This is a genomic window from Candidatus Didemnitutus sp. (genome assembly GCA_019634575.1).
In the GTDB taxonomy this organism is placed as follows: domain Bacteria; phylum Verrucomicrobiota; class Verrucomicrobiia; order Opitutales; family Opitutaceae; genus Didemnitutus.
In genome coordinates this window covers 1,431,280-1,488,950 of the sequence record JAHCAY010000001.1, presented here as the reverse complement: position 1 = coordinate 1,488,950, position 57,671 = coordinate 1,431,280, and the positions used below count along the sequence as shown (strand labels likewise).

The window sequence follows — 57,671 nt, the reverse complement described above, 5'->3', positions numbered from 1 at the left end:
GCCCGAAAGCCAAGAAGGCCGGCCTCAAGGTCGACACCGTCGAAGCCGTCGCGAAATGGGCCGACGTGATCATGATGCTCGTGCCCGACCACGTCGCCGCGCGCGTCTACCGCGAGTCGGTCGCCCCGAGCCTCACCAAGGGCAAGGCGCTGTTCTTCGCCCACGGCTTCAACATCCGCTTCGGCGGCATCAAGCCGCCGGCCGATGTCGACGTGTGCATGGTCGCTCCGAAGAGCCCCGGCCACCGCGTGCGTGAAGTGTTCCAGGAGGGCGGCGGCGTCCCCGGACTCTACGCGGTTCATCAAGACGCTTCCGGCAAGGCCAAGGCGCTCGCGCTGTCCTACGCGCGCGGCATCGGCTGCACCCGCGCCGGCGTGCTCGAGACGACGTTCACCGAGGAGACCGAGACCGACTTGTTCGGTGAACAGGCCGTGCTCTGCGGCGGTTGCTCCGAACTGGTGAAGGCTGGCTTCAAGACGCTCGTCGACGCCGGCTACCAGCCGGAGATCGCCTACTTCGAGTGCCTCCACGAGCTGAAGCTCATCGTCGACCTCATGTATCGCGGCGGCTTGAACTACATGCGCTACTCCGTCTCCGACACGGCGGAGTGGGGCGATTACCAGAGCGGCCCGCGCGTCGTCACGAAGGAGACGCAGAAGGAAATGAAGCGCATCCTCGCCGACATCCAGAGCGGCAAGTTCGCCAAACGCTTCATGGCCGAAAACGAAAAACACGGCCGCAAGACGATGAACGCATTCCGCAAGAAGGAGCGCAGCCAGCCGATCGAGAAGGTCGGCGTGCAGCTCCGCGCGATGATGCCGTTCCTCAACCCCGTCGTGATCTCGAAATAACCGATTTGGTGTTGTGTTACCCCTGGCGGGCGGTCGCTCGCGGCCGCCCGCCACTTTCCTCTCACCCGAATAATCATGAACAACGCCTCCTCCTCCTCGCGTCGTGAAGACGCTTTCCGTGTGACGGATCTGTTCTCGCCGAACGACGCCCACGCCGATTCGCGCGCCCAGCGCCCCGCCGCCGAACCCGCAACGCGTCCATCCGCGGCCGGCGTTCCCGACTCGTTCGTCTTCGTCAATCCGCTCTTCTCCACTCCGCGCGATCCGCGCCCCCATACGCAGCGATAACCGCTGCGTTTTTCGTTTCTCCCAACCCGATCCCACCATGTCCTCGAATTACGTCCGCATTTTCGACACCAGCCTGCGCGACGGTGAGCAAGCTCCCGGCGCCTCCATGACTTCGAGCGAGAAGCTTGAAGTTGCCCGCACGCTGGCGCGACTTGGTGTGGACGTGATTGAGGCCGGTTTCCCCGCGGCGTCGCCCGACGATCTCGCGGCCGTGCAGGCCATCGCCGCCGAAGTCGGCCAGACGCCCGTTGAAGGCCGCCCGCAAGCCGAGCCGCCGATCATCTGCGGTCTCGCGCGCTGCACGCGCAACGACATCGCCACCGCCTGGGAAGGCGTCAAAGGCGCCAAGCGCCCGCGCATCCACACGTTTCTCGCGACGAGTGACATTCACCTGCAGCACAAGCTCCGCATGACGCGCCCCGAAGTCGTGGCGCGCGCGGTCGAGATGGTGACGTTCGCGCGCTCGCTCTGCCCGGACGTCGAGTTCTCGCCCGAGGACGCCGGCCGCAGCGATCCGAAATTTCTCTACGAGGTGCTCGAAGCCGTCATCAAGGCCGGCGCGACCACGCTCAACATCCCCGACACGGTCGGCTACACCATGCCCGACGAATACGGCGCGATGATCGCCGGCGTCATCGCCAACACGCCGGGCGCGACGGACGTGATCATTTCCACGCATTGCCACGACGACCTCGGCCTCGCCGTCGCCAACACGCTCGCGGGTCTCCGCGCCGGCGCGCGCCAGGCGGAAGTCACGCTCAACGGCATCGGCGAGCGCGCGGGCAACGCCTCGCTCGAGGAACTCGTCATGGCGATCAAGACGCGCGGCGAAAAAGTCGGCCTCGAGACCGGCATCGATTCGAAGCAGCTCTGCCGCGCCTCGAAGCTCATCTCGCGCGTCACGAGCTATCCGGTTCCGCCGAACAAGGCCATCGTCGGCGCCAACGCTTTCGCGCACGAGTCCGGCATCCACCAAGACGGCATGATCAAGAACGCGCAGACCTACGAGATCATGCGCCCCGAGGACGTCGGCGCGACGCAGACGACGCTCGTGCTCGGCAAACACTCCGGCCGCAACGCCGTCTCGAAGCGCCTCGCCGAACTCGGTTATCCGCTCGAAGGCGAAGCGCTCGCGCGTGCGTTCGCCGAGTTCAAGAAACTCGCGGACCGCAAGAAATCGGTGCACGACGCCGACCTCATCGCGCTCGCCAGCGACGAGCGCACGCAAGCGCCCGAACTCTGGACTCTCGAGGATCTCCAAGTCGCTTGCGGCACCACGGGTCTCCCGACCGCGACCGTCCGCCTCAAAGGCCCCGACGGCAAACTGCACGTGCATGCCGCCGTCGGCACCGGCCCGGTCGACGCATCCTACAAGGCGATCGCCACGATCGTCGGCACGCCGGTCGAGTTGGTCGAGTTCGTCGTCAACGCCGTCACCGAGGGCATCGACGCGCTCGGCGAGGTCTCCGTCCGCGTGAAGCACGACGACCAGCGTTCCGCGCACGGCCACGGTGCGGACACCGACATCATCGTCGCGAGCGCGAAAGCGTATCTCGCCGCCGTCAATCTCGTGCTCTCGCGCCAGAACGCCGCCCCGGTGCACGCGCAAAAATCCAGCGTCCCGGCCGAAGCCGCGCATTGATGCCCATGTGCGCCGTCGCGGAAGTTTGGAAAGAAAATCAGGTTGTCGCCGACTATCTATCGCGGCGACAAGCGATACCATTCGGCGAGGCGCAGATCGGTGTCATGCTCGACGTGCTCGCCGCGGGTTGCGAGCGCGTGGGAACTTTTCTCGATCTCGGATGCGGCGATGGTGTGCTTGGCGCAGCCATGCGGGCGCGTTTCCCGGCGAGCCGTGGCGTGTTGGTGGATTTTTCGGAGCCCATGCTCCGACGTGCGCGCGAAATGCTCGCGTCGCAGAAGGATGGCCTGGAGTTTGCGCTCGCCGACTACGCCACATCCGCGTGGCGGGCTGAGGTGGAGATGTTTGCGCCGTTCGATGCCGTGGTTTCGGGCTATTCCATCCACCATCAACCGGACTCTCGCAAACGCAGCCTCTACGCGGAGCTATTCGCGCTGTTGCGCCCGGGTGGGTGGTTCGTGAATGTCGAGCACGTGGCGCCGACGGCGTCGGTGACGACGGCGATCTTCGAGGCGCATTTCATCGATCATGCTTTTGCCGCCGAATCCGTGCGCGGCACCGGTCGCTCTCGTGCGCAAATCGCGGATGAATTCCACCGCCGACCCGACAAGGCGGCCAATATCCTCGCGCCGGTCGAGGCGCAGTGTTCGTGGCTGCGTGCCGCGGGCTTCGAAGAGGTCGATTGCTTCTTCAAAATTCATGAACTCGCCGTCTTCGGCGGTCGACGCCCGTCCTGTCTCTAACTTTTCCATCATGTCCACCTCCGTCCTCCCCGCTTCTGTCGAAGTTTTCGACACCACGCTGCGCGACGGTGCCCAGACCGAGGGCATCTCGTATTCGCTCGAGGACAAGATTCGCATTGCCGAGAAGCTCGACGACCTCGGCGTCACCTTCATCGAGGGCGGCTGGCCCGGCTCGAACCCGAAGGACGCCGCGTTCTTCGACGCCGCGCGCACGCGCACATGGAAAACCGCGAAGATCGTCGCGTTCGGCGCCACGCGTCGCGCGAATATTGCGCCCGCTGAGGATCCGAGCGTCCAGGCGCTCGTCGCGGCGGGCACGGAGGTTTGCTGCATCTTCGGCAAGTCGTCCGTCATGCAGGTCGAGGAAGTGCTGCGCACGACACTCGATGAAAACCTGCGCATGATCGAGGACACCGTCGCTTACCTGCGTGGACAGGGGAAGCGCGTGATCTACGACGCCGAGCACTTCTTCGACGCGTTCGACGCGAATCCCGACTACGCGCTCCAGACCCTCGCTGCCGCGCAGAAGGGCGGGGCGGAGACGCTGACGCTGTGCGACACAAACGGCGGCCATCTCCCGTGGCAGGTCGAGGACACAGTTCGCGCCGTCCGCGCGCGCTTCGGTCCGGCGCAACGCATCGGCATGCACACGCACGACGACACCGGTTGCGCCGTGGCCAACACCGTCGCGGGCGTCCGCGCGGGCGCCGCGCACGTGCAAGGCACGATCAACGGTTTCGGCGAACGCTGCGGCAACGCGAACCTCTGCATCGTGGTGCCGAATCTCGAATTGAAACTCGGCGTGCGCGCGCTGCCCGCTGGTGCCTTGGCGCGCCTCTACGACGTCGCGCACTTCGTCGCCGAGGTCGCGAACCTCTCGCTCAACGAGCACATGGCCTACGTCGGGCACAGCGCGTTCGCCCACAAGGCCGGCGTGCACGTCTCGGCGATGCTCCGTCACCCGGACGCGTATCAGCACATCGACCCGGCGAAAGTCGGCAACGAGATGCGTGTCGTCGTCAGCGAACTCTCCGGTCGCGCCAATCTCGTGTCGAAGGCCGAGCACTTCGGCGTTTCCGGCCTCGACCCGCAGACCGGCGCGAAGGTCGTCGAAGACATCAAGGCGCTCGAGAACGAGGGTTTCTCGTTCGAGGCCGCCGAGGCGAGCGTCGCGCTGTTGGTGCGTCGCCGCGCGCCGGACTACGCCGCGCCGTTCAAGCTCGTCGATTACCGCGTGATGGTCACGCGGCACGACGAGAAGCGTTTCGCCGACGCGACGATCAAGCTGCAGGTCGAAGCCGACGAGGTGCACACCGCCGCCAGCGGCGACGGCCCGGTGCACGCCTTCGACCGCGCACTCCGCAAGGCGCTCGAGCCGCATTTTCCGGTCGTGAAGGGCATCCACCTCGCGGACTACAAGGTCCGCATCCTGAACACCGGTTCCGGCACCGCGGCCATCACGCGCGTGTTGATCGACTGGCACAACGGCGACGCCCGTTGGAGCACAGTCGGCGCGGGCCCGAACATCCTCGAAGCCACATGGCTCGCGCTGGCCGATGGTTACGAGTTCGGACTCTCTCCTGTTTCCACCCAAACGCCGGCCGCCGTGTAAAAAACGGTTGGTCAGCAAATCCCAATCCACGCGGCGCGCGGCCGTTATTTCCCGTGCAAAATACTCAGCATCAATGAAGGCATCCATCGCACTCACCCCCGGGGACGGTATCGGTCCCGAAGTCGTCCACGAGGCACGGCTTCTGCTTTCCGATGTGGCGAGTCACTATGGTCACCAATTCGAATTCACCGAGCACCTTCTGGGCGGCTGCGCGATCGATCGCCACGGCACTGCACTTCCGGACGAAACGCTTCAGGGCTGTCGTCGCGCGGATGCTGTTCTGCTCGGCGCCGTTGGTGGACCTAAATGGGACGACCCACAGGCCAAAGTCCGCCCCGAACAGGGCCTCCTCGCGATCCGCAAGGCGCTCGGACTTTACGCCAATCTCCGGCCCATCAGCCCGCATCCCGCGCTCGCCAAACTTTCCCCGCTCAAGCCCGAGCGCGTGGCCGGAGTCGACTTCATCGTCGTTCGCGAACTCACCGGTGGACTCTATTTCGGAACTCCTAAGGGACGCGAGCAGACGCCCGACGGCGAGCGCGCCGTGGACACGCTCGTCTACACCGAAGCCGAGATTCGACGCATCGTGAAACTCGCCTTCCAACTCGCGCAGCAGCGCCGCAAGCTCGTCACCTCGGTCGACAAGGCCAACGTGCTCGAGTCCTCCCGGCTCTGGCGCAAGGTGGCGATCGAGGTCGCGAAAGAGTTCCCCGATGTGAAGCTGGAGCACCAGCTCGTCGACTCCTGCGCCATGCGCCTGATCACGCACGCTCCGTCGTTCGACGTGATCGTCACCGAAAACATGTTCGGCGACATCCTCACCGACGAGGCCGCCGTGCTCGCCGGCTCGCTCGGCATGTGCCCCAGCGCCTCGCTCGGCGAAGGCCGCATCGGCCTCTACGAGCCGATCCACGGCTCCGCGCCCGACATCGCCGGCAAAGGCATCGCCAATCCCACCGGCACGATCCTTTCCGCCGCGATGCTGCTCCGCCACTCGCTCGGCCTCGAAGCCGAGGCCAAGGCCGTCGAGGCCGCCGTCTCCGCGACGATCAGCGCCGGCCAGCTCACCGGTGACCTCGGCGCGACCCAGCCGCTCACGACCGCGCAAATGGGCGCGGCCATCCGTGCGCGCCTCGCCGCCGCGCGGAACTGATTCCCTTCCTGTTTCCCATGATCGCTACAACCAACCGCTACAGCTCCGAGGTCGGTGCCGCTCCCAACGGCACGATGGAAGCCCCGCGCGACGCCATTCGTCGCTCGGTCGCCGCCGTCGATCCCTCGCTCGCGTTCCCTCGCACCTCGGTGCGCGTCCGCGAGTCGAACCCGAACCACCACCTCTGGAACAACAACGGAACGTGGTATGTGCACTACACCGTGCACCCGACGCCGCTCACCAAGTCGCGCGTTCGGATGTCGCTCGAGACGAAAGACCTCGAGATCGCCCGCCAGCGCCGCGACGAGATTCTTGCCCGCGCCGGCGCCTGCCTGTAACCCGCGCTCCCGTTAAAACTCGGCGCACCGCAAGCGGTGCGCCGCCGCCAGAGAAATTTCGCACCCACTCAGTCACCGCAACCGGGCGGAGGGCCCGGTTTTTTTGTGTCTGAAAGAGGCGGCCCGGACGGAAAAGCGGGAAGTTCGCCTCGCGCGCGACCCGGAACAAAAACGTGCTTGCCAGTGGCGGCGCCGCTCCGCGAAATCGGCCTCTCGTTCTTTCGCCAACATAGCTCAGTTGGTAGAGCAGCGCTTTCGTAAAGCGCGGGTCGCTGGTTCAAGTCCAGTTGTTGGCTCCACTTTCAGACGCCCGGTTTCCCCTCGGGAGACCGGGCGCTTTTGTTTGCCTCCGAGGCGGTTTTGGGTGCGGCGCTTTTTGCGTGATCCGAATGAGGTGCCGCAGCGTGCGCCATTCGTTGCAGGGTTGATGCCGTTATCAGCGGCTTTGGGTCGGCTCTCGGTAGCGTCGAAGTAGGTTGCACGCCGCAGCAAGCGCAGGATCGCGATACCTGTCTTCTGTGTGTTGTATTTCGACGTCCTTTGCGGCCAGCGCATCTGCAGCCCACTGCTTTCTTTCTTCACCCACGGGCAGGTGGTCAGTTTCTGAGTCAATACAGGTAAAGGTGCGCCAGTCGTCGTCGAACTCATTGCCGGCCAACGCACGTCGCAACGAGCTCAGTTTTCGAGCGGCGAGAATCGTGTCGGTCTTCCCCTCGATAAGCGCGACCAAGACCGCCATCGCATTTACGCGCGCTTCTTCGTATCTCTCCATGTGCGGCGACATATTTTTCGCGAATTGGCCGACAAACGTTAGGTTTTCGCCGGCTCGCCGGTGATCGCGCGGTGCATCGTGCGGGCGAGCTCGTCGTTCGTGAAGGGTTTCGAGAGCAGCGCGACGTGGCCGATCTGGGCGAGCTTCTCGGGCGAGATGCGCGAGAAGTAGCCGGACATGATGACGACGGGCAGTTGCGGCGCGAAGGTGCGGATTTCGGCGGCGAGCTCGATGCCTTTCATCACCGGCATCGTCTGGTCGGTGAGCAACACGGAGTAGTCGTTGGCGTTGCGCCGGACGACTTCCAGGCATTGCGCCGGCGAGTCGAAGGACGCGACGCGGTAGCCGTTTTTCTCCAGCGCCATTTGGGCGAAGCTGCGGACGATGTCTTCGTCGTCGACGACGGCGATGAGTTCGCCGTTGCCGCGCGGCACGAGGTCCATCGGCGCACTGGATTCGACGGTGGGTTGTTGCGCGATAGGCAGGAAGAGCGAGAAGGTCGCGCCTTTGCCGGGCGCGCTCTCGACCGTGATGGCGCCGCGGTGCGCCTGGATGATGCCGTGCACGACGGAGAGGCCGAGGCCGGTGCCTTGGCCGACTTCCTTGGTGGTGAAGAACGGGTCGAAGATGCGCTTGCGGGTCTCTTCGTCCATGCCGTGGCCGGTATCGGCGAAGTCGATGCGGGCGTAGGGGCCGGGCGGCAGGTTGTTGAGAGCGCCGGCAGTCTCGGAGTCGAGATCCTCCTGCCGCAGAGCCAAGCGCATCGTGCCGCCGGCGGCGCGCATCGCATGAGCGGAGTTCGAGCCGAGGTTGAGCAGGACTTGGTGGATCTGCGTCGCGTCGGCGAGCACGCGGCCGCAGGGCGCGGCGGTGTCGACTTCGATGCGGATCGTTGCCGGCACGGTGGCGCGGAGGAAGCGGCGGGCGTCCTCGACCACTTGCACGAGATTGACAGGGACCTTCTCGCTGTCGGCCTGACGGCTGAAGGTGAGGATCTGGTCGATGAGCTCGCGGGCGCGCAACGAGGCGTCGCGGGCGGCGCCGAGGTAGTTGCGGGCGGGATCGTTCTCGGGCAGTGTGTCGAGGGCGAGATCCTGGTAACCGAGGATGCCGGTGAGGAGGTTGTTGAAGTCGTGGGCGATGCCGCCGGCGAGGGTGCCGAGTGTTTCCATCTTCTGGGCCTGGAACAGCTGGCCTTCGAGCTGGCGGCGCATTTCCTCGGCGTCGCGGCGGCCGGTGATGTCCTGGAAGGCGCCGTAGAGGCGCGTGGCGCGTCCGTCCTTGAGTTGTGCGCGGCCGAGCACGCGGACCCAGAGCTTGTGGCCGCGGGCGTTGACGAAAGGCAGCTCGAGGTCGAAGCCGCTGCCGGCGCGGACGGCGTTCTCCATCGCCTCGGTGAGCGTGTGGCGGGCCTCGGGCGGGTAGAACGAGAGAGTCTTCTCCAGCGTGGGCTCGTAGCCGAGCTCGACTTCGTGAATGCGGAACATCTCGGGCGACCAAGTGAGGCGCGCGGTGTTGAGGTCCCACTCCCACGCGCCGATGTGCGCGAGTCGCGAGAGTTGCAGGGACATTTCCTCGCCGTGGCGCAGGCGTTCCTCGAGCTCCTTGCGCTGCGTGATGTCGGTGTGCGTGCCGACGACGCGGGTGGGGGCACCGTTGGCGTCGCGCGCGACGACTTTGCCGCGGCCGAGAATCCACACCCAGTGGCCGTCCTTGTGGCGGATGCGATACTCGGCCTGATAGATCGGCGTGCGACCGGCGAGGTGGTCGGCCATGGCTTGCTCGGCGTGCGCGACGTCGTCGGCGTGGCCGATCTCGACCCAGACGTGGCGCGCGGGCAGTTCGTCGGTGCGGTAGCCGATCATGCCGGCGAAACGTGCGTCGCGATAGATCAGACCGCTCGCGAGGTCCCAGTCCCACACGCCGTCATTCGTGCCGGTGAGGGCGAGTTGCCAGCGTTCCTGGGAAATGCGGAGTTCCTCGCGCAGCTCCTTGGCTTCGGTGATGTCGCGGTCGAGGCCGACGAGGCGCAGCGGCGCGCCGTCGCGGCCGCGTTGGATGATGCCGAGCGCTTCGATGTGGCGCAGCGACCCGTCGGGGCGGCGGAGGCGAAATTGATTCTGATAGATCGGGGTCTTGCCGGCGATGGCGTCGGCGATCGCGTGGTCGTCCTGGTCGGCGTCCTCGGGGAGCACCCGATCATGCCATTCCTGCACGGCACCGCTGAACGCGCTGCGCTCGATGCCGTAAATCTCGAGCATGCGGTCGTCCCAAATCATCCGGCGCGTCGCGAGGTCCATCTCCCACACGCCGTAGCCGGTCGCCTTGATCGCGAGGCTGAGCCGGTCGTTGAGCGAGGCGAGTTCGCGGGCGCGGGCGTGTTCCTCGGTCACGTCGCGGTCGATGCCGACGACGCGGGTCACGCGGCCGCTGCTGTCGCGGCGCAGCACGCCGAGCGTCTGGATGTGGCGCTCGCCGCCGTCGGGCAGCACGATGCGGAATTGATTCTCGAAGCCTTCGTCCGCGGCGAGAGCGCGGCCGATTTCCTCCTGCACCTGCTCGCGGTCCTCGGAGTGGATGCGGGCCAGCCACGCGCCGCTGGTGCCGTCGAACTGCGCCGGCGTGTAGCCGTAGAGCGCGCACTGATGGTGGTCCCAGTAAACGCGTTTGTTGACGAGATCCCAGTCCCACACGCCGAAGCTGCCGGCGCGCAGCGCGAGATCGAGGCGTTCCGTGGTTTTCTGGAGCTCCTGCGTGCGCTCGCCGACGAGGACCTCGAGGTTGGCGGCCTGCTGTTGCAGGCGGGCGGTGAGCAAGTCGCGCGATGTCTCGGCATCGAGGCGGCGCTGATCGATCGTGTCCATCCGGCGGAGCGTGAAAGTCAGCACGCCGAAGATGACCACGCTGTAGCCCACGTTCAGCAGCAGGCCGGTGTCCCGCGCCTCCGAGCCGAGCGGCGCAAGCCACCACGAGCCCAGAATGAACATGAACAGCGGCACCACGAGGCCGATGCACAGCAGCACGAGCGAGAAATACCCCAGCGGATTGCCCCGCGAAAACACCGGGATGACTTCGCCGGTGAGCCGCGCGCAGACGATGGCGACACCGAGCAGGAGCAGGCCCAGCGAGCTGGCCACCGCGATCGGTCCCTCGAACGGGCCGGCGATCTCACCGCCGAGCGACAGGATGGCGAAGCTGGAGACCGCGAGGCCCAGCCAGTTCGAGATGCCGAACCAGTGCCGGCGCTCGTGGGCCAGAGCGAGCAAGCCGAGGCCGGCGAGGAAGAGCGGGAGAGCCGTGTTGACGACGAGGCGGCTGCTTGGGGACGCCGCGAACACGGCGTCGAACGGTGCGCCGAACTCGCGGAAGTCGATCCCGAGGGTCGAGGCCAGCGTCGCTCCGCCGGCCACCACGACGAGGACCGCCGCGAGCGCTTGCCCGGCGAGGCGGCGCAGCGTGCCCTTGTCGTGCTGTTGCAACAGCAGCAGGGCGGCACCGCCGACGATCAGGCTGACGGCGGTATTCAGGCTCATCGGGCGACCCTGCGGCCAGAGGCGCCGCAGGAGTTCGATATGCACCACGCCGCCGATGAGCCCCAGCGCACCCAGCGCGCAGGCGGACCAAGCGGCGTTGCGGGCGATGCGGCTGAGCTTCAAGTCGCGGACAGGCACAGGTCTGCACCGTTGGGCTTCGGCCGGAAACGGGCAACATTTATGCGCGCGTTTTGCGCCGGCCGGCTGCCTAAGCCGGACGCATGGTCGCCATTAGCCGAGTTTTTCCGCCCGAGTGCGCAAATCACGATTAAGGTTTTCCGCCTCCGTCCGATTTAGCCCGATGCAGTCATGAAAGCCAAATCCCTGTTTCTTTTGTCGGCCGCCCTCGTGTTCGGCTCCTTGCCGGTGATGGCGGATGAAGGCCTCGAAGCCCCCGTGCCTGTGCGCATGGTTCCCCCCAAGTTCCCGCCCGAGATGCGCCGTGAAGGCACCGGTGGCGTCGTCACCATCAAATGCACGATCGACGAAAAGGGCAACGTCACCGAGCCGCAGGTCGAGAAGGCGTCGAACGACGCGTTCGTTCAGCCGGCGCTCGACGCCCTGCGCAAATGGAAGTTCAAGCCCGCCAAAAAGGCCGGCGCGCCCATCGCGCTCAAGGTCAGCATCCCGATCCAATTCAGCATCAGCGACGACTGAGCGACTGTCCGTCTGCCGTCGTCCCGACCGTCCCCGAAAAAAACTACCTGTTCCTGTCATGTCGTCCTCCCGCACTCTCACCATCGGGCGTCGCATCGCGCTCGGTTTCACCCTCGTCTTCGTGCTCCTGGGCGCGATCGCCGTCGTAGCGTGGATCGCCCTTGGTGCCTCGGGCCGCAAGCTCACCGAATACGCCGGCAGCGCCCGCGAGACCAACACCGCCGCCGGCCTCGCCGCCGCGATGATCGAGGTCAAGCTGCAGGTCAACGAATACCTCGCCATCTCCGACGCCGCGCACGCCCAGACCTACAAGACGGCCAAACAGAAGCTCGATCAGGAGATGGCCGCGGCGGCCAAGATCATCAACGATCCGGCTCGCTCCGCCCAGCTCGCCGAGGCTTCCGGCCTGCTCGTGAAATACGACGACGCCTTCCAGAAGATCGTCGCCACCACCGGCAAGCTCGACACCGTCGTCGCGGAGCAGTTCACCCCGCGCGGCGAGGAGATCGCCGCCGGCCTCCAGAAGGTCCTCGGCGACGCCAAGAACAACGGCGACATGAACGGCGCCTTCAAGGTCTCCAACGCCCTCAAGGCCTACTTCGAGAGCTCCAGCCTCGCCAATTCCTTCATGCTCACCTCGCGCCTCGACTACGCGCAGGCCGCCAAGAAGAGCATCGCCTCCGTCGCCGACTCCATCGTGAAGATGCAGCACGACCAGGAAGAACTCGTTAAACTCGACGCCTCCCTGAAGGACGAGACCAAGGACGCGCTCCTCAAATCCCTCGCCATCGCCGCCGGCGCCTATTCCGCCGCCCTCGACGAGATCATCGCCGACAAGCAGGACCGCAACAAGCTGATCACCGAGCAGCTCAACAAGATCGCCCCGCAGTTCACCGCGGCCCTCGTCCGCGTGAAGGACTCCGTCGCCGAATTCCAGGCCTCGCTCGAGGATCGCATGCGCACCGAACAGCGACGCAACGAAATCCAGGTCCTCACCTTCACCGCGGCGGGCTGCATCGGCGGCATCCTCGCCGCGTGGTTTGTCATCCGCAGCATCACCCGCCCGATTTCCATCATCGCCGACCAGCTCGCCGCCGAGTCCGCGCAGACCCACACTGCCGCGCTCAAAGTCGCCGAGGTCTCCACGCAGATGTCCGACGGCGCCAGCCGCCAGGCCGCCTCGCTCGAGGAAAGCAGCGCCTCGTTGCACGAGATGGCGAGCATGACCCAGCGCAACTCCGAGGGCGCGCAATCCGCCAAAGGCCTCGCCGCCGAGGCGCGTGCCACCGCCGACGCTGGCACCCGTGACATGGCCGCCATGCGCTCCGCCATGGGTGCCATCCAGTCGTCGTCCTCCGAAATTTCCAAGATCATCAAGACGATCGACGAGATCGCCTTCCAGACGAACATCCTCGCGCTCAACGCCGCGGTCGAAGCCGCCCGCGCCGGCGAGGCCGGCGCCGGATTCGCCGTCGTTGCCGAGGAAGTCCGCAACCTCGCCCAGCGTTCCGCGCAAGCCGCCAAGGAGACCGCCGCCAAGATCGCGGACGCCTCCTCCAAGAGCGAGCAAGGCGCGCAGATCAGCAGCCAGGTCGCCGCCAGCCTCGACTCCATCGTCCAGAAGATCCGTCAGCTCGACGAGATGGTCGGCTCCATCGCCCAAGCTTCGCACGAGCAGAGCGAGGGCATCGGCCAGCTCAACCAAGCCGTCGCCGGCATGGACCAGATCACGCAGGCCAACGCCGCACTCGCGCAGCAATCCGCCAGCTCCGCCGAGGAACTCCAGGGCCAGTCCGCGCAAGTCCGCGCGGCCGTCGAGGAGCTCATGCACATGGTGCACGGCGAAGCGCAGCGCCAGATCCTGGCCGCCTCCAGCGCGAAAGCGAAGGCCAAGCCCGCCGCCAAGGCCGCCGCGCCCGCGCCGACCGAAACGGCCGCGATCGTCAGCCCGCGCCTGCACAGCGCCGCGCCGGCCGCGAAGGCCCCGGTTTCGGAGTCGCACTTCATCGACTGATCTTTCCCATTTTGACTGCCTCGAGCGGAGACGCCTGCGTCTCCGCTTTTTTGTTTTCGGCGGGTCAATCGCGCCGGCTTGGCGAAATGATCTTGGTCGTCGTCGGCGGTCCCAAAGGCCCTGTCACAACCTCTCGCGGTGCGCCTGCGTTGTCTGCGGGCCGCGAAATCGTTCCGACCACAGACGCAAAAAAACCAGCGGACGAATGCCGCTGGCGCAGGGCGAGAATCGCTTGGGCGCGGGTCAGGTCCGGGTGCGTTTGAGCGCGGCGGTCGGCGGTTGCGCGCGGAACGGCTGCGGATCGAAGATCGCGTTCGGATTCACCAGCTCAGGCGGTGAAAACAGGAACTTCCCCCAGCGCACGTCACGTCGCGGACCGACCACGCCCAGCGCGCTGGCATATTGGGCATGGCGGAGGTTGGGGTAAGGCGAGGCCATGCCCTCTCATCGGCACGGCGCGCGGCGACTGAAACCGAAATCCGTCGCGGGCGCCGCGCGCTTCGTGAAGGGTTGGAGCGCGCGCCGGTGTTATGGCAGGTGAACGCTTTTCCCCATGAAAACCTCCCCGCTTTTCCTCGCCACCTTCCTCGCGCTGCTCACGCCCGCCTTCGCCGAGGTGCGGGGCTTGCGCATCAAGGAGCGCATCGATCCGGTGTTCCCCACCGAGGTGACGCTCGAAGGTCTCACGCGCGGCACGGTGCATTGCCTCATCGACATCGACGCGACCGGCAAGGTCGAGGACGTGCTCATCACCGCCTACACGCACCGCTCGTTCGGCCGCGTGGTGCGCGAAGCCGTGCGCCAATGGCGCTTCGAGCCCGCGTTGCTCGACGGCAAGCCCGTCGCCGCGCAGACGGCGCTCGAGTTCACCATCGAAGGCGTCGGCTGCGTCGTAACTCTCGATAACAACACCTATCTCAGCCAGCGCTTCGAAGCGCTGCTCGGTCCGACCTACGCGTTCCACCCCTACACGCTGCGCGATCTCGATGCGATCCCGGTGCCGCAAAAGACGGTGATGCCGTTCTATCCGACGGAGCTCGCGGCGCGGTTGCGCGGCCAGGTGCGCGTCGACTTCTTCATCGACGAAACCGGACGCGTGCGCGTGCCGCTCGCGCAGCCGGATGCGCCGGCCGAGCTCGCCGCTGCCGCCATGGAGGCCGTCCGCCAGTGGCAATTCGCCCCACCGCTCCGTCACGGCGATCCGGTCCTCGTCCGCGCCAGCCAGGAATTCCACTTCACTCCCTGAGCGCGCCGCAGCGCGACGAAACGAGCCGGCCCACGCGGGTCGGCTCTTCTTTTTGCGGGGAAAATCCCGAGCGCTCAGCGCGCGGAGGCGAACGGCTCGCCGGCGCGCAGCGCCGCTCGCAGGGCCTGGCGCGCACGGTAGAGGCGGGTTTCGACTCCGCGTTCGCTGCAACCGACGATGCCGGCGATCTCGCGATACGAAAGCCGCTCGAAATGGTGCAGCAGCAGCGTCGTGCGCAGATCGTGCGGCAAACCGGCGATGGCGGCATCGAGCGCGGCGAGCGCCTCGCTTTGCTCGAGGTTCGCGTCGGGCGCCGGCGCTGCGTCGGCAAACGGGATCAGCTCTCCGCCCGCGCTCGCGTCGAGACTGGTGGACGGATGACGACGCCACCAGCGATGGCGGTTGTGGCAGAGATTCGTGAGCGTGGTGAAGAGCCACGCGCTCAGATTCGTGTCCGGGCGCAGCGTCGCGCGTTTCTCGTGCAGGCGGACGAAGGTCTCGAGCGCCAGCTCGCGCGCGTCGGTCGCGTTGCGCAGGTAGCGCCAGGCGAAGGCGGTCAACGGCTGCTCCCAGCGTGCGACGAGGCGTTCGAGCGCGGCGGTGTCGCCTTGTTGCAGGGCGAGGAGATCGGCGCGATCGGCGGCGGAGTCGGCGGGCACGCGGGCGTGCGCTAGTTGACGGTGCGCACCGGATCCGGGGTCAGGCGCGTGAGGTAGCGCGCGCGTTGCTCGGGCGTGAGTTCGCCCGCGGTGGAATCGACCAGCTGGCGGGTCGCAGCCGACCAGTCGCGGTCGATGTGCCGCCAGATTTCGAGGCAGCGGGCGAAGGCGATGAAATCGACCCGGCCTTCCGTGCGGCGCACGCGCTCGAAGGTCTCGAACTCCGCGCGCATCTGCGCCGCCTGGGCGGCGAGTTCGCGCAACTGCGGCCCGGAGCGATCATGCAGCGCCCGGATGCGGGCGAATTGTTCGTCGGTGAGCTGGAGGTCGGTTTTCATCCACGCGACGACGTCGTTGGCGCGTGTCTCCGACGCGTTCCGCCACGTGAACCAGCCGACGTGGGCGGCGATCCCGGCCAGCAAACCGAGCAGAAGGATGAAGGCGGATTTCACGTCCGGTCTCCTCTCGCTGGCGCCGGTGCCGCGGTCACGAGCGGATCGATGAGGCGGCGATAGCTTTCCAACAGCTGGGCGTCGCGATCGTGCCGCGCGCGCGACACGCGGACCTCCGCGAGGAACAGTCCGAGCAGCACGCAGGCGGCGACGAACATCGCGGCGAAGGCCGGACGCGCGAAGAGGTTTTCCGGCTCGGCCGCGCGACCGTGGAGACGTTGGCGCAAGGCCGGAAGGAGCGGTGCAAAGCGTGGGGGACGGCCCCAGCGCTCCAGCAGGGGATCGAGAGGATCTGGGGGGGAATCGGGCATGGCGACGGGCGCAAACCGCGCTCCCCAGCCATAACACCGCCCTGAGCCGAAGTCCTTCAAAATTTCCCGTGCGCCGCCGGCCGACGACGCGCGCGGGCGGCTTGTGCCCCGGAGGCATCCCCCCGCCGGCATGGCGGCCCGGATCGATGGCAAAGGGTGAGGGACGAAGACGAAAGGTGGCCGGCGGCGCGGTGAAACCATGCAACCGTCCCGCGCCGGTGGTGTCTCTGCGCTCGACGCCGGGCGGGCATCCGTGCAACGTCCGGCCTTTTCCATGAAGAAATTCGCTGTGCTCGTTTCTGCCACCGCGCTCGTCGCGGGTTCGGTTTTCGCCCAGAATAACGCCGCGCCGGCTCCGGCCGCCGCGCCCGCCGCCGCTCCCGCGCCGGTCATCGCGCCCGATGCGGTCGTGATTTCCGCCGCCGGCATCAGCGTGAAGCGCGCCGAGTTCGAGGAGGCGGTCAAGGGCCTGCCGCAGCAATACCAGGAATACGCGCTCGGGCCGGGCAAGAAGCAGTTCGCGGAGGATTTCCTGCGCATGAAGCTGCTCTCCGCCGCCGGTCTCCAGGCTGGTCTCGACAAGGATCCGGAAGTCGTCGCGCAGTTGAACAGCCTCCGCGACCAGATCGTGGCTTCCGCGCAGCTGAAGAAGATGCAGGAAGCCGTGCAGGTTTCCGACGAGGAGCTGAAGAAGACCTACGAGGCGCGCAAGGGCGAGTTCGAGAAGGCGAAGGCGCGCCACGTGTTGATCGCGTTCAAGGGCAGCCCCGCCGCGCAGCCGGGCAAGCCGGAGCTCACCGAGGAGCAGGCGAAGGCCAAGGCCGAGGAACTCCGCGCCAAGATCGAAAAGGGCGAGGCGAAGTTCGAGGACGTCGCGAAGGCCGACTCCGACGACGTCGGCTCCGGCGCGACCGGCGGTCTCCTCGGCGAATTCGGCCGCGGCCAGATGGTGCCGGAGTTCGAGCAGGCGGCGTTTACGACCGAGGTCGGCAAGCTCAGCCCGGTCATCCGCACGCAATACGGCTATCATTTCCTCAAGGTCGACGAGCGCGGCGTCACGCCGTTCGAGGAGGCGAAGGTCACGCTCGAGCGTGCCGAGCGCACCGCGAAGCTGCAGGCCGAGAGCAAGAAGCTGGTCGAGGACGCGAAGCCGACGTTCGACGAGGCCTATTTTGGCAAGTAAGCCGGCGTTTGCTTGGCAGGATTTCGAAGCGCGTCCGCGAGGGCGCGCTTTTGTTTTGGGCCGGGTGGCGGGCGCATGACGCGTCGCGGGCAAAGTGGAGTGTTGACAACGCTAAAGCCGGGGCCCTTTTTGGCCGTTCCTTCGCAAGAAGGAGCCACGTTGCCCGGTAGCTCAGTGGCAGAGCAGGTGACTGTTAATCACTTGGTCGCTGGTTCGATCCCAGCCCGGGCAGCCACTTTCCCCCAGTAGCTTGCAGAAGTTGCTGGGGGTTTTGCTTTTCTGGGCCAGCCCACTTCCGGGCCATTCCTCAATCTCCGAGGCCCCTTCCGTCGCGTCGAGCCGCGCGCTGGTGCGACCCGGGGGCATCACGACCTCATTGTGAATGAGATATTCGCTGCCCTCGTGGTTCGCGACTTCGCGTGTGCCGTGTCGGCAAAAGGTCGCGGATGTTTGGAGGAGGTTCTCATGGGCTGGTTCCGGCTCTCCCGGCACACTGGCGGGCTCGATGAGGCGCCCCGGACCGGTCCGCGGCTGCTCGTCGGTTCATCCTTTTCCTCCGTATGCTTTACACCCTTTCAAGTTGTCGTTCGGCCACGGACGGGCGGCTGCGTTTCGGTCGTTTGTGGATGATCGGCGCGCGTCGCCGTCGGGCGATTTTGCGGCAGTGCCGCGGACAAACGTCCGACCTGCGGGGCGTAGGCGAAAGCGTTTCCGATTGCGCAAGGCCGGCGGCCGCGGTGAAGGATTAGCCGATGCCAACGCCGAGCCGCCTGACCGCGTCGCCTGCCCAGCGCCCGTTCCACCTGCTGGCGAAGCCGGGCGGCGCGCTTTGCAACCTCGGTTGCGAATACTGCTTCTATCTGGAGAAGACGCATCTCTACCCGGCGGCGAAAAATTTCCGCATGTCGCCCGCGGTGCTTGAGGCCTACATCCGCGACTACATCGCAGCGCAGCCGGTGCCGGTCGTGAACTTCGCCTGGCAGGGCGGCGAGCCCACGTTGCTCGGCGTGGATTTCTTCCGCGAGGTCGTCGCGTTGCAGCGCCGCTACGCTGACGGACGGAAAATCGAAAACGCGCTGCAGACCAACGGCACGCTGCTCGATGACGTCTGGGGCGAGTTCCTCGCCGAGAACCAGTTTTTGGTCGGCATCAGCATCGACGGGCCGCGCGAACTGCACGACGCTTACCGCGTCGACAAGGGTCAGCGACCGACCTTCGACGCGGTGATGGCAGGTCTGGGCGTGCTCAAGAAACACGGCGTTGAGTTCAACACGCTGACCACGGTGCACCGGCGGAACTCGCCGTTTCCGGTGCTCGTCTATCGCTTCCTCCGCGAAATCGGCTCGGGCTACATCCAGTTCATCCCGATCGTCGAACGGACGGCGCCGAAGGCCGGTGCCCCGGAAGGACTCTGGCTCGCGCCGCCGCCGGATCACCCCGGGATGGAGAACTACGACGAGCACGTCATGCCCTGGAGCGTGCGGCCGGGCGACTACGGGGACTTTCTCTGCCGGATCTTCGACGAATGGATCCAACGCGACGTGGGTCGGGTGTTCGTGCAGCAATTCGACGCGGCGCTGGCGAACTGGGCGGGCGAGCCGGCCGGCGTCTGCGTCTACTCGGAGAAATGCGGCGGCGCGCTCGCGATCGAGCACAACGGCGACATCTACAGCTGCGATCACTACGTCTACCCGCGCTACCGTCTCGGCAACCTGCTCAACGAGTCGCTCGCGTCCATGGTTGACTCGCCGGCGCAGCGCGCCTTCGGCGAGGCGAAGTCGGCCACGTTGCCGAAATACTGCCGCGATTGCACGGTGCGGTTCGCCTGTCACGGCGAGTGCCCGAAACACCGTTTCCTCCAGACGCCGGAGGGTGAGCCGGGGCTGAACTACCTTTGCGCCGGCTATCGGAAATTCTACCGACACATCGATCCCGCGATGAGCACGATGCTGGAGCTGCTGCGCGCCCGGCGCGCGCCGGCGGAGATCATGCACCTGCCCCGCGCGCGCTGGTCGAGCGCCCGGCGGGCGAAAAGCGGCGGCACGGCGCACTGAGGCCGCACGGCTTCGAGGGCGATTTCAGGCGCGGACCGCCGCCAAGCGCGCCTCGCGGCTGGACGCGGGTTCGCTCGCGATCGGCTGGCTCGCCGCGACGCCGCTCAAGGACGGCGCGCCGGCGCGGGGATGTTTTTGCAGTTCGACGAGGGCGAGCAACAGGTCGCTCTTCGCCAGGCTGCCGACCAGGCGGCCGTCGCCCGCCAGCACCGGCAGACGTTCCGCCCGCACGCCGAGGAAGCGACTCAGCGCCTGCCCGAGCGATTCATCGATGCGCACGCGGGGAAAATCGTCGTGCAGGATGTCGCTCGCGATGACGACGTGCGCCATCGCCGGTTCGCTGAGGAAGGGCTTGATGTCGTGCAGCGCGACGACGCCGAGAAATTTCCGCTCCGCCGTGACGACGTAGAGATAGTTGACCCGCTCGGAGAGAAAAAGCCGCGCGATGTCCGAGAACGGTGCGTCGTGGCGGATGCTCGGCGGATCGGTCCGCATGAAAGTCTCCACGGCGTGTCCGTCCAAGGTGTCCGCCGCCGGTTGCTCGGCCGCTTTGCGCTGGAGCGATTCGCTGTAGAGCGAGTGATTCCAGAGGCCTTTCGCGGTGTAGTAGGCGATCACGGTGCAAAGCATCAGCGGCAGCACGATGTCGTAGGTCAGCGTCATCTCGAAGAGCATGATGATCGCCATCAGGGGCGCGTGGCAGACGGCACCAAGGAAGGCTCCCATGCCGACCAGCGCGAACGCACGTGGATCGACGGCGGCGGCCGGCCAGAGCGCGTGCACCGCCGTGCCGAAGAGAAAGCCGCCGCTCGCGCCCATGAAGAGCGACGGCGTGAAGACGCCGCCCGGCGCGCCCGACCCGAACGAGGCCGCGGTGGCGAGCCACTTGCAGGCCAGCACGAGGATGAGCAGCGCCCAACCGATCTCGCCGTTCAGGATGTCGACGACGACGGTGTAGCCGTTGCCGCACACTTCCGGAATCCGCATGGCGACGAGTCCCACCAGCAATCCACCCAGCCCCAGACGCAGAACCAACGGCAGCCGCAAGCCGACGAAGAACGATTCCGCTTTCCGCAGTGAACGAAGAAACAGCGGCGCGAGCGATCCCGTCAGCAACCCGAGCAGCACGTAGGGTCCGATTTCCCAGAGCGAGCCGAGGTGAAACGCGGGCACGGCGTAGAGTTGCGCGGCATTCGTCAGCGTCCGCAACGTCAGCGCGGCGGCGACGGCGGACACGACGAGCGGCCCGAGGTTTTCCATCGCGATGGTCCCGAGGATGATTTCGGCGATGAAGAACGAGCCGCCGATGGGCGCGTTGTAGGCGGAGGCAATGCCGGCCGCGCCGCCGCAGGCGATCAGCAGCCGGGCGCGCGGCGGCGGAAGGCGGCGCCAGCGGCCGATCAGCGAGGCGAGCAGCGCGGCGAGTTGCACGAGCGGGCCTTCGCGGCCGATGGAGGCACCGGACCCGATGGCGAAGAGCGCGGCGCCGATCTTCGTCAGGCTCGCGCGCACGGGCAGGCGACCCGAGCCGAGCGAGATTGCTTCCATGTAATCGGTCGAGCTCTGTCCCGGCAGCAATTTCTGTCCGACGCGGAGGATCGCCCCGGTGATCAGGCCGCCGAGCACGGGCACGCCGAGCGCGGCCCACCACGGCAGCAGGCGCATCGACTCGACGATGCCCGCGCGCGAGCCGGTGAGCAGGCGGTGCGTCCCCTCGGTCAGGCTCGTGAATGCGAGGGCGGAGAGCGCGCCAAGCACGCCCGCGGCGGCCGCCCAGAGCAGGGTCACCTGCCACTCGGTGGGCTGCAGTTTTTCCTGCAACCACACGCGCCAGCGCAGCAGCTTGAGCAGGTGCTGCAGACTGGCGTCGTAGAGTCGGTCGAGGGGCATTGGGGAGGACAAGCTCGCGCGTCGTCGGTGGCGCCGGCAGGCGGCGCGCGACGGTGGCACGAGAGAGAGAGGCGTCAGGCGGCGGGGCTCATGCGTTCGCCGCGGCTTGGCGGCGGCGCAGGAGTTCGGCGCGCACTTCGAGCATTTTTTCCGTGGTGAGAGGGAAGCGGGCGACCGTGATCAGCGACACGATGACGGTGAGCGCCGGCAGCCAGGCGAAGCAGACGCGCATCCAGAACAGCGTCGTGGCGCTTTGTTGCGCGCCGAGCTTCGCGTCGAAACCGAGCCCGACCAGCAGGAGGCCTGAGAGGAACAGGCTGAGGGCGAGGCCGCATTTTCCGACCCACGCGGAGATCGCGTAATACAGCGCGTCGGAGCGCGTCCCGTTTTGTAGCTCCTCATGGTCGACGATGTCCATGGTCATCGAGGGCACGAGCATCCAGAGGCCGGAGAGGCCCGGACCGAGCAGCACGCCGATGACGAGCTGCCAGTGCGGGTGCGCGGGCGTGAAGAGGAACCATTTCAGGGTCGAGCCCGTGAGCACGCAGGCGAGGCAGACGAGCAGGGCGCGGCGCTTGCCGATGCGGCCGGAGAGCGCGGCGATGACGGGTGTGAGCGCGATGGTCGAGAGCAGATAGACCGTGCCCCACCAGCCGCTGACGATCGAGGCGGCCTTCGCGTCGCCGCCGTGGACGTAGTAGACGTTCACGTAGATGCCGAGCGCGTTGACGGTGTTCAGGCCGAGGTGGGTGAGCACGATCACGAGCAACAGCAACCGGAATGGCCGGCTGCGGAGCGCGGTGGGCAGACTGGTGCGGAGCGGCACGACGGCCTGCTTGGTCGCTTGGCGAAAGAGCCGCTCCTTCAGCGTCACGAGCGGCACCACGCCGATCAGCAGGTAAAGCACGCCGAGGCCGAGGCCGACGATCCGCACGCTCTGCACCGGGTCGCCGAGCCAGCCGTTCTGCGTGAGCGGGAAAATCCATTGGATGCCGACGCCCGAGATCGCGGCCACGATGGTTTTCACCGCCTGCACGCGCGTGCGCTCGTGCGTGTCCGACGTCATCTCGAACGCGAGGGCGTTGAACGGAATCACGAACACGGCGTAGGCCGCATAGAACAGCAGGCCGGTAGTCATCAACCAGGCGAAGCGCGACGCCTCGCTGCCGCCGGCGGGGCAGAACATCATCAACGGCAGCGCGACGGCGCAGCCGACGATGCCGGCGGCGACGAAGGGCTTGCGGCGGCCCCAGCGCGTGCGGGCGTTGTCGGAGGCGCTGCCGACGAGCGGATCGATGAACGCATCCCAGACGCGCGAGATCGAGATCATCAGCCCGACCAGCGCGGGGCTGACGCCGAGCACGATGTTGAAGATCGGATTCGCGACGTTCTTGAGGCCGGCGTTGCCGAAATTGTCGAGGATGCCGCCGATGCCGAACGCGAGCTTCTCGCGCCACGGCACGCGCTCCTCCGGCAGCGTGACGGGGCGAGGTGCGGGGCTGACGGAGGCGGGCGGCGTGCTCATGAGCCGCCGATGGGCGTGAAGCGGAGTTCGGTCAGCGCCGGGAGTTTCACGGCGCTGGCGCCGGCGACTTCGAGATACAGTAGCAGCGGCTGCGCGGGCGAAGCCTCGGGCAAGGCGAGCGGCGGGAATTCGAGGTCGTTTTCGTGCGTGGTAGCTTCGACCGCGGCACCGTTTTCGAGATGCAGCCGGAGCGTCGCGGATTCCGCCGGCATCTTGCCGCGGAAACGCAGCGACGCGCGATAGCGGGTGCTCGCGCCCGGCGCGACGCGGAAGGTCAGACGGTCACCGGGATTGCCGAGGCCGAGCACGGCGTGGTTCTCCACGCGGACCGCCGGGCCCTGCGCGGCGACGGCGAGGTAGGCGTAGAAGCCGGTCGCGATCGCCGTGGCGCCGGGATCGTCGGCCGGCACGCGCGCCGGCAGCACGAGCACCGGTTTCTGGAACGACGGCGGCTGCGCCACGACGCCGCTCCACCAACCCGCGAAGATCGTATCGAACTCGGTCTTGATCGCGGGATTCTCGATCGCGCTGCGTTCGCGTCGTCCGTCCGGCGTGCTGAGGTCGTAGAGCGACCCCTTGGTGAGTTTCAGGTTGCCCCGGCGCACGGAGAACACGTTCGCGATGGAGTTCGCGGCGTCACCGAGCGTGAGCAGCGGTTGCGGGCGCACGGTCAGGCCGGCGGGGTCGACGCGCGGGAGTTTGCCGACTTCGAGGCCCGCGCTGTTGAGCAACTCGATCTGGCACCATGCGCGGTCGGCGTGTTCCCATTGGCCGCGCTCGAGGAGCGGATGCAGGTCGAAGCCGTCGAGCGGTTTCTGGTCGTGCGGCAGCGCGACGCCGGCGGCGGCGAGAATGGTGGGATAGAGATCGGCGACGGTGGCGACGTCCTGCACGACGCGCGCGCCGAGGTGGCCGGGCTGCGTGACGAAGAGGAAGCTGCGCACGCCGTTCTCGTCGACGCGCGTCTTGGCGCCGCGCAGGCCGCTCGGGTTGCGCAACTGCCATTCCTCCTCGTTGAGCGTCTGGTGCGTCGGACCGTTGTCGCCGAGGACGAACACGAGCGTGTTTTCCGCCAGTCCGCGTTTCTCGAGTTCGGCAAAGATCCGCGCGAGCTGTGTGTCGAGGAACGTGAGGCTGCCGTAGAGCCGCGCGAGCTCCGTGGTGACGCCTGCCTGGCGATACGCCTCGATGAACTCGGGCGGCGCGTGGAAGCCGGCATTCGCGGCGCCGTCACTGATTTCGCGCGGACCGCCCACGCCGCCGTGGCAGGTGATCGGGCAATAGTAGAGGAAGAACGGCCGGTCGTCGGCGCGATCGATGAAGTCCACCGCCATGTCGGCGAGGCGCTCCTCGGTCCAACCCTCGGTCGGCAGCGGCCGGCCGTTACGCATCATGGGATTGTCCTTGTAGACGTAGAGGCGCGCCATCGTTGCTTCCTCGAAGCCGCGTTCCCAGGGAAAATAGCCGGTGGTTTTTCCCACGTGCCACTTGCCCATGAAGCCGGTGCGGTAGCCGGCGGCGCGGAGCGGTTGGGCAACGATGGTTTCGTCGAGCGAGAGAAAATCCTGCCCGGCGTGCACGCCCCAGACGCCGGTGCGCAGATGATGCCGGCCGGTGAGGAACATCGAGCGCGTCGGCGAGCAGAGCGGCGCCACGTAGAAATTCTCGAAACGAACGCCACGCGCGGCGAGGGCGTCGAACGTCGGGGTGCGCGGGCCGCGGCCCGACGGGTGACGAAATCCCATGTCATCGAACCCCTGGTCGTCGGTTTGGATGACGATGATGTTCGGGCGTGCGTGCGCCGCAGCGGCGGCGTGCGAGGCGAGCGGCGCGGTGGCGAACAGGGCGGCGCCCACGGACGCGCGCAGCAAGGGCAGGGGAGCTTTCCTCATCGGGTTAGCATAGATGCAAGGCAGATGACGGCCAAGGAGCGAGCCCGGCTTCATTCTGAGATGCTTTGTCGGATGCGCCGGAGGGCAAAGGATTTCAGACCGCGCCGTCGCGTTCTCAATGCCCGCGCGTCCACGGTCTGGTAGGATCGCGCCGATGCAACCCAACCTCGTCTTCGTCTTTTCCGACCAGCAGCGGCGTCACGCGGTCGGTTGCATGGGTGAAGATCCGGTGCTGACGCCGAATCTCGATGCGTTCGCGCGCCAGGGGGTGCTGGCGACGCAGGCGGTGGCAACCTGTCCGGTGTGCACGCCGAATCGCGCCTGCATGCTCACGGGGCGCTTCCCGCACGGTTGCGGCGTGCTGGCGAACGACGATGTGCTGTCGCCCGCCGTGCCGACGATCGGCGACGCGCTCCGCGATGCCGATTACCACACCGCCTACATCGGCAAATGGCATCTGCACCACGGCGCGCAATTCGTCCCGCGCAGCCACCGCGGCGGCTTCGATTTCTGGCACGCGAACAACGTCAACCACAACCTCTTCGAGTTGAGCTACTGGGAGGAATCGCCGGAGCCCGTCGTGCGCGGATCGGGTTGGCAGGCGACGCACGAGACCGACGTGGCGCTGCGCCACCTGCGCGAGCGACCGAAGGATAAGCCGTTCGCTCTCTTCCTTTCCTGGGTCGCGCCGCACAATACCCACGGCACGGGTTTCGCGCCGTATGCCGATTTCCCGGTCGACGACGCCTACGCGCGCATGATGGAGGAAGCCGGCTACTCGGGGCGCGACATTCAATATCACGCCCCCGCCGAATTCGAAGCGCCGTATCGCGATCGCAAACTGCCGCGCCGCCCAAACGTCCCCGACGGCTATGCCGCGCCCGCGTTGCCGGGTTATTTCGGTGGTTGCACGGCGGTCGACGCCGAGTTCGGACGCCTGCTCGACTACCTCGACGGTGCCGGCCTCGCCGACAACACGATCGTCGTCTATACCTCGGACCACGGCGAGATGCTCGGCTCGCACGGCCTGATGCAGAAATTCGTGTGGCACGAGGAATCGATCTCCGTGCCGCTGCTCGTGCGCTGGCCCGGGCAACTGCCGGCCGGAGCGCGCACCGACGCGCTGATCAACAGTCCCGACCTGATGCCCACGCTGCTCGATCTGCTCCGCGTGCGCGCGCCCGCGGGGCTGGACGGTCGCGTGCTCTCGCGTTGCCTGCGCGATCCGGCGTTCGCTGGACCGGAGGAGGCGGGGCTGTGTTTCTTCGCGCCGCGCCGGCGTGTGTTGGAGCAGAGCGGCACGCGCGACAACCTCGGCTGGCGCGCGCTGCGCACGCCGCGACACCTGTTCGTGGCCGACGCCGACGCGCGGCGCGGCGGCTATCGCGAATTGCTCTACGATCTCGAACGCGATCCGTTTCAACTCAGTCCGACGGTGAATCCGACCGATGCGGGCGCGAGTGATTTGCGGCGGCGTCTCGCGACGTGGCTGGCGGAGCGCGGCGACAGCTTCCGCCACCGCCTGAGCGCGGCGCTGTGAGCGGCGCGTCGCCGTGTTTTCACAGGGGAAAGGCGCGCGTTCACAATGCGCGCGCGGAGCGGATGGAGTAGGTTGCGCGCACTTCGCCCGGAGCCTCCGCGGCGAAGCGCTGATACCCTCCACCCCTCGTCCTCCATGAAACTCCGAGCGATTGTCTCTCGCGGGCCCGCGCGCGCCGCCGTCCTTGTGTTGGTGAGTTCACTCCTGGCCGCCACGGCCTTCGCCACGCCGAAGCGCCTCACGATCCGCGGCACGCAAATCTACGACGAACTCGGGCGCCCGATCGTCCTGCGCGGTGCCAACGTCAACGCCAACGACGGCTCCGTCGCGCCCGCCACTGTGGCGGACGAGATGAAGAACACCTACAAGATGAACTGCGTGCGCCTGCCGGTGGAGTTCAAATACTTCCCGTATAGTCATCCGAGCTACGACGATCGCACGATCGATGAAAACGGCGACCTCATCGATCTCTACAGCTACTCGCTCGACGCGGCTGGATTAGTCGTCCGCCAGCCGATCCCGAACACTGTGCCCGACATCGTCGAACTCACGCAGCTTTGGGTCACCAAGCTCACGGAGCAGGGGCTCTGGACCTACCTCGAGGCGCGCCTCAACGATTGCGACGCCAACGCGGAAAAAGCGGAGCCAAACGAAAACGATGGAGATATCTATGCGGCCGGACAGCCGCCCTACGACACCACGTCGCTGCGGCACACGAAATTCCTGAATTTCTGGGTGGCGATCGCGAACGCCTTCAAGAACACCGACTACATTGCCGGCTACGGCATTCTCGCCGAGCCGAGTGCCAGTCGCGTCGCGACTTCCTCTCCGAGTAACCCGACGCCTCAGCCCGTGACCATTCTGACAAATTTCCAAATCTCGGTGATGAACAAGATCAGCGCGACGAGCGGCGGCGGGGCGGGCGATACGTGGACGCCGTTCTTCGTCGGCACCGATTTCAACTACGACACCTTGCAATTCCGCTACCCGGACTACGACGCGGTCATCGCGGCCTATCCGGAGCGCTGCATCTTCGAGGTCAACGTGCTCATGCCCAAACCCTGGATCCAGCACGGCTGGAGCAAGACGACGCCGGCCACTCAGATCATCCCGCCGCCCGAATGGAACCCCTGCTACGGTGCCACGACGAATCCCGGCACTCCGACCGGCACGCAGTATACCTATCCGCAGACGGCGCTGGCGAATTACGACGATCTCATCGCACCCGTCGTGGGCGGCCCCGAGGATTGGGAACTCGAGAAACTCTTCAACTACCACCGCGTCGACGCCAACGGGGAGATGATCCCCGGCCTGCTCAACCGCAACTTCTTCGAATGGTATCTTCAGCATTACGCGGCCGGCTTCATGGCCACGAACAAGGTGCCGTTCGTGCTCGATCAATTCGGCGCCACCACGGCCGCGCTTGGCCAGCTCTCCTACGAGAAGGACCTGATCGAGACCGCCGAGAAACTCGGCCTCGGCTGGACGCGCTGGGGCTACAACGCCGGATCGAGCACGCGCCAGATCAAGGGCAACGCGGCGGTAGAGACCTACTATGGCACGGTCGGCACGAAGATCGCGAACGGCGAAGTGCTCGGACACGCCGCACTCGATACCGGTGGCGCGGGCGTCGTGCGCATCCGCGCCGAGCACGTCAGCCGGCAAATCGCCGCAGTGCCCGACAACTTCCGCTGGCAGCTCTACGACGAGGCGAACGCGATCGATGCCGTCGGCCTGCGCGCGAAGGCCGTCAGCTCCGGCGGCACCGTGCCGGCCGACGCGACGTCGCCGCGGCTGGATTTCCGCGTGAAGTTTCCTTCGACGCTCAGCTACCCGAAGACGTTCTACGTCTGGGTGCGAATGAGGGACGGCACCTCGTCGAATGGCGTCTGGTATGGACTCGACGGCACCGCCTCCAGCGGACAGCTCGCGTCCGCCAGCCCGAATTCGTGGTCGTGGGTGAAGCGGCACTCGAACAATTCCGCCGCGGCCTCGGTCAGCGTGGGCTCGAGCGGCTTCCACACGTTCAATGTCTGGATGAACAAGTCCAACGTGGCGGTCGACGAAGTGCTCCTGACGACGGATTCCAGCTACGACCCGAACACCGCTTCGTTGCCGAGCTACTCGGTGCGGCGCATCGAACTGCCGAATCCGTGAAAACGCCCCTCGTCCGGCGCCTGGCGTGGCGCGGCCTTCTGCTCGCGGGCGTGATGGTTGTGGTCGCCGCGCGCGGGCAGCTGGCCTTCGAAACCACGGCCCGTCAAGCGACCGCCGATCCCGACGCGACGACACTGGTGCTGAAGTATCCCTTCCGTAACACCGGCGTCGAACCGATCACGATCAAGGCCGTGCGCACCTGTTGCGGATGCACTTCGGCAGAGCTTGCGCAACGCACCTACGCGCCCGGCGAATCTGGTGTCATCACGCTCAAGCTCCTCTACGCCGACCTGACAGGTCGGCAGCGGAAAACCGTCTACGTCGACACTGATGTCGCCGCTCCGACGGCGCTGACACTCGACGTCACGATTCCCGAGCGGATGGTGGTGGAGCCGCGCCTGCTGACCTGGCAGCGCGGCACGGAACCGGCCGCGCAGGTGGTCGAGCTGACCGTCACGCCCGGTGAAACGCTGCGGCCGACGGGTGTGAGCTGCGAGCCGACCGGGTTTTTTGCGGCGGAATTGCGGCCGCTCACGGGCGATCCGCAACGCTACCTGATCATGGTGACCCCGCTGGCGACCAACCGTCCCGTCCAGGCGATGCTCACGGTGCAGACGAACGTTCCCAGCGGACGCGCGCATCGCTTCCGCACCGCGCTCTTCGTGCTCTGATGGGTTTTCCTCCCGGCCGCGGCCGGCACCGCCGCGGCCGGGATTCCCCTCGGTGCCGTCTGCTTCTCCTTTGTCATGAAAACTGTTTTCGCCCGCCTCGCGCGGGGAATGTTGCTGGCTGTTCTTGTCACCACGGCGACCGCCACGCCGAAGCGCCTGTCCATCGTCGATCGCCTCATCCTCGACGACGCTGGCAGCGTGATCCAGTTGCGCGGCGGCAATCTGAAGGGCGCGACAACTGCCGACGCCGCCGACTTGAAGAACAATCTCAAGATGAACTTCGCGCGTCTGCCGATCGAGTGGAACGACGACACGCGCGATCCGAACCACGACTCCGGCCTGAAGCCGGATTACCTCAGCCAGATCGACGGCTGGGTGCAGGCGCTCTCCGGCGCCGGCATCTGGTTCGTCCTCGAGATGCGCCTGGACGATCCGACGTCCAAGTTACCCGACCTCTACAGCCCGACCGGCGCGACCTACCTGGCCTTGCAGAAAACCTGGGTCTATCTGGCCAAGCTCTACAAGGACACGGACTACGTGGCCGGCTACGGGCTGCTCGCCGAGCCCAGCGCGAGCGCGTTCAATCCGGAGCCGTGGAGCGTGCTGACGACGTTCCAAAAGGCGCTGATGGATCAGATCAGCGCGCCCGTCGCGAGCGGCGGGGCCGGCGACACCTGGACGCCGTTCTTCGTCGGGACCGACTTCAATTACGACACGATGCAGTATCGCTACGACGGCTACTACACGGCGCTCGCCTCCTATCGCGGTCGCTTGATCTACGAGGTGAACGTGCTGATGCCGAAGCCGTGGATTCAGGACGGCAGCGCTCCGGCCGGCGTGCCGCCGGAAAACGCACTTTACCCGCAAGCCACGCAGACGGACTTCACGCCCTTGCTCACACTCCAGCCCGGCGAAAAGGACGGCGACGGCAACGTTCTCGAACTGCCGCGCGACTCCGAGAAGGTTTTCAACCTGCGCCGGAAAGAGCCGGCCAATTTTCCCCTGATGCTGTGCCAGAATTTCCTCACCTGGTATCTACAGTGGGCGGTGGATTTCTCGACGCGCAATGCCGTGCCGCTCTACGTCGACCAGTTCGGTGCCGACATCACGGCCGATGACCAACTCGGCTACGAGCGCGATTTGATCGAAGTCGTCGAGCGCGCCGACCTGCCGTGGACCCGCTGGGGTTACACGGCCGGGCAGCCCGGTCGGAAGATCGTCGGCAACACCGACGTCACCACCTTCTACACCACCGTCGGTGCGCGGACGGCAAGCGGCCAGCTCATGGTGTGGCAGCCCGACACCAACGGGCTCGTGCGCATCGAGGCCGTCAGCTACGGCATCGCCGCCGCGGGACCGGCGCACGATTGGCGCTATTTTTCGGTGGCGAACGCGCTCGGGCGCGGCGCGGTGCGCGCGCTGCCCGCGGACGATGTCTCGAAGAGCGCCGCCAATGCGCCGCGGCTGGATTTCCGCGTGAACTTCGCGCAGGCGGGGACGTATTACGTTTGGGTCCGCCTGAAAAACGGCACGTCGTCGACGGGAGTTTGGTTCGGCCTCGATGGTGCGGCTTCGACGCAGAAACTCAGCTCCGACGTGCCCACCTCGTGGCGCTGGGTTCGCGGCCAGGGCAACGTCGCGCCGTATGCGTCCGTGACGGTGACGACCGCGGGACTCCACACGTTCAATGTCTGGATGAATCGCTCCGGCATCGCCGTGGACGACATTGTCCTGACGCCGTCGTCGACCTGGACGCCGCCGGGCACGCTGCCGGATTACTCGCTGCGCACGATCGATGCGCCGCTGCCGCCGTGATGCGTTGCCGGGTGCCCGGGTGCGGCGGATGAAACATGAACCTCATCCGCCGCGGCTCGGACGAGCGCGTCCGATCAGGTCGCCAGCTCGTTGTTCGCGCGGATGAAGGCGATGAGCTCGTTCACGCGCCCGAAGGCCACGCACGTCACCGTGTCGGCGCCGCCGTAGTAGATCGCGAGGCGCCCGGTCGTGCCGTCGACGAGCGCGGCGCACGGGAAGCAGACGTTCGGCACGTCACCGGTCGTTTCGTAGGGCATCCACGGCGCGATCAGATACGGCGCGGCGCGCGCGATCACCTTCCAGGGTTTCTCCAAGTCGAGCAGCGCGGCGCCGAACGAATAGACGTAGCCGTTGCACGAGCGCTGCACGCCGTGATACAGCAGCAGCCAGCCTTCCGAGGTTTCGATCGGCACGGGACCGGCGCCGATCTTGAGCGATTGCCAGCCTTTCTCGATGCGCACGGGCCCCATCACGTGGCGATGGCGGCCCCAGAACTCGAGGTCCGGACTTTCGCTGTAGAAGATATCGCCGAAGGCAGTGTGGCCGTTGTCGCTCGGCCGGCTGAGCAGTGCGTAGCGGCCGCCGATGCGGCGCGGGAAGAGCACTCCGTTGCGGTTGTAGGGCAGCAGCGCGTTCTCGAGTTGGTGGAAGCGTTTGAAGTCCTCGGTCCAGGCCACGCCGATCGTCGGGCCGTGGTAGCCGTTGCACCAGGTGACGTAGTAACGGCCGTCGATCGGCGTCACGCGCGGGTCGTAGCCGTAAACCATGCCGCCGAGCTCGGGGTCGGCGCCCTCGAGCGTCAGTGGTTGCGGCGCGATATCCCAGTGCAGCGCGTCCGGGCTGAAGCCAGCGTGAATGCGCATCTGCACGGCACGGTTGTCGACGCGGAACACGCCGGCGAAGCCGCCGCGGAACGGCACGACCGCGCTGTTGAAGATGCTGTTCGACGTCGGCAGGTGATCGCGCCGGATGACGGGATTGCCGGAAAAGCGCCAGAGAACCTCCGAGGAGTTCGCCAGGCGCTCTTCCCACGGAATGTTGGGCAGGGCGGGAGCGGAAACGGTGATGGGCATAAATTCAGGACTGCGGCGCGGGCGCCGCGCCGCCGGAGCGGTAGAGCGGAGGCAGGTCGCGCTCGAACAGCGTGAACGGGTCGGCGTGGAATTTCTTGAAATCCTCGGCGCCGGGCTCGCCCGGCAGCGGAATCCAATGCTGCTCCGTCGAGGCGTTTTGCCAGAAAAGCACGTAGGCGAGCCCGCGCAGGGCGGGCTCGTCGCGCAGGAGGGGCAGCAGTTCGCCGGTGAAGTAGTCGGGTTTGCCGTTCTGGCGCCAGCCCGCCTGCGGGCCGGTTTCGGTGAGGGCCGCGAGCTTGCCGCGCTTCGCGGCCTCGGCGACGGCGAGGCGCAGGCACGGCGCGGCGCGGGCGAGGTCGCTCTTCGAGTAGAAATCGTAGCCGAACACATCCACCCACGCGTCGCCGGGGTAGCGCTCGAAGTAGGTCTCGGGCGACGCGCGACGGTTCGGCGAGTAGGCCCAGAGCAACTGGTGCAGGCCGCGCGTATCGCGCAGGTGTTGCACCGTGAAGCGCCATAGCGCGACGAATTCGTCCTTCGTGCAATACGGTTGGCCCCACCACATCGTAGCGCCGGTGTGCTCGTGCCACGGACGGAAGATCACCGGCACAGGGCGTCCCGATTTGTCGCGCAGGGTGGCGAGGAAGTCGGCGAGGTCGTCGAGCATCGCGACGAATTTTTCGTGCTGAGGGCCGCCCGGCAGGATCGACGCGACGGCGGGCGTGTGGTCGTTGTAGCCGCCGCCGGAAACGGGATTGGCGGCGTGCCAGCTCAGCGTGATGACGGCGCCGCGCTCGAAGGCGGCGACGATGTCGCGCGCGGCGTCGGCGCGACGCTCGGGCTCGGCGACGAGGAGGCTGAAATCCCAGCCGTGCACCGCCGGAAAATCGTCGACGAGTGCGCGGACGTCGGAGCGCCCGGCCTGCCAGCGCCAACCTGCGCCGCGCGCGGTCGTGTGGTGATGGCCGACGAGGATGTGATCGCGGGCGACCGCGCCGAGGTTCGCGCAGAGCGCGCGCGTCTCCGCGGTGGCTTGCGGATCGATCGGTGCGGCACGGCCGGCGAGAGCGAGAGCGGTGGCGGCGGCGAGGAGGGCGGCGAAGTTTTTCAAAGGTGGGGCAGGGCGCGCGGCTTGTAGTTCGGGCCGTGGAGGCTGTGGTCGTCGGGGCGCGGCCAGCGCACGCCGTAGGCGCCGGCGGCGGATTCGGCGCGCGCCTTGTAGCCCCACGTGTGCAGACAACTTGCGCCGAGCCAGGCGAGGAGTTCGTTCTGGAGTTCCTGCTTCAGCGCGGCGTGCGCGGGATCGTTCCAGAGGTTGCGGGATTCGTGCGGATCGCGGGCGAGATCGTAGAGTTCTCCCTCGGGTTGGCCGTGGTAGAGGACGAGCTTGGCCGTCACGGAGCGGATCATGAGGAGATAGCTGTCCTCGCAAAAGACATGACGCCGCGCCGGCACGGTCTCGGTGCGCAGATAGCCGGCGAGCGATTGTCCTTCGAGCCGCGCGGGCGGAGCGATGCCTGCGAGCTCGCACACCGTCGGACCGAGATCGATGAGCGAGACCAGTTGCGGGGCGACGAAGCCGCCCGGCGCACCGGGGCGGAAATCCCGCACGATGAGCGGCACGCGGGTGACTTGGTCGAACATCAGCCATTTGTAGGCGAGACCGTGGTCGCCGAGCATCTCGCCGTGGTCGGAGGTCACGATGACGACGCTGTTTTCCAGCATGCCTTTGCGCTCGAGCGCGGCGACGACGCGGCCGATCTGCTCGTCTACGAGCGTCACTTTCGCGTAGTAGTGCTTTCGCATGCGGCGGAGGTCGGCGTCGGTTGCGCCGGAGAGATCGATGCGTGACTCGTGATCGACGCGGGCATGGAAGTCGCGGACGGCGGCGTGCTGCGGCGGGTTGTGCGCGAAATCGTGCGGCCGGTCCACCGGCGCGGGGAATTCCGACTCGCGTCCGTCGTAGGCGGCGAGGTGGCGCGGCAGCGGGTCCCAGGGCTCGTGCGGGCCGGGGAAGCCGATCTGGAGGAACGTGGGGCGCGCAGGATCGGCTTCGCGCTCGATCCAGGCGACGGCCGAGTCGCCGGTGAAGACGTCGCTGTGGAGGCGTTCGTCGAGATGCCACGGCACGGATTGGAGTTTCTTCGTCCACTCCGGATCGGTGCGGTGGCGGAAGTTGGGCCGGGCGTGGCCGTGCAAGGCGAGGTGACGCCCCCACGCGTCGTCGCCGTGTCCGCCGTCGCGCGAGGTCGAGGTGGGGTTTTCGACGATCAGCCGCTCGTGGAAGCCGGCGGAGGCGTCGCGCGGCTGGAGGTGCATCTTGCCGAGATTGACGCAGTAGTAGCCGGCGTCGGCGAGGTCCTGCACCCAGAGCCGGTGATGCGCCCAGGGGTTGAAGGAATAGCAGCCGGTGTTGTGCGCATACATGCCGGTGAAGAGCGCGGCGCGCGACGGCGTGCAAGTGGCGCCAGCGGCATGGCAGTTGGTGAAGGACACGCCGCCGCGCACGAGCGCGTCGAGGTGCGGCGTGCGCATCCAGACGTTTCCCTGCGCGGCGATGGTGTCGGCACGCTGCTGGTCCGTGAGGATGAGGACGACGTGCGGAGGCGCGCTCATGCCGGGCCGAAGCCGTTGTCCTCCGCGCCGTCGGTGGCGCGCGCTGCGGCGACCAGATCCGCGAGCGTGCCAGTGGCGAGGCATTGCACGTAGTCGGCGCCGCCGTAGTAGACTTTTACGCTGCCGTCGGGTTCGGGGATCACGGCGCCGGGAAAAACCACGTTCGGCACCTGGCCGATCATCTCGTAGGTTTCCTCGACCCAGAGGATCGGATGGGCGCCGCGGGCGACGACGCGCCAGGGCTGTTCGAGATCGAGCAGCATGGCGCCGGCGGCGTAGTTCACGCCGTTGCAGTGCGGGAACACGCCGTGGTGGACGATCAGCCAGCCTTCGGCGGTCCGGATCGGGGGCGCGGCGGGGCCGATTTTCTTGTGTTCCCAGAAGCGGTGCGGGTGGGCGACGGGGCGCGAGTGTCCCCAGAAGTGCAGGTCGGGTGACGCGGAGATCCAGATCGAGCCGCCGCCGTTCGGGTGCTGCGGGCGGTGCAGCATCCAGTAGAGGCCGCCGATCTTCTCGGGGAAGAGCACGGCGTTGCGGTTCTGGATGTGGTGCGGGAAACTGACGTGTTGCGCCGAGCGGAAATCGCGATCGAGGCGCGCGAGCCCGATGCGGCAGCCGCTTTTGGAAACGGCGGCGTAGGTCAGGTAGTGCTCGCCCTCGAGCGGATTGATCCGCGGGTCCCACCAGGTGCCGAGGCCGGGTGGCGCGATCTTGGTGGCGTCGATGAACTCCGCCTGCCGCGCGGCGTCGCAGTGGACGCGCAGCGGCCCCGCGTCCGGAGTGAACTGCACGCCGTCGCGGCTGCGCGAAATCCAGGCGTGGTGCCGTTTGCTCGGCTCCTCGACGCGGCTGGCCATGATGTAATCGCCGCCCGCGGTCTTCACGACGCCGGAGTTGTAGACGCCCGCGCAGGGAAACGGCATGCCGCGGGGATGCAGGATGGGATTGGCCGGATGTCGCTCGAGCACGCGCCTGCTCGGCTTCGGTGAAGAAGGGGGCATGAACCGAGTTTAGGCGGCCGCGGCGGTGGCGGCCATGAGCTTGAGCGGCAGGAATCTGATACTCTTTTTGCTAGGCCGGGGGAGCGTCTTGCTTCCAGCTTCGCGCCTTTTCCCGATAGCGGCGCGGGGTCTCGCCGGTGATGCGCTTGAAGAGCACGCACAGGTATTCCGGATATTCGATGCTCGTCGCCTCCGCGATCTCGGCGATCGAGGCGTCGGTTTCGGCAAGCAGCTCCTTCGCGCGCTGCACCTGAGCGTAGCGGATTTCGGCCTGCGGCGAGCGGCGAAGGTAGTTGCGGAACTTCCGTTCGAGCACGCTGCGGGAGACGTGCACCTCGCGCACCACCTCGTCGACGGTGAGGCCGCGACACGCATGCTCGCGGATGTAGTGGAGGGCGCGCGCGACTTTCGGGTCGCCGATGGCCAGCACGTCGGTCGAACGGCGGGCGACGACCTTCAACGGCTCGACGAGCTCGCCGGCTTCCTTTTCCACCGCGCCCTTCATGGCCGCGTGCAGCAACTCCGCGGCGCGGTAGCCGATGCGGGTGGCGTTCACCGCCACGCTGGAGAGAGAGGGATGGCAAAGCTCGCAGCGCGACGACTCGTTGTTCGCACCGAGCACGGCCACTTCCTCGGGCACCACGATGCCGGCCTGCTGGCAGGCGTTGATGACCTGGATGGCGCGCAGATCGTTGCACGCCATGACGGCGACGGGGCGGGGCAGGCGCCGCAGCCAGTCCACGATCACGGCCTCCTGCGCGCTGTTCCAGTCGGGCGCCTGCTTGCCCGGATAGTCGGTCTCGAGCACGTCGCACTGCTGGCCGCCGAGCTGCACCGCCTCGACGAAGCCGGCGCGCCGCTCCTGCGACCACGAAGTGTTGGCGAAGCCGCAGAAACCGAAGTGCGCGTAGCCTTTCTCGAGCAGATGCTCGGCGCCGACGTGGCCGATCGCGACGTTGTCGGGGCGCACCTTCGGCACGCCGGGAAACACCTCGGGATTGTCGCGCAGATCGACGAGTGGGATGCGCCGGCGTCGGCACTGCTGCGCGATGGCCGCGCTCGTCGGCCCGCAGATCACGCCGTCCCATTCCTGTCGGAACAACCAGTCCGGTTCCTGCACGCTCACCGCCTGGTCGTCGACGAAGGCGAGCCAAGGTCCGCGTCGCTGCTCGAATTGCGCGATCCCGCGGAGGATCGCCTGGTTCTCCTCGAAGCGCGTGCGGATGACGACGGCGACACGTTTGGCGGGGCTCATGGCGGCAGCAAAGAATATCAGGTGATGGCTAGCAAGACGTCGCGCGCCGCCGCCGGTTTCCTGCGAAACCGCCGCTTGCGACACGCGCGGCATTCACAGAATTTCGCCGAAAGAACTCATTCAATCCGACCGCGTCGAAACGCTAAGCTCCGGCGATGTCACCCCAAGCCCCTCACCCCCGACTGGCGTTGCGCCCGCACCTGACGCGCCACGCGACCCCGTTTCTCCTGCTTTGCGCGGCGTGCTCTCTCGTCGCGCAAACGACTGCGCCGGGCAAACCCGGCGAGGAAGTCGTGCAGCTCTCCGTCTTCGAGGTTTCCGCCACGACCTCGTCGAGCTACCACACGGCCCAGACGCTCAGCGGCAGCCGCACCGTGGAAGAAGTGCGCGACCTGCCGCTCTCGATCCAGGTCGTCAACTCGCAGCAGCTCGCGGATTTCAACGTCACCGATTTCCGCAACCTCGGCCCGCTGCTCGTCGGCGCGGAGAGCACCGAGCAGACGAACAGCGACCGCGCGGTCAACCTCCGCGGCTTCCAAAGCGACACGCAGCTCACGAACTTCTTCATCCGTTACCTGCCGAGCGACACCTACAACGCCGACCGCGTCGAGGTGATCCGCGGCGCGAATTCGCTCATCTACGGCGAGGCGGACCCCGGCGGTCTGCTCAACGTCGTGACCGTGCGCGCCCGGTTCGACAACCGCAGCGCCACGGCGTCGTATCGCATCGGCTCCGACGATCTCAACCGCGCGACCTTCGACGTGAACGCCGGCAACCAGCGCTTCGCCCTGCGCGCGCTCGGCCTCTACCAGAGCAAGGGGAGCTGGGAACACTGGACCGGCGATCTGCGCCGCAACATCTTTCTCACCGGCGGACTGCGCCTGTTCGACAGCCGCGTGACCGTGCGCGGCGACATCGAATACGGCGAGCAGCGCGTGCACGGCCCGAGCACCGTGCCGACCTTCAACTTCACCTCCGCCGACCAGGCCAAGGCGATCCCGGCGAGCCTGCTCGCCTATCTCACCGACAGCCTCTACGCGCGCGTGCCCGCCAACGGCACGTTGAAGAGCCTCCTCGGTTATCCCGTCCCGGAATCGATCGTGCCGATCGGCACGAAGTTCGAGGGCCCCGACGACCTCAGCCGCCGCCGCTACCGCAATGTGTTCGGCGAAATCCAATTCGTGCCGACGCAGAACTGGCAGCTCCTGCTCACCGCCAACTACCAGCAGATGGATTTTCTCAACGACGTCGCGCGCAACACCGGCACCGTGCGCTACGCGGTGAACACCGGCGCGTTCACCGTCAACCGCAGCTGGGGCCGCCGCACGATCGACGAAGGCGCGCGCGGCGTGCGCCTGTTCTCCTCCTACGAACTCGATCTCGGCTGGACGCACCAGCGCATCATCACCGCGGCCGACTACAACCGCCACGACGTCGACTCGATCAACGACGAGCTCTACACGATCGCGACGAACGCGACCGTGACCGAGGTCTTCACCGTCACCCCTGGCTCGCCCGACAACGACCGGCTCGCCGTCGCCGTGTATCCGAGCGGCCTCGCCGGCACCGGCTACCGCCCGCTCACCAACAACGGCAACAACCTCAACCGCGTCGACGCCTACGCCGGCCTCTTCGCCGCGTCCGGTTCCTACCTCGACGGCCGCCTGCGCACGCTCCTCGGCGCCCGCTACGACAAGTTCGACAACGAGCAGCACGACCCGATCTTCGCCGGCAACACGCGCACCTTCGGCGCTGCGCGCACCACGAGCGACAGCCGCGTCAGCCCGACGCTCGGCGCGCTCGCGCACGTCACGAAACACATCTCGCTCTTCACGACCTATTCGGAATCGCTCAAGAACACGAACGGCTTCCGTTTCGACGAGAACAACCAGGTGCTGCCGCCGCAAACGGGCAAGGGCACCGAGGGTGGCGTGAAGTTCGATCTCTGGGACGCGCGGGTGAACGCCCAACTCTCCGCGTTCGACATCGAGAAGACGAACATCGCAGAGAACAAGACGATCACCACGAACGACCCCGTCACCGGCCTGCCGGTCTCGCGCGTCGTCAGCGTGCCCGGACAGACCGGCCGCTCGAAGGGCTACGAGGCGCAGGTCGACGTCGATCCGACGCCGCACTGGACCGTCTCGGGCGGCTTCGCCTACACCGACGCGAAGATCACCGCCTCCGCCAGCGATCCGTCGAGTGTCGGTCGCCGCTTCCAGGGTGGAAAGAAATACGCGTTCAACCTGCTCACGCGCTACGCCTTCGCGGACGGCCCGTTCAAGGGATTCAACGTCGGCGGCGCACTGAGGTATCGCAGCCAGCCGTTCTTCGCGAACGTCAACGGCGTGAACGTCTATCTCGACGAGAGCACGGTTGCGGATGTGTTCATCGGCTACCGCCGCAAACTCGGCAAAGGCCTCACTTGGCGCTCGCAGTTGAGCATCGGCAACGTCCTCGACGTGCAGGACCGCTACACCAACGGCGGCTCCGTGCGCTACACCGAGCCGCGCAGCGTTCAGTGGACGAACACCCTGTCGTTTTGACGTAACCCTCCCAGCGCGCCCCGCGTCGCTGGGAAGACTTCCGCTTTCATGAAAAAGTCCCCTCGCATTCTCGCTCCGGCCCTGGCGATTCTGACCGCGACGGCGGCGCTCGCCGCTCCGCCGAAGCGCCCGAACGTCCTGTTCATCGTTTCCGACGACATGCGGCCCGAACTCGGCTGCTACGGCGCGAACTACATGCACACGCCGAACATCGACCGGCTGGCGAAGACCGGCACGCTGTTCGAGCGCCCCTACGTGCAACAGGCGGTCTGTGCGGCGACGCGGGCCAGCTTCCTCACCGGTTGCCGGCCCGACACCACGGGCGTCGACTACCCCTACACGAAGTATTTCGTCGACACCTTCCTGAAGGAAAAGCCGTCGCTCATGCGCGCGTTCATGGAGCAGGGCTATCATGTGCGCACGTTCGGCAAGGTGCACCACGGCCTCATCGAGCCGCTCTCCGAGCCGCACTTCAAACCGAGCGCCGGCTACTACGTGATGTCCGAGACGATCAAGCGCACCGGCGGCAAAAAGGGCGACGCCGCGAAAGGCCGCGCGCCCGTCTCCGAGTTCGGCGACAAGCCCGACGATGCCTATCAGGACGGCCAGATCGCCGACGCCGCGGTCGAGACCATCGGTCGCGTGGCGAAGCTCGACGAGCCCTTCTTCCTCGCGGTCGGCTTCCAGAAGCCGCATCTGCCGTGGGTCGCGCCGCAGAAATACGCCAACCTCTACGACCTCGACACGGTGCCGCTCTCGCCCAATCCGCAGGCGAACGCCGGCGTGCCGGAATACGCGACCTCGCACCACGCGATCACGAAGTTCGCGGGCTATCCGAGCGACGACGTCACGGTGGCGCAGCAGCGCGAGTTGCGGCGCGACTATTTCGCCTGCGTGAGCTTCGTCGACGCGCAGGTCGGGCGCGTGCTCGAGGCGCTGGAAAAATCCGGCGCGGCGGAGAACACCATCGTCGTCTTCATCGGCGATCACGGCTGGCATCTCCAGGACCACGGCATGTGGGGCAAGACGACGAACTACGAACGCTCGACCTGGTCGCCGCTGATCGTGCGCGCGCCGGGATTCGCGGCGGGCCAGCGCACGAACGCGCTGGTGGAATACGTCGACATCTATCCTTCGCTGCTCGATCTCTGCGGCCTCTCTGTGCCGGACTACCTCGAGGGCACGAGCTTCAAGCCGCTGCTCGCGAAGCCTGACACTCCGTGGAAGGCGGCGGCGTTCAGCCAATTCCCCCGCCGCAACACGGTCGAAGGCTACGCCATCCGCACCGACCGCTATCGCTACGTCGAATGGCGGAGCAAGCAGGAGGGCAGCGTCACCGCCTGCGAGCTCTACGATCATCAGGAAGACCCGAACGAGACCATCAACCTCGCCGACCAGCCGGGCCACACCGTGTTGCTCGCCGAGTTGGCGCGCCAGTTGCACGCCGGTTGGAAAGCGGCGTTGCCGGCCGGGATCGTCAACCGCTCGGCCAATCCGCCGGCGCCGCCGAGCCCCAAGCTGCGCGATTCGGAAAACGAACCCGACTAAACCGACGATGCACCCGCGCTCGAATCCGCTCCGAATTTTTGCGACTGCGATGCTGGCCGGTGCGTGGAGCGCCGCCAGCGCCGCCGCGCCGGCGCGGCCCAACGTGCTGTTCATCGCGGTCGACGACCTGCGCCCCGAACTCGGCTGCTACGGCAGTCCGTTCATCAAGACGCCGAACATCGATCGCTTCGCGCGCACGGCCGAGGTCTTCGAGCGGCACTACACGCAGTTCGCCGTTTGCATCCCCTCGCGTGTCGCGCTGCTCACCAGTCTGAGCCCGGAGCGCACGCACCAAACCTACGGCCCGCCCGTGTGGGAAAAGGTGCCGGGTGCGCAGCCGTGGGGCCGCACCTTCAAGGCCGCGGGCTACACCACCGTGTCGCTCGGGAAAATCTGGCACGTCGAAGGCGGCACGCTCAGCGACACGTTCGACGTCTTGCAGAAATCCGATCGCGGTCGCGGCTACGGCGACCCGGCGAACGACGCGAAATTGAAGGCGTGGCAGCAAGCGAAGCGCGCCCGCGGCGGCAATCGTGGCGACGACTACGATCTGCCCGGCGGCGCGCCGATCGCGGAGGGCGTCGACCAGCCCGACAACGCCTACATCGATGGCGCGCTCGCCGACGACGCCATCGCGCAGCTCGCACGCCTCAAGTCCGGCGACCAGCCGTTCATGCTCGCGGTGGGCTTCCACAAACCGCACATCCCGTTCGTCGCACCGAAGCGCTACTGGGATCTCTACGATGAGGCTGCGCTGCCGCTCGCCGCGAATCCGCGCGCGCCGCGCGATGTGCCGGCGATCGCGTGGAGCAAAAATCCGAATTTCCACAATTACGACTACGACGGGCACGCGCCGCTGCCGAAAGGCGACTGGGACGCGCAGCAGATGCCGGAGGCGACGGCGCGCTGGGTTCGCCACGGCTATTTCGCGTGCGTGAGCTTCGTCGACGCGCAGATCGGCCGGGTGCTCGACGCGCTCGAACGCGAAGGCCTCGCGGAAAACACCATCGTGGTGCTGTGGGGCGATCACGGTTTTCACCTAGGCGACCTGAATCTCTGGGGAAAGCAGACGAACTTCGAGGAGGCTGCGCATTCGCCGCTCATCGTGCGCGCTCCCGGCGTCACGCGCGCCGGCGCCCGCTCGTCCGCGCTGGTCGAGACGGTCGACGTCCTGCCGACGCTCGCGGAGCTCTGCGGCATCGCGCCGCTTCCCGTCACAGACGGCACGAGCTTTGCCCCGGTGCTGCGCGAGCCCGGTCGCCCGTGGAAGGACGCCGTTTTCCATGTCTTCGACCGCAGGTGGACGTTCGGGGACGAGGCGCGCAAGGAGCTCGTGATCGGCCACGCCGTGCGCACGGCGGATTGCCGGCTCATCGAGTGGCGGCGCGGCTGGAGCCTCGCCGGCGAACGTGTCGCGGTGGAGCTCTACGACTACGCCGTCGATCCGCTCGAAACGCGGAACTTCGCGGACGACGCCGCGCATGCGGCGGTGCGCGCGCAGCTCGAAGCCAAACTTCGCACCGGTCCCGCGCGACTGAATCCCTGATCGACGATCGCAGGCCCGCGCGGTTTTGTCGCGCGGGCCACCGGTGCCGCGATGGAGATTCTCAGAATGGCGCGGCGCGTTTCCAGTGAGCGCGCCTCGCGGAGATGTTAGCGTGCAGTCCACCCCTTGCTCGCGTGCCCGTGTCGGGCGCACAGGAAAAATCTCCCCATGCAATCTGTCTTCTCCGCGTTTTGTTTCGCGCGCCGCCTCGGTGCGGTCGCGCTCGCCGGCTGGACCGGCCTTGTCTCCGTTCTCGCGTTTTCCTCCTCCGATCAGGCGCCGTGGGTTCCGATCGGCATGGGCGGCAACGGCTACATCGACGATCTCGACATCATGGCCGCGCCGGGCGGCGCGCGCGGGCGCTATTTCGTGGCGACCGGAGTGGATTCCGGCGGGGTGTGGGTGAGCTTCGACGAGGCGCAGAGCTTCGTGCCGCTCGGTGGCCCGACCTTCGCCGGCACGGCGGGTGAAGGCAAAGCGAACGGCAACGTGGTGAAGTTCGTTGCGGCCGACACGAGCGGCCGCACGGTGCTGGTCGGCACCGACAGCAAGGAGGTGTTTCGCTCCTATGTTTCCTCGACCACGGGCGAACTCCTGCTCGCGCCCGTCACGCCGCCGAGCGGTGGATTTTCCCAGTCGATCAGCGTTTTCCAAACGGCGCCGTCCGATACGCAAGTGATGTATGCCGGCGGCGGCAACCGCCGCGTCTACTACAAGGGCAAGATCGGCATCTCCGAGTCGCTGCCCGCGATGTGGAAAAGCGCGGATGCGGGCCAGTCGTGGACCGAAATGGCGGCGCTCCCGATCCCCGGCGGCGTCTATGGCAGCGTGTGCAACCTCGCGGTGCACCCGACCGACTCGTCCATCGTCCTCGCGGCCACGGATCAGGGACTCTACAAATTCGCCAGCGGTTCGTGGACGCGACTCGGCGCGCCCGGAACCAACCAGCTGCCGCATCGCGCGGTTTTCGGCGTGTGCTTCGATCCGGCCTCGACCACCGGTCAGATCATCTACGTCACGATGATGCCCTACGACGACATGGAGACATTCCTGCTGACCGATGCGATCCCGCCGGGCGAGACCAGCAATCGCGGCGGCATCTACAAGTCGACCGACGGCGGCGCCACCTGGTCGCAGCTGAACGTGGGCTTCACGCCGCCGGCGGGGAGCTTCTCCGACACCGGTTTCTTCTACAACGTGCAAGTGAGCGCCGGCGCATCGTCGCGCGTCTACGCGACCTACGCGGCGAAAACTGCGGCGGCGCGCGGTGTCCTGCGCAGCACAAATTCCGGCACGTCGTGGACGCTCGTCAGCGAGTCCGACCCGAACGTCACGCTCGACTATCAGGGCGTGTTCCGGCCGGCCATTCTGGGAGTCTGGGCCGAGCCCTCCAGCAACGACCACGTGTTCGTCACCGGCGATGTCGCGAGCAACTACAAGAGCCCGGACTCGGCCGTCTCGTTCCGGTCGTTCACCTCCAGCGTGAGCGGTGGTGCTTATCGCGGCTGGGGCCTCGAGGGCGGGCGCGGCAAATACCTCAGCCTCGCGGCGGGCGATCCGACGAAGATGTTCTGCGCCGACACCGACCGCGGTTTCTGGACGAGCGCCGACGGCGGGACGAGTTGGACGTTGCGCTTCAATCCCGACAACGCGACGCAAGGCAAGGGCCGCTTCGTCCTGCCCGATCCGGACAACGCGAGCATCGTCTACGCGGCGTCGGCCTACCGCACGATCGACTTCGGCGTGCCCCCGCGCGATGTGCCGCACTTCTTCAAAAGCACCGACGGCGGCGCGACGTTCTCGAACACGGCGCCTGGCGTGCTGACTGGCGTGACGGAAAACAACATCTGGGACATCGCGCTCGATCCGACCGTGCTCGCATCCGGCTCCGTCGACGGCCAGCGCGTCATCTACCTCTCCGCGGGCAGCAAGGCGCAGTATCGCGTCGAGGCGGTCCTGAACACCACGGCGAAGACCTACGACGTTTACCTCGACGGCAAGCTCCTCACCTCGACCCCGTTCGCCTTCGAAAACAGCGCCGCGAGCGCGATCTCGAAGGTGGAGTTTCAGATTCCCAGCGGCACGGCGGCGACGAAGTTCTTCGCCGACAACGTCGGCTTCTATGCGTCGTATTATGACCAGACTGCGCCCGCGAGCCTGAGCACCTTCGAGAGCGACACGACCGGCAGCGCGCCCTCCGGTTGGGCGATCAGCGGCGCCGGCAGCGCGGTGGTGGCCGAGATCCCGCACACAAGCCCGAAGGTCTTGGAATTGGCCACCGCGACGTCGACGCAGAGCGTCACGGCCGGCATGACCCTGGGCACTGCACTCTCGGGCGACATGGTGTTGGTGCGGTTTGACGTGATCCTTGACGACAGCACGACGACGAAGCGCGCGGTGATCTACGGTGGCGGCACCAACAAGGCGGCCTCGATCGTTTTCGTGAACGACGGCCTGAAGGCCGCCAACGGCTCGGGTTCGTTGCCGAAGATCGCCAGTGTCGAGAACCGTTACGTGCACCGCGGGATCTACCGGAGCATCGATGGCGGCGCGACGTGGAGCGACCTTTCGAACGGTCTGCCCGGCGGCTCGCATCTCTCGCACATCCGCGTCGACCCGAACACCGCCACGACCCTCTATTGCAGCGACGAGCGCACCAACGGCGGTCTCTACCGCAAGGTCGGCTCCGCGGCGTGGACAAAGCTGTTTCCGACCGGCACGAGCTCGTTCGCGAAGATCGGGGCGATCGCGGCGGTCAGCCGCAGCGGCGTCACGCACCTCTACGCCGGCGTTAACGGCGGCACTAGCGCGGGCCTTTGGAAGAGCACCGATGGCGGCAGCACCTGGACGCAGCAGCTGAATCCCGCGACCAACACCACGCTGTTTCCCGACGGGTTGCCGGCCGACCTCACGTTCTCGCACATCGAGACCGGCACGGGCGACGAAGTGGTCGTCGCCAGCTCCTACGGCGTCCTGCGCACTACGAACGCCGGCACGAGCTGGGCTTGGTTCAACGAGAGCATCCCGAACGCCTCGACGGAGTTTGTGCGGACCGCGACCGTCGATGGCGTGAAACGCCACTACGTCGCCATGCGCACAGAGGGCTTCGGCGTCCGCTACAAGATGCCTCTGGATGTCGCGTTCAAGCGGAAGTCTGGCAGCGCCTGGGTGAACGACTGGCGCCACATCCCGACGCTCGCGCGCGTCGGCACGCAGGCCTACATCGATGCCGCCTACCGCATCGATTCGTTGCCGAGTGCCGGTGCGGTGTGGCTTTTCACGACGTCGATGGACGATCGCTCCGACACGAGTTCGTCGCTCCTGAAGCTTCAGCCCGCGGCGAGTTGCCAAGTCTACGTGGCCGTGCCGACCGGGGCCACGCCCGGCTGGCTCTCGACGCAGGGATTCGTGAAGCAGACGACAACGATCTCGATCACCGAACGCGGATCGACCACGGCGACGACGCTGGACGTCTGGAAGGCGACGGTGACCAGCGGCAGCGTGACGCTGGGCGGCCTGAAGAACGGCGCGAATACGATCGCGCCGGTAAACTACCTCGTGTTTCTCGAGCCGAACTAAGAAACACCCGAATCGTCGCCCAAATACGGCGCCACTGCCGTGTCACCTGAGTCGCTGGTCCGGTGAAACACGAAGCCGCCGAACTGCCCCATGGCCATCCTTGCAACACGACCGCGTGCCTGCGGAAGCTTGCCTGAAAGGCGGACGCGCGTTCCCTCGGCGGGCATGCTCCACGTCGTCCGCTTCCCTGCGGTGCTCGCGCTGGCGGTTGGACTCGGCGCTTCCGGCGCAGAGGGAGCCGCCGCCTTTCAGCCCACGGTCGTCAATCGCGCCGAGCCGGGCGAGCCGGCGCCTGCGGGCATGGTCTGGATTCCGGGCGGCGAATTTTCCATGGGCTTGGCCGAGTTCGGGCCTGAATTGTGCGGCGCGGGTGGCGAGACGGGGAGCGACGCTCAACCAATTCATCGTGTCGCGGTCGCGGGATTCTGGATGGATGCCACCGAGGTCACGAACGAGGCGTTCGCCCGGTTCGTGGCGGCGACCGGTTATGTGACCGTGGCGGAGCGCAAGCCGCGCGCGGAGGATTTTCCCGGCGCGCCGGCGGAGCTGTTGGTGCCCGGCTCCGTGGTTTTCGTGCCGCCGGCGGAGGCCGTGCCGCTCACGAACGCACTGGCATGGTGGCGCTATGTGCCGGGCGCGGACTGGCGTCATCCGCAAGGGCCGGGCAGCACGATCACCGGCCGCGAGCGTTATCCGGTCGTGCATGTCTGCTACGAGGACGCCGAGGCCTACGCGCGGTGGGCGGGGAAGCGGTTGCCGGCCGAGGCCGAGTGGGAATTCGCGGCGCGAGGCGGACGGGCGGGCGAGCGTTTTCCCTGGGGAAATGAGCTGACTCCGGCCGGCCGGTGGATGGCCAACATCTGGGAAGGCGAGTTTCCTTACCGGAATTCCGGCGCCGATGGTTTCACGGACGTCGCGCCCGTGGCGTCTTTTCCTGCGAATGCCTACGGGTTGTTCGACATGGCGGGCAACGTCTGGGAGTGGTGCAGCGATTGGTATCGGCCCGATACCTACGCGCGGGATGCGGCCGCCGCGCCGGATGGCTTGACCCGAAACCCGCGGGGAGCGGCGCAGGATCGCTCGTTCGATCCGGCGGAGCCGGGAGTGCCCAAGCGCGTGCAACGTGGAGGATCCTATCTGTGCTCTGACCAGTATTGCGTCCGCTACACGTTGGGCTCGCGCGGCAAGGGCGCGCCCGACACCGGCAGCACGCATTTGGGCTTTCGGTGCGTGCGCGATGTCCGGTCGAACGGTGGGCGGAGCGCCGCGGAAGACGCGCGGACGCCGCCGGCGCGGTGATCTTGGTGTTCGCCCAACGGGCGCATGCCGCGTGCGCGCTGTGGTTGGCGCGGCTCAGAGCTTCAAGCTTTTCACGTCGATCAGGCCGTCGAGCATGAGCACGACCGATTGCACCATCGGGCACGGCGGGCAGGAGAAGCGCACGCGGTCGCGCACATAGGCGATGTCGTCGACCGGCAGCGGGCGCATCTCGGCGTTGATGAGTTCGAGGAGGGCGTCGTCACGCATGTCCTGGGGGCCGGCCGCGAGCTGGCGGAGGGCTTCCCGGACTTTGGGCGTGAGGTTGCGTCGCTTCATGGGCGCCAGCATGCGCGAAACGCGCCGGAATGCCAGTGGTGCGCGCGAAAATCACGCGCCGGGACTCGCTTTTGTCGCGCGCTCGGAACCGAAATCCGGGGCCGGGGCAGGGGAGCAGGCGATGAGTTGAACTTCGGCGCGTGGGACGGCGCGGGGGCGGGGAGCGCAGGGGCGGCGCGCGCGTCTGCGAGGCGAAGTTGTAAAAACGGGATTCGGGTCGCTCGCGAAAGTTTTGTTTTGCTTCGCCGGGGCGCGGTGTCTCAACTCTCGCCTCTTTTCCACTACGCCTGCCTCCAATTCCGGGGTCACAGGGGGAACGAAAACCATGAAGAAATACCAACTCACCGTCACGACCCGCGAGGGCACCGGTCGCAGCGCCTCCCGCCGCCTCCGCAAGGCCGAGAAGATTCCGGCCATCCTCTACGGCAAGCACACGAAACCCGAGACTCTGTCCGTCAGCGCGACCGAGTTCGTCAAGCTCCTCAAGGACATCGCCGGCCGCGCCGCGCTGGTCGAATTGAAGCGCGATACCGGCGCCGCCGCTCTCTCCTTCCTCCAGGAAGTCCAGCGCGACCCGATCACCGACAAGTATCTCCACGTCGACCTTCAGGAAGTGAAGGAAAACGAGAAGATGGTCATCAACGTCGCCGTCGTCGTCGTGGGTGAAGCCTCCGGCGTGAAAAACGAAGGCGGCCTCCTCGACGTCGCCACCAAGCGCCTGAAGATCCGCTGCCTCCCGAAGGATCTGCCGTCGTTCATCGAAGTCGACGTCACGCCGCTCAAGCTGAACGAGTCGATCCACGTTTCCGAAATCAAGACGGTCGCCGGCGTCGAGTTCCTCGACAATCCGAACCAGGCCGTCGTCCTCTGCGTCGAGCCGCAGGAAGAAGTCGCCGCCACTGTCGCCGCCGCCACGCCCGCCGAGGGTGCTGCCGCCCCGGCCGCTGGCGCCGCTGCTCCCGCCGCCGGCGATGCCGCCGCTGCTCCCGCTGCCGCGGGTGCCGCTGCCGCCAAGCCCGGCGATGCCAAAGCCGCCGCCGCCGCGCCCGCCAAGGACGCGAAGGCCGCCGCCCCCGCCGCCAAGAAGTAATCGTTTTCCCGCGGTGCGCCGCCAACCCGGCGCACCGCGTTGCAGCACGTTCTTTGATCCATGTCCGTCACGCTTCTCGCTGGACTGGGCAACCCCGGTGCGAAATACGCCGCCACTCGTCACAACCTTGGTTTCAAGGTCGTCGATGCGCTGGCCGCGGCCGAAGGGCTCTCGTGGAAACACGAGCCGCGCTTCGAAGCCGATATCGCGCGCTGGAATGTCCGACCCGGTGAGACCCGCTGGCTGATCAAGCCGCAGACCTTCATGAACGAGAGTGGCCGCGCCCTGCGCAAGCTCCTCGACTTTCATAAGCTCCCGGCCGAATCGCTCGCAGTGGCCTACGATGAAATGAACATCGATCTAGGTCGCGTGAAACTGTCGGTCGACGGCTCCGCCGGCGGCCACAACGGCATCGCCAGCCTGCTCGAGCACGTCGGCAACGGATTTCTCCGTTACCGGCTCGGCATCGGCAGCAGCGAACGCCCGGTCGGCATGGACCTCGCAGACTACGTGCTCGGAAAATTCTCCCTCTCAGAACAAACAATCATCGATCAAAACCTGAAAACGTTCGTCGAAGGCGCCCACCTGCTCTTCACCAGCAGCTCCGCCGAAGCGATGAACCGCCTCAATCGCAGAACCCGCCATGAACAAGCGTAACTACAAAGCCACTTTCATCCTCGATAATCGCGGCAAGGAAGACTCCGTCGACCAGATCATCGAAGGCGTGAAGAAGGAAATCGTCGCCGTCCAAGGCGACGTCACCGCCATCGAACAACTCGGCCGCCGCGACTTCGCCCGCAAGACCGATCCGAAGTTCCCCGCCGGCGTCTACGTCTCCATCGCCTTTTCGGCCCCGGCCGGTGCCAGCGCGCAACTTCAGGAGCGCCTCCGCCTGAACGACAACGTGTATCGCACGCTCGTCCAGAACGCCTAACCGCCCAACGCGCCCCGCGCCTCCGCCCCATGGCCAATCTCAACAAAGTCATGCTCATCGGCAACCTGACGCGCGATCCGGAACTCCGGGTCACGCCGAAGGGCACCGCCATCTGCACCTTCTCGCTCGCCGTGAACCGCAAGTTCAAGGACGAGAGCGGTGGCGAACGTGAGGAAGTGACCTACGTTGACATCGAAGCCTGGGGCAAGGCCGGCGAGAACATCTCCAAATACTGCACCAAGGGCCGCCCGCTCTTCGTCGAAGGCCGTCTGCGCCTCGACCAGTGGGAAGACAAGAACACGAAGGAAAAACGCAGCCGCATGAAGGTCGTCTGCGAAAACTTCCAGTTCCTCGGCTCCGGCGGCGCTCAGCGCAGCGAAGGCGGCGAAGGCGGCGGCGAGAGCCGCAGCTACAGCCCCGCGCCCCGCGCCAGCGCCCCGAGTCGCCCGGCTCCCGCCGCGCAGGAGAATCTCGACGAAGACGTGCCGTTCTGATCCGCGGCGCGCGTTAACTTACACAAAAACAAAACAACTCAGTCCGACAATGGCTCACAACGAAGTGCTCCTCCTCAAACCGGTCGACGGCCTTGGCGCCGAAGGCGACCAGGTCCGCGTCCGCGCCGGCTATGCGCGTAATTTCCTCCTCCCGCAGGGCATTGCGGTTCCGCTCACGGTTTCCAACCGCAAGCAGATCGAAGCCCTGAAGAAGGCCCGCGGCATTCGCGAAGCCAAGGAACTCAACGGCGCCCAGGAACTCGCCGAGAAACTCAAGAAGGCCAACATCGCCATCGCCGTGAAGACGGGCGAGGGCGGCAAGCTCTTCGGCGCCGTCACCGGTAACGACCTCCACGACAAGCTCGTGGCGGCCGGCATCGAGGTCGAGAAGCGCCGCATCCACCTCGGCCAGCCGGTCAAGACCCTCGGCAAGCACGAGGTCACGATCAAGCTGCACCCCGAGGTTTCGGTGGAGATCTCCTTCGAGGTCGTCTCCGAGAACCCGATCATCCCGGCCGCGGTCGAGGCCGCCCCGGCGGGCGACAAGTTCGACCGTCCGCGCCGCGAGCGCAAAGAGCGCGCCTAAGCGCAAAACCCGTTCCCATTCTGCCGAAGCCGCGACGCAAGTCGCGGCTTCTTGCTTGTAGACTGAACAAGTTCGCCGCGGCAGCCAGATCGTGGCGGGAGCTGGACGCTCCCGCTACTTTGAGCGTGCGTGCTCGCTCACGTGGCGCTTGCGAATGACTTGTGGGCAAAATTTCTGACTCGGGGATTGCTCGGATGCCTTCGGGTCACAACAACCATGCGTTCCATGGTGCAGCCGACTCCCGACAACCCCGACCGCCCCGCTTCGCGCCGTAGCGCCTTCCGTGGCAATGACGGGAACCAGTCGCCGGTCTCGCGCGAAATGCCGTGGAGCGAGGAGGCCGAGCAACACGTCATCGCGTGTTGCTTGCTCGATGGCAGCGACACCATCGCGCGTTGCATGGAGGCGCGCGTCGGCGCCGAGTGTTTCTTCTCCGCGGCGAACCGCCTGATTTTCGAGGTCATCGTCGATCTCTATCAGAAGAGCCCGCCGGTCACCCTCGAGATGCTCGCGGAGGAGTTGAAGACGCGCCGCCAGCTCGAGGCCATCGGCGGCTTCCCGTATCTGATGCAGATCACGGGTAAGATCCCGACGACGGCGCACGCCGGCTACTTCATCGAGAAAGTCCGCGAGAAGCACCTATTGCGCGAGCTGATCAAGGCCGCGACCGGCGCGGTCGAGCAATGCTACAGCTTCACCGGCGGGCTCGAGGAGTTCATCGACAAGGTCGAGCAGGAGCTTTTCAAGGTCACGCAGGACCGCGTCAGCGACAGCGCTTCCGAGATCAAGGAGGCGATGAAGGACGCCAACACCGTCATCGCGAAGCTCCTCATGAAGAAGGGCGAGCTGACGGGCGTCTCGTCGGGCTTCAAGGACCTCGATCAGATGACATTCGGCTTCCAGAAGCAGGAAATGATCATCATCGCGGCGCGCCCCTCGATGGGTAAGACCTCGTTCGCGCTGAACATCGCCGAGGCGGCCGCCATGCCCAAGAAGGGTGATCCGGCGCCGGTGTTGATCTTCTCGCTCGAAATGAGCGCGGCCCAGCTCGCCCTGCGTATGCTGTGCGCCCGGGCGCGCGTGAACCTCAAGCTCCTTCGCGACGGCCTCGTCTCGCGCGACGGCGCCGAGGTCAACGCCCTCGGTCGCACCGCCGAGGAGTTCAAGAAGGCTCCCATCCTCATCGACGACTCGTCCAGTATCACGGTCATGGAGATGCGCGCCAAGGCCCGCCGCATCTATGCCCGCAAAAAACTGGGCATGATCATCGTCGACTACCTCCAGCTGGTGAACGGCACCGACCCGCGCGCCCCCCGCGAACAGCAGGTGGCCGAGGTTTCGCGCAATTTAAAGGCCATGGCGAAGGAACTGGACCTACCGGTAATTGTCCTGAGTCAGCTCAACCGCGCTTCCGAGAAGGAGAATCGCACGCCCCGCTTGTCGGACTTGCGAGAATCCGGCTCGATCGAGCAAGACGCTGACGTGGTCCTCATGTTGTCCCGCCCCAAGGATGCCGACGAGAAATTCCAGACTGCCGCCAACGCGGCAGACTTAATCGTTGCCAAGCAACGTAACGGCCCGGTAGGTGATTTGAAATTAACTTTCCTCCAAGAAATTACGCGCTTTGAAAACTTCACTCCGTAACCCGGTTCGGCGGGTTTTTGCTCTCATTGTTTTGGTTCTGGCCGGGGTGACCGGCGCGTTCGCCCAACCGGCGCCTCGCAGCGGTGCAGCTGCGCAGGAGCAGGCCCCGCAGGGCCCCGTCTACAAGATCGGCGCGATCTCCGTGAAGTTCGTGGGCGTCGCCAACGTCAGCGAGCAGATCGTCCGCGCGAACATGTCCCTGCGCGAGCAGAGCGACCTCGACGAGACGCTCATCGACCGCGACATCCGCTCGCTCTACCGCACCGGCCTCTTCGAATTCATCGAGGTCAAGCGCGAGCAGCTGCCCAACAACGTCGTCAACCTCGTCGTCGAAGTGACGCCGAAGTTCCGCGTCCTCGCCGTGAAGTTCGAGGGCAATTCCTACTACAAGGAGCGCCGCCTCAAAAAGGAGATCAAGACCGTCCCGAACGGCGCCCTCGACGAGCGCCAGGTGAAGGACGACTCCGAGAAGGTCTACGAATTCTACCAGAAGGCCGGTTTCAACCAGGCCCAGATCAACTACACCATCGACCGCAATCGCAGCACGGGCTTCGGCACTGTGACTTTCAAAGTCCGCGAAGGCGCGAAGGTGAAGATCTCCGACATCAAGTTCGTCGGCAACGATCACGTCAAAGCCCGCCGCCTCCGCAAGGAGATGGAGACTTCCAAGTGGCACCCGTTCTCCTGGCTGACCGGCGGCGGTCGTTTCAAGGACGACGACTTCGACGAGGACTTGAACAAGCTCCGCGACTACTACCGCGAGCAAGGCTACCTCGACGTCGAAATCGCCGAGGACAAAGTCACCTTCGATTATCCGACCCCGAGCAAGCTCGTCATCACCATCCGCGTGAACGAGGGCCGCCAATACCGCGTCGGCGACATCACTTTCACCGGAAACAAGATTCACCCGTCGCGCCTCCTCGGCCTCGTCGTCCGCCAGCGCAAGGGCACGCTCTTCGTCCCGTCCAAGCTCGATAAGGACGTCGAGAACCTCGAGGACTTCTACGGCCGCTCCGGCCACCTCGACACGCGCGTGCGCCTGAACCGCAAGCCCAACCTCCAGACCGGCAACATCGACATCGAATACGCGATCACCGAGTCCGAAAAGTTCCAGGTCGAGTCCATCAACATCGAGGGCAACTCCAAGACCAAGAGCATCGTCATCCTCCGCGAACTCGTGCTCGGCCCCGGCGACGTCTTCGACTCCGTGCGCATGAAGATCTCGAAGATCCGTCTCGAGAACACGCGCTTCTTCGAGGACGTGAACGTCACGCCCGAGTCGACCAACATCCCCGGCCGCCGCAACCTCCGCGTCGCCGTCCACGAAGCGCGCACGGGCAACCTGACCTTCGGCGCCGGCTTCAGCTCGCTCGAGAAAGCCGTCATCTTCGCCGAAGTCACGCAGTCGAACTTCGACCTCTTCAACCGCAAGAGCTTCTTCCAGGGCGACGGCCAGAAGTTCCGCCTCCGCCTCCAGCTCGGCTCGCAGTCCTCCGAAATCGTCCTCGCCTTCGAAGAGCCCTGGCTCTTCGAGCGCGAACTCGCCTTCGGCTTCCAGCTCGCGCGCACGACCTCCGACTACCAATCGGCCTACTACGAGGAAATCCGCACCTTCGGCCAACTCTACCTCCGCAAGCGTCTCTTCGGTCTCGTCGAAGGCACCGCCACCTACAGCTACGAAATCGTCGACATCGCCAACGTCGACCCGGCCGCCCCCGCCATCTTCCAGTCCCTCGCCGGCAAGACGACGATCTCCAAGATCGGCTTCTCGCTGCTCCGCGACACGCGCGACAAGATCATCAACACCACCCGTGGCAACCGCATGGAGTTGATCACCGAAGTCGCCGGCGGCCCCTTCGGCGGCGATACCGACTACTACCGCCTCGAGTTCCGCGGCGCGCAATTCTACCCGGTCTTCGAATTCCAGGAACAGGTCCTCGGCCTGCTCGCCCGCGGCGGCGTGGTGGAAAACTACGGCCGCAGCACCAGCGTGCCTTTCTTCGACCAATACTTCCTCGGCGGCCCGCAAACCTTGCGCGGCTTCGAGTATCGCGAAGTCGGCCCCAAGAACAGCGTCGGCGAGCCGCTCGGCGGCAAGTCCTACGGTTTCGTCTCCGCCGAATACTCGTTCGACGTCGTGAAGCCCATCCGTTTCGCCATCTTCTACGACGGTGGCTTCGTCAACCGCGACGCCTACGACTTCTCGCCCGCCGACTGGAACGACAACTTCGGCTTCGGGCTCCGCCTCTTCGTCGCCGGCGCGCCGCTCAGCCTCGACTTCGGCATTCCGCTCACCGGCGACAAATTCAACAAGAAGGGCAGCCAGTTTAACTTCAACTTCGGCACCCGCTTCTAAACTCACCTCACCTGATCCCCATGCACAAAGCTATCCGCACCCTCCTTGCCTGTGCCGGCCTCCTCGCCGGCGTCGCCTCCCTGCAGGCGCAGGCCCTCCTCAAAGTCATCGTCGTCGACATGGCCAAGGTCTACGACACCCACTACAAGACCGAGGAAGCCAACGCAAAATTCAACGACGCCGCCCAGCGCGCCCAGGAACAGCTCGAGAAGCTGAACCAGGACATCCAGAAGGACGTCGAGGAATACAAGGCCCTCGTCGAGCAGACGAAGAGCCCGCTCGCCAACGACCAGGCGCGCGCCAAGGCCGGCGAAGACGCCCAGAAGAAGATGCAGGACATCCAGAACCTCCAGAACGAGGCGCAGAATTTCCGCAACAACACCCAGCGTTCACTCCAGCAGCGCGCCAAGAACCACCGCGACCTCATCATGGACGAAATCATGAAGGTCGTGAACGACATCTCCCGCGCCAAGGGCGCCACGCTCGTCCTCGACAAGTCCGGCCCGAGCATCCTCGGCATCCCGGTCATCCTCTACAGCGACCCGAGCTACGACATCACCGACGAAGTCGTGAAGGAAGTGAACAAGGACCGCCCGGCTCCCGCCGCCGCTCCCGCCACCACCGGCGCCGCCGCCGCTCCAGCCGCGACGACTCCCGCCGCGAACAACGCCGGCGGCTTCACCGTCCCGAACGTCACGCCGCAGCCGAAGAAGCCGTAAGGCACGGCCGCACATCGCGGTCGTTCCGCGCATTTCAGTTTTCCAGGCCGGTCGAAAGACCGGCCTTTCCTTTTGGCGGGCATCGCTGTCCCCCAGCGACGCCCATCGAGCCGCGCGCCGTGCTTTGCCTTCGAGCGAGCCGCTCGGCTCCTCCTGCCTTGCCCTGCGCGGGAGAAGCGGGCTTGTTTTCCTCCATGCAGGTCGCCTACACGCCGGAGGAAATCGCTGCGATCGTCTCGCCCCAGCGCATTTCCGGCCAAACTGCCCAGAAAATCCGCGACATCGCCTCGCTGAAATCCGCCCAGCCCGGCGACCTCTCGTTTCTCGGCAACCCGAAGTATCGCGCCGAAGTCGCCACCACCCGCGCCTCGCTCGTCCTCGTGCCGCTCGACCACGTCGGCGAGCCGCAGGCCGACCAGACTTTTTTCTACGTCGAGAAACCCTCCGTCGCCCTCGCGCGCCTCTGCGCCCGCATCGAGCAATCCCTTTGGCCCAAGCCTCCCGCCGCCATCCACCCGAGCGCCGTGATCGCGCCGACCGCGAAGATTTCTCCGCAAGCCACCGTCGGTCCGCTTTGCGTCGTCGAAGACGGCGCGACCGTCGGTGCCGGCAGCGTTTTGCAGGCCTCGGTCTTCGTCGGCCGCAACGCGGCCGTCGGCGAGAACTGCTGGGTGCAGCCTGGCTGCGTGATTTCGGACGGTTGCGAACTCAGGAACCGCGTCCGCCTGCAGCCCGGCGTCGTGATCGGCTCGGACGGCTTCGGCTACGAATTCGTGAACGGCCGCCACGAAAAAGTCCCGCAGATCGGCGTCGTGATCGTCGAGGACGACGTCGAGATCGGTGCCAACTCCACCCTCGATCGCGCCCGCTTCAGCCGCACCGTGGTGGGCGAGGGGACGAAGATCGATAACCTCGTGCAGGTCGGCCACAACGTTATCATCGGCAAGCACTGCATCCTCTGCGCGCAAGTCGGCATCTCCGGCAGCACCACGCTCGAGGATTACGTCGTGCTCGGCGGCCAAGCCGGCGTCGGCGGCCACATCACGCTCGGCAAAGGCACCAAGATCGGTGGCCAGACCGGCGTCGCCTTCAATACCGAGCCGGGCAGTTACCTCAACGGCACTCCGGCCATGCCCTACATGACCGAGCGCCGCCTGCAAGTTTTGCATCAGAAACTCCCCGAGTTGTTCAAGCGGGTTGAAAATCTGGAGCAGCGACCGAAATAGACTTCCGCCCCCGGGAGGAAATCCCTTGGCTCGCGCGCACACATGAAGGACACGCGGCTGAAAATCTTCTCCGGTTCATCCAACCGCCCGCTTGCAGAGGAAATCTGCAAGTCCATCGGCGTCCCGCTCGGCGAGGCGACCGTGACTTGCTTCCCCGACGGCGAGTCCTTCGTGAAGATCAACGAGAACGTCCGCGGCGCGGACGTCTACATCATCCAGTCGACCTGCCCGCCGACGAACCATCACCTGATGGAGCTGTTGATCATGATCGACGCCGCCAAGCGCGCCTCGGCCGCGCGCATCACGGCTGTCATCCCGTTCTACGGCTACGCGCGCCAGGACCGCAAAGACCAGCCGCGCGTGCCGATCACCGCGAAGCTCGTCGCCAATCTCCTCACCGCGGCCGGCGCCAATCGCGCGCTCATGATGGATCTGCACTCGCAGCAGATCCAGGGCTTCTTCGACGTGCCGGTGGACCACCTCTTCGCGTCGCCGGTCTTCTTTCAATACCTCGCCACGAAACGCAGCCCCAACCTCGTGGTGTGCTCGCCCGATGTCGGTGGCATGAAGATGGCCGCGGCTTACGCCGACGCGCTCGGCGCCTCGCTCGCCCTCGTCGCCAAGAAGCGCATCAACGCCACGACGGTCGCCGCCACCAACATCGTCGGCGAAGTCAGCGGCTGCGACGTCCTCCTCGTCGACGACATCACCGAAACCGCCGGCACGCTCACTGCCGCCGCCAAGATTCTCCGCGAACACGGCGCCAAGACGATCCGCGCCGCCGTCAGCCACTGCGTCCTCGGTGAAGCCGCCTACAAGCGCCTCGGCGAGGGCCTGATCGACGAGCTCATCACCACGAACACC

At 66.4% G+C, this 57,671-nt stretch carries 46 protein-coding genes and 2 tRNA genes (2 of these 48 only partly in view); 33 read left to right on the top strand and 15 right to left on the bottom strand.

Annotation, left to right across the window (positions count from 1 at the left end; all coding sequences use genetic code 11):
* From ilvC to KF715_06275, 8 genes are all read left to right on the top strand, one after another.
* On the top strand, window positions 1–851 hold the 3' portion of the coding sequence (ilvC, locus tag KF715_06310; GenBank protein MBX3736278.1) for a ketol-acid reductoisomerase. Its footprint begins 160 nt before the window's first position; the window shows 851 of its 1,011 coding nt (coding positions 161–1,011); the start codon falls outside the window, past its left edge; its stop codon occupies window positions 849–851.
* Window positions 852–926: 75 nt separating this feature from the next.
* The gene (locus KF715_06305) at window positions 927–1,139 is read left to right on the top strand and encodes a hypothetical protein (protein ID MBX3736277.1); all 213 of its coding nucleotides are present in this window, start codon (window positions 927–929) and stop codon (window positions 1,137–1,139) included.
* Window positions 1,140–1,176: 37 nt separating this feature from the next.
* Window positions 1,177–2,781, top strand: a complete 1,605-nt coding sequence (locus tag KF715_06300; protein ID MBX3736276.1) for a 2-isopropylmalate synthase — start codon at window positions 1,177–1,179, stop codon at window positions 2,779–2,781.
* A gap of 5 nt (window positions 2,782–2,786) precedes the next feature.
* Complete coding sequence (locus tag KF715_06295) at window positions 2,787–3,524, top strand: class I SAM-dependent methyltransferase (GenBank protein ID MBX3736275.1); 738 nt, start codon at window positions 2,787–2,789, stop codon at window positions 3,522–3,524.
* Between the two features lie 10 nt (window positions 3,525–3,534).
* Complete coding sequence (gene cimA / locus KF715_06290) at window positions 3,535–5,136, top strand: citramalate synthase (protein ID MBX3736274.1); 1,602 nt, start codon at window positions 3,535–3,537, stop codon at window positions 5,134–5,136.
* Between the two features lie 73 nt (window positions 5,137–5,209).
* Window positions 5,210–6,289 (top strand): 3-isopropylmalate dehydrogenase, encoded by a 1,080-nt coding sequence (gene leuB, locus KF715_06285; protein ID MBX3736273.1) that lies wholly within the window; start codon window positions 5,210–5,212, stop codon window positions 6,287–6,289.
* A 17-nt stretch (window positions 6,290–6,306) separates the two neighbouring features.
* Complete coding sequence (locus KF715_06280) at window positions 6,307–6,627, top strand: hypothetical protein (GenBank protein ID MBX3736272.1); 321 nt, start codon at window positions 6,307–6,309, stop codon at window positions 6,625–6,627.
* Window positions 6,628–6,850: 223 nt separating this feature from the next.
* Window positions 6,851–6,926 (top strand) — tRNA-Thr (locus KF715_06275).
* A 137-nt stretch (window positions 6,927–7,063) separates the two neighbouring features.
* Here KF715_06275 and KF715_06270 read toward each other — a convergent pair.
* A complete protein-coding gene (locus tag KF715_06270; GenBank protein MBX3736271.1) occupies window positions 7,064–7,399 on the bottom strand; it encodes a hypothetical protein in 336 nt (111 codons plus the stop codon).
* 38 nt (window positions 7,400–7,437) lie between these two features.
* On the bottom strand, window positions 7,438–11,070 hold the full coding sequence (locus KF715_06265) for a PAS domain-containing protein (GenBank protein ID MBX3736270.1): 3,633 nt from the start codon (window positions 11,068–11,070) through the stop codon (window positions 7,438–7,440).
* A gap of 171 nt (window positions 11,071–11,241) precedes the next feature.
* On the opposite strand from KF715_06265, the gene KF715_06260 reads away from it, so the two are divergent.
* Complete coding sequence (locus tag KF715_06260) at window positions 11,242–11,589, top strand: energy transducer TonB (protein ID MBX3736269.1); 348 nt, start codon at window positions 11,242–11,244, stop codon at window positions 11,587–11,589.
* Window positions 11,590–11,647: 58 nt separating this feature from the next.
* On the top strand, window positions 11,648–13,603 hold the full coding sequence (locus tag KF715_06255) for a hypothetical protein (GenBank protein ID MBX3736268.1): 1,956 nt from the start codon (window positions 11,648–11,650) through the stop codon (window positions 13,601–13,603).
* A 243-nt stretch (window positions 13,604–13,846) separates the two neighbouring features.
* Here KF715_06255 and KF715_06250 read toward each other — a convergent pair whose 3' ends face one another.
* Complete coding sequence (locus KF715_06250) at window positions 13,847–14,041, bottom strand: hypothetical protein (GenBank protein MBX3736267.1); 195 nt, start codon at window positions 14,039–14,041, stop codon at window positions 13,847–13,849.
* A 115-nt stretch (window positions 14,042–14,156) separates the two neighbouring features.
* Between KF715_06250 and KF715_06245 the strand changes: the two genes are divergently transcribed.
* Window positions 14,157–14,849 carry a TonB family protein gene (locus tag KF715_06245; GenBank protein ID MBX3736266.1) on the top strand — a complete coding sequence of 231 codons (693 nt, stop codon included), beginning with the start codon at window positions 14,157–14,159 and terminating at the stop codon, window positions 14,847–14,849.
* A gap of 74 nt (window positions 14,850–14,923) precedes the next feature.
* Here KF715_06245 and KF715_06240 read toward each other — a convergent pair whose 3' ends face one another.
* The 3 genes from KF715_06240 to KF715_06230 are packed head-to-tail and all read right to left on the bottom strand — an operon-like array spanning window position 14,924 to window position 16,187.
* Entirely contained in the window at window positions 14,924–15,508 is a 585-nt protein-coding gene (locus KF715_06240; protein ID MBX3736265.1) for an RNA polymerase sigma factor, read from the bottom strand.
* 11 nt (window positions 15,509–15,519) lie between these two features.
* The gene (locus tag KF715_06235) at window positions 15,520–15,960 is read right to left on the bottom strand and encodes a hypothetical protein (protein ID MBX3736264.1); all 441 of its coding nucleotides are present in this window, start codon (window positions 15,958–15,960) and stop codon (window positions 15,520–15,522) included.
* Window positions 15,957–16,187: a hypothetical protein gene (locus KF715_06230; GenBank protein MBX3736263.1), complete on the bottom strand. Its 231-nt coding sequence runs from the start codon at window positions 16,185–16,187 to the stop codon at window positions 15,957–15,959. Before KF715_06230 ends, KF715_06235 begins: the two co-directional genes overlap by 4 nt.
* Window positions 16,188–16,545: 358 nt before the next feature.
* Between KF715_06230 and KF715_06225 the strand changes: the two genes are divergently transcribed.
* From KF715_06225 to KF715_06215, 3 genes are all read left to right on the top strand, one after another.
* Window positions 16,546–17,454, top strand: a complete 909-nt coding sequence (locus KF715_06225; protein ID MBX3736262.1) for a peptidylprolyl isomerase — start codon at window positions 16,546–16,548, stop codon at window positions 17,452–17,454.
* Between the two features lie 160 nt (window positions 17,455–17,614).
* Window positions 17,615–17,689 (top strand) — tRNA-Asn (locus KF715_06220).
* A gap of 517 nt (window positions 17,690–18,206) precedes the next feature.
* A complete protein-coding gene (locus KF715_06215) occupies window positions 18,207–19,508 on the top strand; it encodes an anaerobic sulfatase-maturation protein (protein ID MBX3736261.1) in 1,302 nt (433 codons plus the stop codon).
* A gap of 24 nt (window positions 19,509–19,532) precedes the next feature.
* Here KF715_06215 and KF715_06210 read toward each other — a convergent pair whose 3' ends face one another.
* From KF715_06210 to KF715_06200, 3 genes are all read right to left on the bottom strand, one after another.
* Window positions 19,533–21,398 (bottom strand): ClcB-like voltage-gated chloride channel protein, encoded by a 1,866-nt coding sequence (locus tag KF715_06210; protein MBX3736260.1) that lies wholly within the window; start codon window positions 21,396–21,398, stop codon window positions 19,533–19,535.
* Window positions 21,399–21,486: 88 nt separating this feature from the next.
* Window positions 21,487–22,923: an MFS transporter gene (locus KF715_06205; protein ID MBX3736259.1), complete on the bottom strand. Its 1,437-nt coding sequence runs from the start codon at window positions 22,921–22,923 to the stop codon at window positions 21,487–21,489.
* Entirely contained in the window at window positions 22,920–24,815 is a 1,896-nt protein-coding gene (locus tag KF715_06200; protein MBX3736258.1) for a sulfatase-like hydrolase/transferase, read from the bottom strand. The genes KF715_06205 and KF715_06200 overlap by 4 nt, the downstream gene beginning before the upstream one ends.
* Before the next feature lie 154 nt (window positions 24,816–24,969).
* Between KF715_06200 and KF715_06195 the strand changes: the two genes are divergently transcribed.
* The 4 genes from KF715_06195 to KF715_06180 all read left to right on the top strand — a co-directional run bounded on the left by KF715_06195 (window position 24,970) and on the right by KF715_06180 (window position 30,998).
* Window positions 24,970–26,355, top strand: a complete 1,386-nt coding sequence (locus KF715_06195; protein MBX3736257.1) for a sulfatase — start codon at window positions 24,970–24,972, stop codon at window positions 26,353–26,355.
* A gap of 192 nt (window positions 26,356–26,547) precedes the next feature.
* On the top strand, window positions 26,548–28,512 hold the full coding sequence (locus KF715_06190) for a hypothetical protein (GenBank protein MBX3736256.1): 1,965 nt from the start codon (window positions 26,548–26,550) through the stop codon (window positions 28,510–28,512).
* Window positions 28,509–29,183, top strand: coding sequence for a DUF1573 domain-containing protein (locus KF715_06185; GenBank protein ID MBX3736255.1), 675 nt, complete (start codon window positions 28,509–28,511; stop codon window positions 29,181–29,183). The genes KF715_06190 and KF715_06185 overlap by 4 nt, the downstream gene beginning before the upstream one ends.
* Window positions 29,184–29,258: 75 nt before the next feature.
* On the top strand, window positions 29,259–30,998 hold the full coding sequence (locus KF715_06180; protein MBX3736254.1) for a cellulase family glycosylhydrolase: 1,740 nt from the start codon (window positions 29,259–29,261) through the stop codon (window positions 30,996–30,998).
* Window positions 30,999–31,072: 74 nt separating this feature from the next.
* On the opposite strand, the gene KF715_06175 is transcribed toward KF715_06180, so the two are convergent.
* The 5 genes from KF715_06175 to KF715_06155 all read right to left on the bottom strand — a co-directional run bounded on the left by KF715_06175 (window position 31,073) and on the right by KF715_06155 (window position 36,943).
* Window positions 31,073–32,071 (bottom strand): glycoside hydrolase family 130 protein, encoded by a 999-nt coding sequence (locus KF715_06175; protein MBX3736253.1) that lies wholly within the window; start codon window positions 32,069–32,071, stop codon window positions 31,073–31,075.
* Between the two features lie 4 nt (window positions 32,072–32,075).
* Window positions 32,076–33,182: a hypothetical protein gene (locus KF715_06170; protein ID MBX3736252.1), complete on the bottom strand. Its 1,107-nt coding sequence runs from the start codon at window positions 33,180–33,182 to the stop codon at window positions 32,076–32,078.
* On the bottom strand, window positions 33,179–34,687 hold the full coding sequence (locus tag KF715_06165) for a sulfatase-like hydrolase/transferase (protein MBX3736251.1): 1,509 nt from the start codon (window positions 34,685–34,687) through the stop codon (window positions 33,179–33,181). The genes KF715_06170 and KF715_06165 overlap by 4 nt, the downstream gene beginning before the upstream one ends.
* Window positions 34,684–35,610, bottom strand: a complete 927-nt coding sequence (locus KF715_06160) for a glycoside hydrolase family 130 protein (protein MBX3736250.1) — start codon at window positions 35,608–35,610, stop codon at window positions 34,684–34,686. The genes KF715_06165 and KF715_06160 overlap by 4 nt, the downstream gene beginning before the upstream one ends.
* 148 nt (window positions 35,611–35,758) lie before the next feature.
* On the bottom strand, window positions 35,759–36,943 hold the full coding sequence (locus KF715_06155; protein ID MBX3736249.1) for a DNA-binding transcriptional regulator: 1,185 nt from the start codon (window positions 36,941–36,943) through the stop codon (window positions 35,759–35,761).
* A gap of 155 nt (window positions 36,944–37,098) precedes the next feature.
* Here KF715_06155 and KF715_06150 point away from each other — a divergent pair, with 155 nt between their 5' ends.
* The 5 genes from KF715_06150 (at window position 37,099) to KF715_06130 (ending at window position 47,461) form a co-directional block, all read left to right on the top strand.
* A complete protein-coding gene (locus KF715_06150; protein MBX3736248.1) occupies window positions 37,099–39,489 on the top strand; it encodes a TonB-dependent receptor in 2,391 nt (796 codons plus the stop codon).
* A 48-nt stretch (window positions 39,490–39,537) separates the two neighbouring features.
* The gene (locus KF715_06145) at window positions 39,538–41,037 is read left to right on the top strand and encodes a sulfatase (GenBank protein ID MBX3736247.1); all 1,500 of its coding nucleotides are present in this window, start codon (window positions 39,538–39,540) and stop codon (window positions 41,035–41,037) included.
* A 49-nt stretch (window positions 41,038–41,086) separates the two neighbouring features.
* Window positions 41,087–42,583 (top strand): sulfatase, encoded by a 1,497-nt coding sequence (locus KF715_06140; GenBank protein ID MBX3736246.1) that lies wholly within the window; start codon window positions 41,087–41,089, stop codon window positions 42,581–42,583.
* A 168-nt stretch (window positions 42,584–42,751) separates the two neighbouring features.
* Complete coding sequence (locus tag KF715_06135; protein ID MBX3736245.1) at window positions 42,752–46,162, top strand: hypothetical protein; 3,411 nt, start codon at window positions 42,752–42,754, stop codon at window positions 46,160–46,162.
* Window positions 46,163–46,327: 165 nt separating this feature from the next.
* Window positions 46,328–47,461 carry a formylglycine-generating enzyme family protein gene (locus KF715_06130; GenBank protein ID MBX3736244.1) on the top strand — a complete coding sequence of 378 codons (1,134 nt, stop codon included), beginning with the start codon at window positions 46,328–46,330 and terminating at the stop codon, window positions 47,459–47,461.
* Between the two features lie 54 nt (window positions 47,462–47,515).
* On the opposite strand, the gene KF715_06125 is transcribed toward KF715_06130, so the two are convergent.
* Window positions 47,516–47,758, bottom strand: a complete 243-nt coding sequence (locus KF715_06125) for a hypothetical protein (GenBank protein MBX3736243.1) — start codon at window positions 47,756–47,758, stop codon at window positions 47,516–47,518.
* A gap of 325 nt (window positions 47,759–48,083) precedes the next feature.
* On the opposite strand from KF715_06125, the gene KF715_06120 reads away from it, so the two are divergent.
* The 10 genes from KF715_06120 to KF715_06075 form a co-directional block, all read left to right on the top strand.
* The gene (locus KF715_06120) at window positions 48,084–48,848 is read left to right on the top strand and encodes a 50S ribosomal protein L25 (GenBank protein ID MBX3736242.1); all 765 of its coding nucleotides are present in this window, start codon (window positions 48,084–48,086) and stop codon (window positions 48,846–48,848) included.
* A 60-nt stretch (window positions 48,849–48,908) separates the two neighbouring features.
* Window positions 48,909–49,505 carry an aminoacyl-tRNA hydrolase gene (pth, locus tag KF715_06115; GenBank protein MBX3736241.1) on the top strand — a complete coding sequence of 199 codons (597 nt, stop codon included), beginning with the start codon at window positions 48,909–48,911 and terminating at the stop codon, window positions 49,503–49,505.
* The gene (rpsF, locus tag KF715_06110) at window positions 49,492–49,782 is read left to right on the top strand and encodes a 30S ribosomal protein S6 (protein ID MBX3736240.1); all 291 of its coding nucleotides are present in this window, start codon (window positions 49,492–49,494) and stop codon (window positions 49,780–49,782) included. Before pth ends, rpsF begins: the two co-directional genes overlap by 14 nt.
* Before the next feature lie 29 nt (window positions 49,783–49,811).
* Entirely contained in the window at window positions 49,812–50,276 is a 465-nt protein-coding gene (ssb, locus tag KF715_06105; GenBank protein MBX3736239.1) for a single-stranded DNA-binding protein, read from the top strand.
* Between the two features lie 49 nt (window positions 50,277–50,325).
* A complete protein-coding gene (gene rplI / locus KF715_06100; GenBank protein ID MBX3736238.1) occupies window positions 50,326–50,862 on the top strand; it encodes a 50S ribosomal protein L9 in 537 nt (178 codons plus the stop codon).
* A 216-nt stretch (window positions 50,863–51,078) separates the two neighbouring features.
* Entirely contained in the window at window positions 51,079–52,506 is a 1,428-nt protein-coding gene (dnaB, locus tag KF715_06095; GenBank protein ID MBX3736237.1) for a replicative DNA helicase, read from the top strand.
* Window positions 52,507–52,531: 25 nt separating this feature from the next.
* The gene (gene bamA, locus KF715_06090; protein ID MBX3736236.1) at window positions 52,532–54,862 is read left to right on the top strand and encodes an outer membrane protein assembly factor BamA; all 2,331 of its coding nucleotides are present in this window, start codon (window positions 52,532–52,534) and stop codon (window positions 54,860–54,862) included.
* Window positions 54,863–54,882: 20 nt separating this feature from the next.
* Entirely contained in the window at window positions 54,883–55,581 is a 699-nt protein-coding gene (locus KF715_06085) for an OmpH family outer membrane protein (protein MBX3736235.1), read from the top strand.
* A gap of 194 nt (window positions 55,582–55,775) precedes the next feature.
* Window positions 55,776–56,807: a UDP-3-O-(3-hydroxymyristoyl)glucosamine N-acyltransferase gene (lpxD, locus tag KF715_06080; protein ID MBX3736234.1), complete on the top strand. Its 1,032-nt coding sequence runs from the start codon at window positions 55,776–55,778 to the stop codon at window positions 56,805–56,807.
* Between the two features lie 42 nt (window positions 56,808–56,849).
* Window positions 56,850–57,671, top strand: partial view of a ribose-phosphate pyrophosphokinase gene (locus KF715_06075; GenBank protein MBX3736233.1) — the 5' portion only. It continues 126 nt past the right edge of the window; 822 of the gene's 948 nt are visible here — the first part of the coding sequence; the start codon lies at window positions 56,850–56,852; the stop codon falls past the right edge of the window.

Excerpts from the sequence above, each read along its gene's own strand:
- KF715_06145 (MBX3736247.1), top strand. The coding sequence starts at position 39,538 with ATGAAAAAGTCCCCTCGCATTCTCGCTCCGGCCCTGGCGATTCTGACC.
- KF715_06255 (MBX3736268.1), top strand. The coding sequence starts at position 11,648 with ATGTCGTCCTCCCGCACTCTCACCATCGGGCGTCGCATCGCGCTCGGT.
- KF715_06305 (MBX3736277.1), top strand. The coding sequence starts at position 927 with ATGAACAACGCCTCCTCCTCCTCGCGTCGTGAAGACGCTTTCCGTGTG.
- KF715_06195 (MBX3736257.1), top strand. The coding sequence starts at position 24,970 with ATGCAACCCAACCTCGTCTTCGTCTTTTCCGACCAGCAGCGGCGTCAC.
- KF715_06225 (MBX3736262.1), top strand. The coding sequence starts at position 16,546 with ATGAAGAAATTCGCTGTGCTCGTTTCTGCCACCGCGCTCGTCGCGGGT.
- rpsF (MBX3736240.1), top strand. The coding sequence starts at position 49,492 with ATGAACAAGCGTAACTACAAAGCCACTTTCATCCTCGATAATCGCGGC.
- KF715_06120 (MBX3736242.1), top strand. The coding sequence starts at position 48,084 with ATGAAGAAATACCAACTCACCGTCACGACCCGCGAGGGCACCGGTCGC.
- KF715_06205 (MBX3736259.1), bottom strand. The coding sequence starts at position 22,923 with ATGAGCACGCCGCCCGCCTCCGTCAGCCCCGCACCTCGCCCCGTCACG.
- ssb (MBX3736239.1), top strand. The coding sequence starts at position 49,812 with ATGGCCAATCTCAACAAAGTCATGCTCATCGGCAACCTGACGCGCGAT.
- rplI (MBX3736238.1), top strand. The coding sequence starts at position 50,326 with ATGGCTCACAACGAAGTGCTCCTCCTCAAACCGGTCGACGGCCTTGGC.
- KF715_06270 (MBX3736271.1), bottom strand. The coding sequence starts at position 7,399 with ATGGAGAGATACGAAGAAGCGCGCGTAAATGCGATGGCGGTCTTGGTC.
- KF715_06180 (MBX3736254.1), top strand. The coding sequence starts at position 29,259 with ATGAAAACTGTTTTCGCCCGCCTCGCGCGGGGAATGTTGCTGGCTGTT.
- KF715_06300 (MBX3736276.1), top strand. The coding sequence starts at position 1,177 with ATGTCCTCGAATTACGTCCGCATTTTCGACACCAGCCTGCGCGACGGT.
- KF715_06085 (MBX3736235.1), top strand. The coding sequence starts at position 54,883 with ATGCACAAAGCTATCCGCACCCTCCTTGCCTGTGCCGGCCTCCTCGCC.
- KF715_06245 (MBX3736266.1), top strand. The coding sequence starts at position 14,157 with ATGAAAACCTCCCCGCTTTTCCTCGCCACCTTCCTCGCGCTGCTCACG.
- cimA (MBX3736274.1), top strand. The coding sequence starts at position 3,535 with ATGTCCACCTCCGTCCTCCCCGCTTCTGTCGAAGTTTTCGACACCACG.
- KF715_06260 (MBX3736269.1), top strand. The coding sequence starts at position 11,242 with ATGAAAGCCAAATCCCTGTTTCTTTTGTCGGCCGCCCTCGTGTTCGGC.
- dnaB (MBX3736237.1), top strand. The coding sequence starts at position 51,079 with ATGCGTTCCATGGTGCAGCCGACTCCCGACAACCCCGACCGCCCCGCT.
- lpxD (MBX3736234.1), top strand. The coding sequence starts at position 55,776 with ATGCAGGTCGCCTACACGCCGGAGGAAATCGCTGCGATCGTCTCGCCC.
- KF715_06295 (MBX3736275.1), top strand. The coding sequence starts at position 2,787 with ATGTGCGCCGTCGCGGAAGTTTGGAAAGAAAATCAGGTTGTCGCCGAC.
- KF715_06150 (MBX3736248.1), top strand. The coding sequence starts at position 37,099 with ATGTCACCCCAAGCCCCTCACCCCCGACTGGCGTTGCGCCCGCACCTG.
- KF715_06175 (MBX3736253.1), bottom strand. The coding sequence starts at position 32,071 with ATGCCCATCACCGTTTCCGCTCCCGCCCTGCCCAACATTCCGTGGGAA.
- KF715_06160 (MBX3736250.1), bottom strand. The coding sequence starts at position 35,610 with ATGCCGTTTCCCTGCGCGGGCGTCTACAACTCCGGCGTCGTGAAGACC.
- leuB (MBX3736273.1), top strand. The coding sequence starts at position 5,210 with ATGAAGGCATCCATCGCACTCACCCCCGGGGACGGTATCGGTCCCGAA.
- KF715_06215 (MBX3736261.1), top strand. The coding sequence starts at position 18,207 with ATGCCAACGCCGAGCCGCCTGACCGCGTCGCCTGCCCAGCGCCCGTTC.
- KF715_06250 (MBX3736267.1), bottom strand. The coding sequence starts at position 14,041 with ATGGCCTCGCCTTACCCCAACCTCCGCCATGCCCAATATGCCAGCGCG.
- KF715_06130 (MBX3736244.1), top strand. The coding sequence starts at position 46,328 with ATGCTCCACGTCGTCCGCTTCCCTGCGGTGCTCGCGCTGGCGGTTGGA.
- KF715_06135 (MBX3736245.1), top strand. The coding sequence starts at position 42,752 with ATGCAATCTGTCTTCTCCGCGTTTTGTTTCGCGCGCCGCCTCGGTGCG.
- KF715_06280 (MBX3736272.1), top strand. The coding sequence starts at position 6,307 with ATGATCGCTACAACCAACCGCTACAGCTCCGAGGTCGGTGCCGCTCCC.
- KF715_06155 (MBX3736249.1), bottom strand. The coding sequence starts at position 36,943 with ATGAGCCCCGCCAAACGTGTCGCCGTCGTCATCCGCACGCGCTTCGAG.
- KF715_06165 (MBX3736251.1), bottom strand. The coding sequence starts at position 34,687 with ATGAGCGCGCCTCCGCACGTCGTCCTCATCCTCACGGACCAGCAGCGT.
- KF715_06125 (MBX3736243.1), bottom strand. The coding sequence starts at position 47,758 with ATGAAGCGACGCAACCTCACGCCCAAAGTCCGGGAAGCCCTCCGCCAG.
- KF715_06140 (MBX3736246.1), top strand. The coding sequence starts at position 41,087 with ATGCTGGCCGGTGCGTGGAGCGCCGCCAGCGCCGCCGCGCCGGCGCGG.
- KF715_06200 (MBX3736258.1), bottom strand. The coding sequence starts at position 24,815 with ATGAGGAAAGCTCCCCTGCCCTTGCTGCGCGCGTCCGTGGGCGCCGCC.
- KF715_06210 (MBX3736260.1), bottom strand. The coding sequence starts at position 21,398 with ATGCCCCTCGACCGACTCTACGACGCCAGTCTGCAGCACCTGCTCAAG.
- pth (MBX3736241.1), top strand. The coding sequence starts at position 48,909 with ATGTCCGTCACGCTTCTCGCTGGACTGGGCAACCCCGGTGCGAAATAC.